The following is a 41,942-nucleotide window of genomic DNA, read 5'->3' as shown; positions in this document are numbered from 1 at the left end:
GAGGTGACCATCCAGGTTGCCGGTCTGCCGACGCAGGGCACCGCGCAGTGCGCCTCCTGGGCCGGTGACGGCTCGCACCGTATCCCGATGATGGAGCGGGCGAACGAGACCCCCGCCTTCGACGCGGTCAAGCTGCGCGTCGTCAACTGATCATCGAGCCTGCCGCAGACCGGTAACGAACCTGAACGGGGCAGGGCCGCCGACACGGCCCCGCCCCGGCCAGGACCCCCCGTCGAAGCCGGTGGTCGTCCTTCCCCCTGACGGATGGCCGAATGTGGTTGGTTCCAGGCGATTCGGATCACTCGGGTGTCCGATCGCCAAGTCCGATGGCCCTGACCGGGAGCGCGGTCAGGGCCATCGGCCTGGAAAAGAAACAGGGGAAGAACAGGCTAGGGTGGCCCGATGACGCGCCGGCTGATCCCGCCCGAGCGGTATCACTTCGGCCGCACCCTGGCCCCGCTGCTGGCCCCCCGGTTCGACCCGATCGGCCGGCTGACCGCCGATGAGTTCCGCCTCGCCGCCCGGACGCCCGACGGGCCCGGATCGATCCACCTGAAGCGGGAAAAATCGGGGGAGATCGAGGTCGAGACGTACGGCGAGGGCGGGGACTGGCTGGCGGACAACGCCGACGCGATCGCCGGCCTCCGCGACGACCTCACCGGCTTCCCGGAGATGGCGCGACAGCACCCGGTGCTGCACCAGCTGGCCAGGACGTTCGCCGGCGTCCGGATGCCGCGGACCGGGATGGTCTTCCACCGCGTACTCCGGGCGGTCCTGGAACAAAAGGTGACCGGCGTCGAGGCCTTCCGGTCGTACCGTCAGATCGCCCGGAAATTCGGTGAGCCGGCGCCCGGCCCCGGAGATCTCCTCCTCCCACCCGATCCGGCCGCGATAGCGGCGACCCCCTACTGGGCCTTCCACCCGCTCGGCGTGGAACAGCGCCGCACCCAGGCCCTGCTGCGCGCCGCCCAGGTGGCCGCCCGGCTGGAGGCCAGCGCCGACGCCACCGACGCGACCCGGAAGCTGACCGCGCTGCCCGGCATCGGAGCGTGGACGGCGGCCGAGGTGACCCGCGTCGCCTTCGGTGACCCGGACGCGGTGAGCGTCGGCGACTACCACGTGCCCAACACGGTGGCGTTCGGGTTGGCCGGCGAGCCGCGCGGCACCGACGAGCGGATGCTGGAGCTGCTGGAGCCGTTCCGCGGTCATCGTGGCCGGGTCTGCGACCTGCTCGCCCACGGTGGCATCCGGGCCCCGCGGTACGGCCCGAGGATGCCGATCCGGTCCTTCGCGAGGTTCTGACGGGCGTATCCCCGCCACTCTGGGTAAGTTGGTCCCCTCGTGATCGCTTTGGCCCTGGAGAGCTGACGATGGGTGGCACCGCCGGAGAGATCGTTCTGGTCCTGGTGCTCGTGCTGGTGAACGCCGTCTTCTCGGGTAGCGAGATGGCCTTGGTGTCCCTGCGCGAGAGTCAGGTCCAGCGCCTCGAACGACAATCGAGCAGCGGAAAGGTGCTCGGCCGGTTGACCCGGGACCCCAACCGGTTCCTGGCCACCATCCAGATCGGCATCACGCTGGCCGGGTTCCTGGCGTCCGCGGCCGCCGCGGTCTCGCTGTCCGAGCCGCTGCTCGAGCCGCTCAGCTTCCTCGGCACCGCCGCCCAGCCGGTGGCCATCCTGATCGTCACGATCGCGCTGACCTTCATCACCCTGGTGATCGGCGAGCTGGCCCCGAAACGCATCGCCATGCAGCGCACCGAGGGCTGGGCGCTGCTGGTGGCCCGCCCGCTCGACATCCTCTCGATGATCTCCCGCCCGGCGGTGTGGCTGCTCGGCGTCTCCACCAACCTGATCGTGCGGCTGGCCGGCGGTGACCCCACGGCCCAGCGCGAGGAGGTCACCACCGAGGAGATCCGCGACATGGTCGCCGCCCAGCAGGACTTCTCGGCCGAGCAGCGCACCATCATCAGCGGCGCGTTCGAGATCGCCGACCGGATCCTGCGCGAGATCCTGGTGCCCCGCCGGGACGTGCTCACCCTGCCGACCGGTTGTCCCGCGCACGAGGCGCTGCGCGCGCTGATCGCCGGCAGCCACTCGCGGGCGCCGGTGGTCGGCCCGGCCGGCCTCGACGACGTGATCGGGGTCGTGCACCTGCGCGACCTGGTCGACGCCGAGGGCCCGGTGGACGCGGTGTGCCGGCCGGGCCTGTTCCTGCCGGAGACGCTGCGGGTGTCCGACGCGCTGCGGCAGATGCGCGGCGAGCGCACCCAGCTGGCGCTGGTGGTCGACGAGCGCGGCGCGATCGACGGCATCATCACGATGGAGGACCTGGTCGAGGAGATCGTCGGCGAGATCTACGACGAGACCGACCGGGACGTGGCCGCGGTGGTCCACGAGGACGACGGCGCGCTGCTCATGCCCGGTGCGTTCCCGATCCACGACCTGCCCGACATCGGTTTCCACGAGGAGACCGGCGCGCACGACGACGGCGACTACACGACGATCGCCGGCATGGTCCTGGCCAAGCTCGGGCACATCCCGACCGCCCCCGGCGAGGTGGTGGAGTTGCCGGAGTTCACCGCCGAGGTGGTCGAGGTGACCGGCCGGGCCATCACCCGGGTGCGCCTGCGCCCTCTCCAGGCGGCAACCGAGGAAGAATAGGGCGGGGAGGTGACCTCCATGCAAACTGGTGGCGTGGCTTTCACCCTGACGATCGACTGCGGCGGCGGCGGCATCAAGGGCTCGGTGCTGGATGAGGCGGGCACGATGCGCGCTCATCCGCTGCGCGTCCCTACCCCCTATCCGCTTCCCCCCGACCTGTTCGTCAAGACCCTGATGCAGCTGGGCGAGCGATTGCCCACCGCCGACCGGGTCACCGTCGGCATGCCCGGCATGCTGCGGCACGGCGTCGTGGTGGCCACCCCGCACTACGTGACCCGCAGCGGCCCGCGCACCAAGGTCGACCCCGAGCTGGTCGACCAATGGCACGGCTTCGACGCCCGCACCGCGCTGGCCGAGGCGTTCGGCCTGCCCACGCTGGTGCTCAACGACGCCGAGGTGCACGGCGCCGGGGTGGTGGCCGGCACCGGTTGCGAGCTCATGCTGACCCTCGGCACCGGCCTGGGCTGCGCCCTCTTCGACGGCGGCGTGCTCGCCCCGCACCTGGAGATGTCGCAGGCCCCGGTGCGCTGGGGGATGTCCTACGACACCTACATCGGCGAGCACGAGCGCCGCCGGCTCGGCGACGCCCTCTGGTCCCGCCGGGTGCGCAACGTCATCGAGGGCCTGCGCCCGGTCTTCCTCTGGGACCGTCTCTATCTGGGCGGCGGCAACTCGCGCCTGATCACCCCGACCCAGCTGGCGCGGATGGGCGACGACGTGGTGGTGGTGCCCAACACGGCGGGCATCGTCGGCGGCGTCCGGGCCTGGACGCTCGGGACGTCCCGCTGACATGCGACCCGGTGCCGTGCTGTTCGACTTCGGCGGCGTCCTCGCGGATGCTCCGCCGCAGCGCTCGGCCCCGCCCGCCCTGGTGCTGCGGATCTACAACCTGGCCCGGGGTGCGCTGAGCCCCGGCGAGATCCAGCGGTCCCTCACCGACGGCGCGGCGGCGTGGGCGCGGTGGCGCGACGAGGAATGGCCGGACGAGTTGTCGCAGGCCGACGTCTGGGAACGCTTCGTGCTGCCCGGCTGGCCGCCGGCCGCTCAGGTTCCGGTGCGGGGCGCGGTCCGGCATCTGAGTTACGACTGGGCCTGGCGGGACAATTGGGAGCTTCGCCCGGGAATTCCGGAGGCGGTGCACACCATCCACGACGCCGATATCCCGATGGCCGTCGTCAGCAACACCCTTTCCGGCGCCGCCCACCGCGATTTCCTGAAAAAGACCGGCCTCAATCCGTACTTCGCCGTGCAGATCTACAGCGACGAGGCGGGCGTCCGGAAACCCAATCCGCAAATGATCTGGAACGCCACCGACGAGCTCGGCATCCCGCCCGAATCATGCTGGTTCGTCGGCGATTCCCGCCGCCGCGACGTCGTTTGCGCCCGCCGCGCCGACGTGGCTCGCGCCATCCTGATGCGCTCCCCCCGCACCGACAAGGAACGCGAATTCGACTGGCCGACCCCCGACGACACCATCTGCGACGGCCACGAACTCTGCGACCTGATAGCCAAAACCCTTTGAGAGTACGACGTGGAACAGCCCCCGCCGAGCAGTCAGACCTGGCTGCAACACCGGGCCGTGCGCCCGCTACGGCGAGGCGTTCACACGACCTGCCAGATCGCGGTGCGGCGAATGGTGACGCTCTCCAATGACTCGTTAACCGGCACGTCATAGGTGGCCCGCTTGATCAGCCCGGCCGGCAGATAGGCCCGCCCCGGGTCACCGACCAGCACCAGCGACCCGCGCGACGCGGCCCGGCGCAGGAACGGCAGCACCCGACCGGCCATCTCCCGGCTGTAGAAGACATCCCCGGCCAGCACCACCTGCTGCGCCGGCACGGTGTCGAGAAGGTCCGCCTCGACGGTGTCGACCGCGACCCCGTTCGCGGCGGCGTTGGCGGCCGCCGCGGCCAGCGAGTACGGGTCGATGTCGTTGGCCACCACCGGCTTCCCGCCGGCCAGCGCCGCCGCCACCGCGACCAGCCCCGACCCGGTCGCCAGGTCGAGCACGCTGCGCCCGGAGATCAGGTCGGGCTGGTCGAGCAGATGCCGGGCGAGGGCCTGCCCACCGGCCCAGGCGAACGCCCAGAACGGCGGCGGCTGCTCGGCCCCCGCCGCTTCGGTCTTCTCCCAGAGCGCGATCGGTTCGTCCGCCTGAAACAGCATGACCTCGGGAACGAACGGCACCGGCGCGGGCGTGGTGTTACTACGAATGAACTCCAGGAGCACGTCTCGATTGTGCCGGTCCGATCTCGCCGTCTTCTTACCGGCCCTGGCCCGCCCGGCGGGCGCCGAGGTCGAGCATCACCGCGTGGACCTGCTCCGCCGTCAGTGGCGGGGCAGGCAGCGGGTGGGCCGCGGCCGGGCGCAGGCCGTCCAGGGTGAAGGCCAGCGCCCGCCGCCAGGCGTCCGGCGCCCGGCCCGCGGTGGCCCGCACGATCGTCGAGGTGGTCCAGAGAAGGTAGGGCAGGTCCTCGGCGGTGAAGTCGGGCCGTAGCTTCCCGGCCGCGTGCGCCTTGGCGATCAGCCCGCGCACCCCGTCCATCTGCGCCTCGCAGATCTCGTTGAGCCGCTTCGCGTCGGCGTAGCGGCGGCTCACCGCGTCGTTCATGGCCAGGTCGCCGGCCTGCATCTCGCACAGCAGCGTGACGTAGAGCGCGAAGCCGTCCCACGGGTCGTCCTCGGCGTCGGCCCGGGTCATCGCCTCGCGCACCTTGGCCTCGACCACGTCCGGCATGACCGCGTCGATGAGCGCGTCCCGCCCGCCGAACCGGTTGTAGAGCGTGCCGGCGCTGACCCCGGCGGCCCGGGCGATCTCCTCGAGCGGCGCGTCCAGCCCGCGCTCCTTGAAGACCTGCCCGGCCGCGGTGGCGAGGCGCTCGACGTTGCGGCGGGCATCGCGACGCATCGGCTGTTCCATGTCACCGATTCTCCACCACGATAAAGTTGACGAAGCCCTCAAGTTCGCCCTAAGTTGATGCCTACCTCAACTTAGGGAGTCGCCATGTCCAGAACGGTTGTCGTCTTCGGTGCCGGAGCCGGCCTCGGGCAGGCGGTCGCCCGCCGGTTCGGTCGCGAGGGTTACCGGGTGGCGCTGGTCGCCCGGGACGAGCCGCGGCTGGCCGCGCTGACCGCCGAGCTGGCGGCGGAGGGGATCGAGGCGGCGGCCTTCCCGGCCGACCTGACCCGCACGGCGGAGATCCCCGCCCTCGTCGGCCGGATCCGGGAGCGGTTCGAGCGGATCGACGTGATCGAGTACGCCCCGATCACCACCGACCTGTTCATCCGGGCGAGCGACCTCGACGTCCCGACCGCCCAGCACTACGTGAGCCTCTACCTGCTGACCCCGGTCGCGATCGTCCGCGAGGTGCTGCCGGAGATGCTGGCCCGCGGCGACGGCGGCATCCTGATCGGCCAGGGCATCTCGGCGGTCCGCCCGATGCCGAACCTGAGCGGCCTGGGCCCGGCGATGGCCGCGGCCCGCAACTACGTCCTGTCCCTGCACGGCGAGATCGCCGCCCAGGGCGTCTACGCCGGCGTCCTGCACATCGCCGCGATGATCCGGGGCAGCGCCGGCCACCGGCTGGCCACGTCGGGCGAGCTGTCGGTCGGGGTCGACTTCAGCAAGGTCCCCACCGTCGAGCCGGCCGACCTGGCCGAGACGATGTGGACGATGCTGACCAAGCGCGACCGCGGCGAGGACGTCGCGCCCTAGCGGTCAGGACTCGCGGCGGCTCGCGGCGCGGCCCGCGTACAGGCGGTCGGTCAGCGCGGGCAGCGTGTTGGCCAGGGTGATCGCCGGGCGGTATTTGAACGGGACGACGATCCGGCGCCGGGGACGCTGCAGGGCGCGCTCCACGGCGGCCGCGACGATCTCCGGGCCGGGCAGGCCGCGGCGCCGCTTGGTGAGGTCGGTGGCGATGAAGCCGGGCTCGACCAGCGTCACCCCGATGCCGGTGCCGATCAGCTCGCGGCGGACCGAGTCGCTCATCCCGCGCAGGGCGAACTTGGTGGCCGAGTAGGTGCCGCCGAGGCCGATCTCGCCGGCCACCGAGCCGATGTTCACGATCGCGCCCGAGCCCTGTTCCGTCATGATCGGCACGACCGCGCGCATCAGCCGGATCGGCGCCATCAGGTTCACCTCGATCATGCCGGCGACCACCTCGTCGTCGGCCAGGATCGACGACGGGCCGCCGATGCCGGCGTTGTTGACCAGCCCGTCGATCCGGCCGGTCACCTCGATGGCGGCCGAGGTCAGTGCGGTGATCGCGGCCGGGTCGCGGACGTCGGTGGGCACCACGAGCGCGTCGCCGCCCTGCGCGCGGATCTCGCCGGCCACCTTTTCCAATTCGTCGGCACGGCGGGCGGCGAGCACTACGGTGGTGCCGGCGCGACCTATCCGGGTGACGGTGGCCCGGCCGATTCCGCTCGACGCGCCGGTGACGATTACGACCCGCATGTGTCCCTCTTTCCGAAAAACGGCGCCCCCGCGTGTGCGGGGACGCCGTTTATCCGACGACGGGGATCAACCTATCGCTTGCTGTGGTACGCCTCGACGATGTGGCTCGGGATACGGCCACGCTCGGACACCTCGAAGCCGTTCTTGTTGGCCCACTCGCGAATCGCCTGATTCTGGTCGCGGCTGGCCCGCCCGGTGCTCGCCGGTGCGCTGCGCCGGGCCGGAGAGAGGGCGCCGCTGCGACCGACCCGGGTGGCCGAGTTGAGGAACGGGTCGAGCGCCTTGCGCAACTTTCCGGCGTTCTTCTCGGAGAGGTCGATCGTGTAGTTCACACCGTCGAGTCCGAACTCGACGGTGCGGTCGGCCTCTCCGCCGTCGATGTCGTCGGTCAGAAGGGTTATTACCTGCTTGGCCATGGTGTGCCTGCTCCTACAGCGATGTCATTTGAGTGACGACTATGCGCACGCGGCGTGGGCGCCGCGAATGTCGATACGCCATTATTCTGTCTCCCGATAGTTCTCAGTGCAAATTGCCGCACTGCATGTCGCAATTATGTGCACACCCCGGTGCTACCGGGGACGGTCGTTCAGATCCGGGCAGTGCCGACTACTTTTCAGCTTCGTGAATGTCCTGTAACGTGCGGTGGGAGCGCTCCCACAGCCCCGTCCCCGCGGGATCCCCTCTCAAGGAGCTTCGTAATGAGACGTGCCATCCGCGCCTTCATGGCCCTCGGTCTTCTGGCCGCCGGTGCCGTGACGGCGTTCGCCGTCGCCGGACCAGCGGCGGCCGACACGCAGATCTGTGATCAGTACGGCTCCACCACCATCGGCGGCCGCTACGTCGTGATGAACAACCGCTGGGGCACCTCCGCCCAGCAGTGCATCAACGTGACCGGCACCGGTTTCTCGGTGACCAGCCAGCATGGCACCGGCAACACGAGTGGCGCTCCGGTCTCCTACCCGGCCGTCTATCTCGGCTGCCACTACACGAACTGCTCACCCGGCACCAACCTGCCGATCCAGGTCAGTGCCATCTCCAGCGCCACCAGCAGCATCTCCTACCAGTACGTATCCGGCGCCACCTACGACGCGGCGTACGACATCTGGCTGGACCCGTCGCCGAAGAAGGACGGGGTCAACCAGCAGGAGATCATGATCTGGTTCAACCGGCAGGGCTCCATCCAGCCGATCGGCTCGGTGGTCGGAAACGCGACCATCGGCGGCCGGAGCTGGGAGGTCTGGCGGGGCAGCAACGGTTCCAACGCGGTGATCTCGTACGTCGCGCCGTCCCCCATCGCCAGTTGGAGCTTCAGCGTCCTCGATTTCATCAACGACGTGAAGAACCGCGGAGCGATCACCAGTTCGTGGTATCTGACCAGCATCCAGGCCGGTTTCGAGCCGTGGATCGGCGGCGCCGGCCTGGCCGTCACCGACTTCTCGGCCGCGGTGAACAGTGGTGGCCAGAGCACGACCGCCCCGACCACCGCCCCGACCACGGCACCGACGACCCAGCCGACCACCGGCACGGCCGCCTGCCGGGTCACTTATGGCACGAATGTCTGGAGCAGCGGTTTCACCGCCAACGTGACCGTCGCCAATACCGGAACCAGTGCGATCAACGGCTGGAACCTCGGATTCACGCTCCCGTCCGGTCAGTCGATCACCAGTTCGTGGAACGCGAACATCACCGGTTCGAGCGGCGCGATCACTGCCGGCAATGTCACCTGGAACGGCAGCCTGGCCGCCGGGGCGAACGCCTCCTTCGGATTCCAGGGCACCTACTCGGGCAGTTTCACGAACCCGTCCGGATTCACGCTCAACGGATCGACCTGCACCACCGCCTGATCATCAGGCTCGCCAGCCCGAGCCGCCTCGTCGCCGATTCTCCGGTGCCGGGGCGGTTCGTCCAATTCGCCCGGCGAATTCATCTGGTCGTCAGCCGCAGGGCGGCCGGCGCGTGGGCCGGAACGGCGGGGGAGTGCGGCGCGATCGCGGCGATCCGGCGATATTCCGTGCCGAGTGCCGGCCGCTGATCATTTTCGCCCTTGTTCGGCCACAGCGAGATCGCCCGCTCGGCCATCGCGGTGATCGTCAGCGACGGATTCACGCCGAGATTCGCGGGCACCGCCGAGCCGTCGACGACGTGCAATCCGGCATACCCGTAAACGCGGTGATAGGCGTCGAGCACCCCGGCCGCGGCGGATTCGCCGATGGTGGCGCCGCCGAGAATGTGCGCGGTCATCGGAATGTCGAAGATGTCGCCGACGGTGCCGCCGGGAAAGCCACCGATCTTGTCGGCGATCCGCCGGACCGCCTCGTGCCCCTGCGGAATCCACGTCGGGTTCGGCTCGCCGTGCCCGGGGCCGGTGGTCAACCGGCCACGCTTGGTGCGCCGCACGGTCAGCGAATTGTCCAGGGTCTGCATCACCAGCGCGATGATCGTGCGCTCGCTCCACCGGCGCACCGACAGCGACCGCGCCAGGACGTACGGGTGGCGCAGCATCTGGCCGAGGAACTTCAGCGGCCGCGGCACCCGCCCGCCCCCGTCGACCAGCAGCGTCGCGAGCAGGCCCATCGCGTTGCTGCCGGGCCCGTAGCGGACCGGCTCGATGTGGGTGGTCGGGTCCGGGTGGAACGACGAGGTGATCGCCACCCCTTTCGAGTAGGGCTCGGCCGGCACCGACGCGGCCTGCGCGCCGAGCAGCGCCTCGGAGTTGGTGCGGGTCAGCGAGCCGAGCCGGGCCGAGACGTGCGGCAGCACGCCGGTGTCCCGCATGGCGTGCAGCAGCCGCTGGGTGCCGAGCGCACCGGCCGAGAGGATCACCTGACCGGCCGTGAAGCGCCCGGTCCGGGTCTCGACGATCCAGCCGTCATCGACCGGCCGGATCGTGGTGACCTCGGTGTCCGGGTGCACCACGGCGCCGGCCTTCTCGGCCAGGTAGAGGTAGTTGACGTCGAGGCGGTTCTTGGCGCCGACCTTGCAGCCGATCATGCAGTTGCCGCACTCGGTGCAGCCGGTGCGATCCGGCCCGGCGCCGCCGAAGAACGGGTCCGGCACGGTCTTGCCCGGTTCCCCGAAGAACACCCCCACCGGCGTACGCCGGAAGGTCGAACCCACCCCCATGTCCTCGGCGACCGAGCGGATGACCACGTCCGACGGCGTCATCGTGGGTTGCTCGGTGACCCCGAGCATGCGGGACGCCTGGTCGTAGAACGGCGCGAGCTCGGCCGCCCAGTCGGTGATCCCGGACCAGTGCGGATCGGCGAAGAACGTGGCCGGTGGGCGGTAGAGCGTGTTCGCGTACACCAGGGAGCCGCCGCCGACGCCGGCCGCCGACAGCACCATGATGTCCTTCAGCAGCGTGATGCGCTGGATGCCGCGCAGCCCGAGCTTCGGCGCCCAGAGGAAGTTGCGAAGGTCCCAGGAGGTCTTCGGGAGTGTTTCGGGGGTGTAGCGCCGACCGGCCTCGAGCACGCCGACCCGGTAACCCTTTTCGGTCAGGCGCAGCGCGCTCACGCTGCCGCCGAAGCCGCTGCCCACGATCACGACGTCGTAATCCGTCATCGGCCCACCTTTGCATTACCGGCAGGTAACCACCAGGGGTCGCGCCCCTCACTTAGCCGGAATCAGGCACCGAGCAACACTTTGACGTGCGCGCCGCTCGCCGCGTCGGCGAACGCGGCGGCGGCCTCGTCCAGCGGCCGGACGGTGGCCAGCCCGGACACCGTCACCGCGCCGCTGACGAGCAGCGCGATCGCCTCGGCGAAGTCCTCCGGCAGGTAGGTGGCGCTGCCCTGGATGCGCAACTGGCTGTCCTGGACCAGCGGCAGCGGGATGGTCACCGCGGCCGGCGGCACCCCGACCACGACCACCGTGCCGCCCTTGTCGGCGATCGCGATCGCCTGGTCCATGGTGGACTGCTCGGCCACGCAGTCGAACACGACGTCGGCGCTCTCGCCCAGATGCCCGCGCACCTGCTCGGCGGCGTCCGGCGCGGTCGCGTCGACCACCGCGTCCGGCCCGAACGTCGCGGCCCGCTCCCGCGACCGGGGCGACCGCGCGGTCAGGACCACCCGCGCCGCGCCCTGCTGCCGGGCCACCTGCAGGGTGAGCAGCGCGATCGTGCCGGCGCCGAGGATCGCCACGGTGCGCCCGGCGAGACCGCCGGCCAGCCGGGCCGCGTGCACCGGGGTGCCGAGCGGCTCGATGAACGCGGCCTGGGTCCAGTCGAGCGCGTCCGGCACCCGGTGCAGCCGGCGCTGGTCGACGGTGAACAGCTCGGCCATCGCCCCCTGGTCGTGCCCGCAGCCGAAGAAGCCGAGCCGCTCGCACAGGTTTTCCCGCCCGGCCCGGCACTGCTTGCACTCCCAGCAGGGCAGGAACGGTTCGAGTGCGACCCGCTGCCCGGCCGCCACCCGGGTGACGCCGGCGCCGACCGCCTCGACCGTGCCGGCCACCTCGTGGCCGGGCCGGTAGGGGAGCGCGATGTTCGGATGGCGGCCCTGGACCGCGTGCACGTCGGAGCCGCAGATGCCGGCCAGCACCGTCCGCACCAGCACCTCGCCCGGCCCCGGAGTCGGCACCGCGGCCTCGGTCACCTCGACCCCGGCCGGGGTCACGATCACTCGCTTCACGGCAGGAATCCTAGGCGCCGCGCGGTCACCACCGTCTCCATCCGGCCATGCGTGCCCAGCTTGCGCATGGCGTTGCGCAGATAGCTCTTCACGGTTTCCGGCAAAAGCCCCAGTCGACGCGCCGCCTCCGCGTTCCCGCAGCCGACCGCGACCATCGCGAGCACGTCGAGCTCGCGCGGGGAGAGCGGAGGGGGCGCCGCGGCGCCCGGGCGGGCGCCGACCAGGCGGTCGGAGATGTGCTGCAGCCGCTCCCGCAGGGTGGGGTCCGAGGTTTCCGCGGCGAGGGTACGCAGGTCGGCGTGCGCCAACCGCACCTCCTCCCACTCGCGGGCGGTGGCATCGCGGGCGTCCCGGGCGGCGGCGACCTCCAGCTCGGCCATCCGGCGCGCGACCTCCCGGCGGACGGTCACCTCGGTGCCGAGCCGCAGCGCCACCCGGCCCATCGCGTCCAGCGCCCGGCCACCGACCGCGATCGGCTCGCGCGTCCCCGCGTAGAGCACCGCCAGCACCGAACCGCCCATCGCCACCGGCACGGCCGCGATCGCGCGCAGCCCCTCGGCGGTCACCGGCCCGTCGTACTCGTGGCTGATCCGCGGGTCGGCCGCGTAGTCCGCGACCCGGCCCGGCCGCGCGGTCGTCACCACCCGGCCGCCGAGCCCGTGGCCGGCGCTCACCACCAGGCCGTGCAGCGCGAGCGTGCTGGTGCCGGCGAAATCGGTGAGCCGCATGTGCCGCACGTCGGCCGCGACCACGCCGCCGAACGCGACCGGAAGGCCGGTGACCCGGCGGATCCGGCCGAGCGCGGCGGGCAGATCGGCTGTTTCGAGCACATTGACAGCATGGCACGGGCACTGCCTTGCTAGGCCTACCCCCGATCGGGGCTGGTGGGCCGCCGGACAGCGGCCCATGCTGCGGGAATGCTGTCCTACGCCTCCGCAACCAGCACCGCGCCCCTGCTCGGCGAGACGATCGGGGCCAACTTCGAACGCGCCGTCGCCCGCTTCGGCGACCGGGAGGCGCTGGTCGACGTGGCGGCCGGCCGGCGATGGACCTACGCGGAACTCGACGCGGACGTGAACCGCCTGGCCCGGGGTCTGCTGGCGCGCGGGATCGCCAAGGGCGACCGGGTCGGCATCTGGGCCCCGAACTGCGCGGAATGGGTCATCACGCAGTATGCGACGGCGAAGGTCGGGGCGGTCCTGGTCAACGTCAACCCGGCCTATCGGACGCACGAGCTCGAGTACGTGGTGAAGCAGTCCGGGCTGACCCTGCTGATCAGTGCGGTGGCGTTCAAGTCGAGCGACTACCGGGGCATGATCGAGTCGATCGGGTTCGCTGACGTGGCGTACATAAGCGAAGCAAGTTTTGAAGATCTTCTGCTCGACGGGGACCTGACCGGGATCGCGGCGCGCGCGGCCGAGCTGGCCTTCGATGACCCGATCAATATCCAGTACACGTCCGGGACGACCGGGTTCCCGAAGGGTGCGACGCTCTCGCACCACAACATCCTCAACAACGGCTACTTCGTCGGCGAGCTGATCAACTACACCGAGCAGGACCGGGTGTGCCTGCCGGTGCCGCTCTACCACTGCTTCGGCATGGTGATGGGCAACCTCGGCGCCACCTCGCACGGCGCCTGCATCGTGCTGCCGTCCCCCGCCTTCGATCCGGCCCGCACCCTGGCCGCGGTCGCCGCCGAGCGGGTGACCTCGCTGTACGGCGTGCCGACCATGTTCATCGCCGAGCTCGGCCTGCCGGACTTCGCCGGCTACGACCTGTCCACCCTGCGTACCGGCATCATGGCCGGCTCGCCGTGCCCGGTCGAGGTGATGAAGCGGGTGGTCGCCGAGATGAACATGGCCGAGTTGGCGATCTGTTACGGGATGACCGAGACGTCCCCGGTGTCCACCATGACCCGTCCCGACGACAACCTGGCCCGCCGCACCGAGACGGTCGGCCGGTCGATGCCGCACCTGGAGTCCAAGGTCGTCGACCCGGCCACCGGGCTGGTCGTCGAGCGCGGCGAGCCGGGCGAGCTGTGCACCCGCGGCTACTCGGTGATGCTCGGCTACTGGGAGCAGCCGGACGCCACCGCCGAGGCGATCGACGCGGCCCGCTGGATGCACACCGGCGACCTCGCGACGATGGACGCGGACGGCTACGTCAACATCGTCGGCCGGATCAAGGACCTGGTGATCCGCGGCGGCGAGAACGTCTATCCGCGGGAGGTCGAGGAGTTCCTCTACGGCCACCCGGACATCGCCGACGTGCAGGTGATCGGCGTCCCGGACGCGAAATACGGCGAGGAGCTGATGGCCTGGATCGTGATGCGCCCCGGCACCACCGCGCTGACCGCGGCGGCGGTCCGGGAGTACTGCGCCGGCCGGCTGACCCACTACAAGATCCCGCGCTACGTGCACGTGGTGGACGGTTTCCCGATGACCGTGACCGGGAAGGTCCGCAAGGTCGAGATGCGCGAGAAGGCCGTCGACATCCTGGGTCTGGCCGACGCTGCGTCGATCCGAAACGCGTAGGTAGCAGAACGTCCATGTGGTTGCCGTAAGGTTAATGGAAGGTGTACGGGGGTAAGCCGCCCCGCAACCTCGTTCCGCGCGCGTTTGCCGCGGGGCGCACGGAAGCGAGGAGGACATTCACCGTGACGGGATTCTGGCAGCCTGACCCGCTGCAGAGCCTCACCGGCCAGGCCACGAACGTGGAGCTCAAGGTGGTGCTGCCCCGCCACGGCGGTCGTTCGCTGGGGATCAACTCGGACCGCGGCCCGTCCCGCCGGATCTACTTCCTCGACACCCCCGACCTCGAGCTCTACCGCAACGACGTGATCATCCGGTTCCGCGACCGCGCCGACCAACGCGACGACGCGGTGGTGAAGCTGCGCCCGGTCGTCCCCGGCCGGATGCCCGGCTGGCTGCGCAACGCCGAGCAGTTCCACGTCGAGATCGACGCCCTGCCCAGCCACGCGGTCTGCTCGGGCGCCCTGAAGAAGCGCCTGGGCCGGCGCGACGTCTCCCGCGCCGTCGCCGCCGGGCGCCCGCTGATCACGCTGCTCTCCACCCAGCAGCGGCGGATGCTGACCAAGTACGCCCCGCCGTCGGTGCGGCCGAAGGACCTGACCGTCTTCGGCCCGATCCACGTGCACCGCCGCAACTTCAAGCTGCGCGGCCTGAAGCAGGGCCTGACCGCCGAGCGCTGGCGCTACCCGGACGGCACCTACCTGTTGGAGCTGTCCACCCGCTGCCCGGTCGACGAGGCCGGCGCGGTCGCCGCCCGGGTGTCCCGGGCACTGCGCTCGCACGGCGTGGCCCCCGCCGACCTGCAGCGCACCAAGACCGAGATGGCCCTGCAGGCCGCCGCCTAGCATCCAGGCTGCCACCGGCCGGAACGCCGCCGCCACACCCCGGACCTTTCCGTTGGTGGCAGGGGTGGGATTTGAACCCACGACCTCGGGCGTATGAGACCCGCGAGCACTCCGAGCTGCTCCACCCTGCGAGTGCGCCGCCGGGGTCTCGAACCCCGAACCCTCCGCTTAAGAGGCGGATGCTCTACCGATTGAGCTAGCGACGCTTGTGTTGCCGTGCCCCTGGAGAGATTCGAACTCCCGACCTCCGGATCCGTAATCCGGCGCGCTGTCCAGCTGTGCCACAGGGGCTTCGTGTCGTCGGGTGGTGTCGAACCAACCGGCCTCCGCCTTATGAGGGCAGTGCTCTACCGCTGAGCTACGACGACGTGTGCGTGGACCCGGCCGGGATCGAACCGGCCACCTCCCGTTTGCAGGACGGGCGCTCTACCAGATGAGCTACGAGCCCTCGGAGCGAAAGGGGCGGCGGCGCCCTGCGTTGGCCGGGTAGCGCAAGTAATCCCGTCCAGCTAGCCCGGCGGTCGCCCTACCCACCGCAGCCGGCCCGCTGAGGCCGCCGCTCCTTCCACTATTTTTGGACACCACAATTGCAATTTAAATTGCCGCACGGGCGGCAGGAATTGAACCCGCAACACACGGCTTTGGAAACCGTTGCTCTTCCGATTGAGCTACGCCCGTAAGTCATGCACAGACGAAAAAACCGCCCGTCCCGAGGTGGGAGGGCGGCGACGGAAACCGTTACGGCATCAGCCGTTTCGCCAGCTCACTCCCTGGGAGCGCCACTTCGGCGCGCGTCGCATGCCGATGGGCATCGCGGCGGCGAGGTGGACCATCTTGGTGGCCTGCCACTTCATCTCGATCCCCTTTCGCGTGCTCCGTGTTGCGGACTTCCCAAACAGTAATGCACCACCACCGCCGCAGCAATGCCTTTTTCGGCGAACAATGCGGCGAACAAAAGAAAGCGTCAGGCGCCGTGACGATGGCCACCACCGCTGTCAACTCGACCGTACCGTCGAGTAACTTGGTGCTTCCGCCGAGCTAGGAGCGCCATGTCGCCGAGCGCGCCCCTGGTCCTGATCGCGCCCGCCATGGCGATCGGGTCCTCCTACTACCGGCCGCTGGTCGAGGACTTCCAGCGGCGGGGGTGGCAGGCCCGCGCGCTGCCGCGTCGTGGCTTCGAGCGTGGGCTGCCCCGGGCGAGCCGTCAGCACGACTGGTCCTATGCCGACGAGATCGACGACATCGCCGAGGCCGTGGTGCAGGCCCGCACCGAGGACCGCGACCGGCCGGTCCTGCTCCTCGGGCACAGTCTCGGCGCTCAACTGGCCGCCGGCCACGAGTTGAGTCGCGAGCCGGTCGACGGGGTGATCACGGTCGGCGGCGCGCTGCCGTTCCACCGGCACTACCCGCTCGGCGGGCTGCCCTTGGTGGTGATGGCGACCGTCGTCGTGCCGGCGCTGACCACGGCGTTCGGCCATCTCCCGAAGCCGGCCTTCGGCGGCCCCGGAGCGCGCACCCTGATGCGCGAGTGGGCCCGGATGGCGGTGTCGGGGCAACTGCCCTTTCCGGCCGACCGGTTGATCGAAACGCCGTCGCTGATCATCAGTCTCGGCGGCGACCGCCTCGCCCCGGCGGCCGCGGTCGATGGCTTCGCTCGCCGGCTGTTCGCCCCCGAGCAGGTGACCCGCTGGGAGTACGACGACGTCCTCCCCGGCAACAGCAACGACCACGTCACCTGGGTCCGCGGAAGCAGCCAGATCGTCGACCGGGTCACCGCCTGGTGGGCCCCGGCCGACGTTGTGACCGGGGCCCCCTGACTCAGATCGACCAGCCGTCGCGATAGTCGACGGCCGGCTGACCGGTGTCACGGCGGAGCTCGCCGTGCCATGCGCCGGGCATCGGCGACATCCGGATCACGGCGGGCCGGTCCACCACGACGCAGTGCTGTTCGCCGGGCCACCACCAGCCGCCCGACCGGGCGAGCGTCGTCCAGGCCACGAAGGCCGAGCCGTCGCCGACCGAGATCAGGCCGAGCCGCCGCAGCACTTCCAGGTGGGCGATCCAGGCGGCGTCCTGATGGCCGTACCAGCAGACCGGCAGCGCCGGACCCAGCGCCGCCCGGATCGGGTGGTAGATCTGATCGGCCAGGGTCCGGAACAGCGCCTCCCGGACGCCCTGCCGCACCAACTCGTGGAACGGCAGGCCGGCGTCGAGGGCCCGGTCGACCGGCAGGACCGGCCAGGGTTTGCCCTTCTCGCGCTTCATCGGTTTGCGGTCCGGCAGCGGTTCGGCGTACGTCTCGGCCAGCACCGAACGCAGCCGGGACAGGCCGGCGGCGATGTCGCTGGCGAGGGGTGGCCGGCCGGGCGGCCGGCGGTCGGCGACCCACGAGCGCAGGGTCGCGTGGGTGGGCAGTCCGGCGAGGTGCGGCACGGCGGCCGCGGGCGAGGACACCCAGCGGAATTCGGGACGGCCGCGCCGATGCCGGGCGTAGATCGAGGCGATGGCCTCTTCGGTGGCGGACCGGTCGGCGGGTTCGGTGGTCAGCCCGATGTCGAGCCATTCCTGCCGGATCTCGGTGGCCTGGACCCAGAGGTCCGAGACGAGCGCGGTGCTACGCCGCGCGGTCGCGATCAAAGCGCGAGGGCGCGTACGCCCTTTCGAGTGGAGTTACGCATCGGGCCATGATGACCGCCCCCGGCCACCCCGGCAAGGGGATTAGGCCGGGGGCGGCCGGCGTCACTTCGGCGCGCCCAGGTCGTCGAGCGCCTTGACCGCCCCGCGGTGCAGCGGCACCGGGTCGGTCTTGCGGGCCTTGTCGAGGGTGATCTCCTTGGCGGCGGCGTTCGCCTGTTCGAGCTGGGTCTTCCGGTCGAAGAGGACCTTGGTCAGCACGCAGGCCACATTGGCGTCGAGGTCGGTCCGGACCAGCAGGAAATTGGGTACGACGATGGTCGGCGCATCGGCCGTCGTCTTGTAGGTGGCGGCCGGAATGGTGCCGGCCTCGTACACCGGATTGATTTTCTGCAGTTCCGGCAGGACGGTGGTGACGTCCAGGAACTGGACCTTGCCGGCCGACGTGGTGAGCAGGTCGGTGATGCCGGGAGTGGGGAGCCCGCCCGACCAGAAGAGGGCGTCGATCGAGCCGTCCTTCATGCCGTCGACGGTTTTGGTGAGGTCGAGTTTCTGCGCGCTGATGTCCTTGGCCGGGTCCAGGCCGGCCGCCTTCAGGATGCGGTTGGCGATGACCTCGGTGCCGGATTTCGGCGAGCCGGTGGAGACCCGTTTGCCACGCATTCCGGCGACGTCCTTGATGCCGGCCGCGGTGCGCACGATGACCTGGGTGTAGTTGGTGTGGATCCGGGCCAGCGCGGCGACCGGCTGCTTCTCGGTGAAGCTCCCGGTGCCGTTCACGGCGTCGGCGGCGGTGTCGGCCAGCGCGAACGCGACGTTGTAGGTGCCGGCCACCACCTGCTGGATGTTCTGCACGGAGGCGCCGGTCTCGGCCGCGGTCGCCTTGACCTTTCCGCCGGCCGCGCCGATCTGCTCGGCATAGGCATTGCCCAGCGCGAAATACACGCCGGTGGCATTCCCGGTCGCGATGCCGACCCGGGTCTCATTCGTGACGTCGCAGGTGACGTCCCCGCCGCTGTCGGTGGTCGCGGCATCCTGCCGGCCACCGCAGGCCGCGATCGAGACGAGCATCAGTCCGGTAACTCCGATTGCCATTCGTCGCATGTCATCCCCGTTCCGTAGGCGATTCCTTCTTCCCATCAAAAAACGCCCATCCGGCCGCGGCGGCCAGGGCGAGTACGCCGATGGTGATCGTCAGCGGCTCCAGGTAGAGGAGCAGCAGGCCCGCCGCGGCCGCCAGCACGCGGCTCGGCGTACCCGCCCGGCCGATGCCCGGCACCCAGCCGCCGGTCGCCACCGCCAGCGCGAGCACCGCCAGGCAGGCGACCGCCGTCGTCCAGACCATGCCGGTGAACGAACCCTGGGCCAGCAGGTCGGATCCGGAGTCGGTCAGCACGAACGCCACCGGGACGAGGAAGGCGGGCAGCGCGTACTTCAGCGCCTGCCACATGGTCGGGACGGTGCGGCCGCCGGTGATCGCGCTCGCGCCGACCGCGGCCAGGGCGGTGGGCGGGGTGACCTCGGAGAGGACCGAGTAGTAGAAGACGAACATCGCCGCCGCGGGCGCGGGCACGCCCAGCCCGAGCAGCGCCGGCCCGATGATCACCCAGCCGATGATGAAGCTGGCCGTCACCGGGACGGCGAGGCCGAGGATGGCCAGCGCCACCGCGGCCAGGGCGACGGTCAGCGCGAGCACCGCGGTCGGGTTGGTGGTGACCGCCTGGGCGCCGGCGACCAGCAACGACGCGAGCTGGGCGCCGAGGCCGGTCTTGGTGGTGGTCGCGGTGATGATGCCGGCCGCGGCACAGACCGCGACCACCGGCAGCACCCCGCGCACCCCGGCCGACAGCGCGGTGAAGACCCGCGGCGGGGTCATCCGGGCGCGCGGGTCGAGGAACGAGAGCAGGAAGGCGGCCAGGGTGGCGTAGACGACCGCCCGCGTCGCGTTGACGTCGAGGGCCAGCAGGACCACGATCAGGATCAGCGAGGAGAAGTGGTAACCGAAGCGGAGCAGCAGCCGCCACGCGCTGGTGGTGGGGACCTCGATCGAGCGGACCCGGAAGCGCCGCACGTCGATCTCGACGGCGAGCAGGATGCCCAGGTAGTAGAGCAGGGTCGGGATGGTGGCCCAGCCGAGGACGGTCAGGTAGGAGACGTCCAGGTATTCGGCGACGATGAACGCGGCCGCGCCCAGGGTGGGCGGGGAGAGGATCGCGCCGACCCCGGCCGCGGCCAGCATGCCGCCGGCCTGCTCGGGTGGGTAGCCGGCCCGGCGCAGCAGCGGCCAGGTGACCGCGCCGACGCTGACCGCGGTCGCGGTGCCCGAGCCGGAGACGGTGCCGAGCAGGAACCCGGCGGCCACCGCGGTGCGGCCGGCCGCGCTGCGCGACTTCCGGAACGCGGCCACCGACAGGTCGACGAAGAAGCGGCTGGCGCCGCTGAGGTCGAGGACGGCGCCGTAGATGGTGAACAGCACGATGTAGGTGGCGGCCACGTCGAGCGGGGTGCCGTAGAAGCCGCTGCCCGAGTTGTACAGCGCGTCGACGATCTGGGCGAAATCGAGGCCGGCGTGCGCGATCGGCCAGCTCTGCGGAAGCAGGCCGCCGTAGTAGCCGTACGCCAGAAAGGCCAGGCAGACGAGCGGCAGCGCGATCCCGGTGGTGCGCCGGCAGGCCTCGACGACCAGGATCAGCAGGACCGCGCCGAGGACGATGTCGATCGGTTCGAGCAGGCCCTGCCGGTCGAGGAAACCGTCGTAGCCGCCGTGCAGCGGGCTCACCGGATAGAGGCAGGTGACCACGGCCAGCCCGGCCAACAGCCAGTCCGGCAGCGTCGGCCGCTCCCGGCCGGCGCCGGTGATGCGGGCCCGGTACGCGAGGAAGACCAGCGGCAACGTGCCCGCCAGAAAGATGATCAGGTAGAACTGGCTGCCCCGGGCCAGCGGCCGGAACACCTGCCCCAGGACCAGCAGCGCGACCAGGAACGCGACGATCGAGACGCCGAGCCCGACGCGGCCGGAGAGGCTGCGGGCGGGCAACTCCTCGTCGTCGTAGTGGACCGCGGGCGGATCGTCCATGGTGGACGTCAACGCCCCCGCGTCGCCCGGTGAATATCGATCACCGCCCATGTGACGGAGAGTACTACGGCGCATATGAATAGTAACGACTCGTTTTGTAACGGGAGACACAGCAAATTCCGAGAGATCATCATTAACCTGCCCCGCTGTGGCCGTGACCTTGGAAGAAATCCGCGAACGCACCTACAAACCGCGTGACGCATGGTGGACCGTGCTGCTGGTCGACCCGGTCGCCTCGCGCCTGGTCCGGCTGGTCGCACCGCATCGCCGCATCACGCCGAACATGCTCACCGTGCTCGCCACGGTGATCGGCCTGGCCGCGGCCGGCTGCTTCGCGATGCAGACCCGATGGTGGCTGGTGGCGGGCGCGCTGCTCTTCCACGTGAGCTTCATCGTCGACTGCATGGACGGGAAGATCGCCCGGCTGAACGGGACCGGCTCGATCTTCGGAGCCTGGTTCGACTTCGTCTTCGACCGGATCCGGGTCTTCATCTGCGCGCTGGCCCTCTTCGGCGGCCAGTACCTGCGGACCGACCGGGAGACCTATCTGTGGCTGCTCGCGGTCGTGGTCTTCCTGGATCTGTTCCGCTATCTCAACGGCAGCCAGATCACCAAGGTCCGGGCCGAGATGCGCGAGAAGATCGAGGAGGTCCGCCCGGTGCGCGCCGAGGCGGAAGCGGCTGAGCCGGTCCCGGCCGGCCAGGTGTCCCGCAAGCGGCAGGCCGGCGACTTCCTGCGCAACCACCGCATCCGGACCCACCTGTTCAGCGGCATCGAGTACGAGATGACCGTTTTCATCATCGCCCCGCTCACCGGCTGGCTGATCTCGGTCACGGTCGCCGCCGGCTTCCTGCTGATGGCGTTCGAGGCATGGCTGGTGCTGAAGTTGTGGCAGGCGGCTCAGGCGTTCCCGGCGAAGCTCGCAGCGGCCGAAGCCGAAGCCGAAGCGGCGTACATCCCGCACCCGAACTGAAACCGGAACCGATCCGCCCGCACAACCCACCGCTTGTGGAATAGGCGGCATGATCGAGCTGGAGACGCTGCCGGACCGTGGACTCGCCCGTGACTTCCCGCTGGTCCGGCGTCGCCGGATGATGGGCCTGGCCGGCGGCACCACGGTGGCGGCGGTCGCCGCGGGGCGCACGTTCGCCCCGCTGGTCCGCTCGGGCATCGTGCGCAGCGACATCCGGCGCAGCTTCGGCACCGCGTCGGGCGTGGCCCGGGGCGTGCCGCTCGACATCCGGCTGCGCCTCACCAGCGCCAACTCCGGCCGCCCGCTGACCGGTTACGCCGTGTATCTGTGGCACTGCGACCAGAACGGCAACTACTCCCTGTACGGCGAGGGGCTGGAGCGGGCGAACTACCTGCGCGGCGTGCAGACCGCCGACACGGCCGGCTGGGCCCGCTTCACCAGCATCTTCCCGGGCGCGCACGACGGCCGCTGGCCGCGCCTGCACGTCGAGATCTACTCCGGCCCGGCCTGCCGCGACCTGCTGCACCGCGCGCAGATCGCGCTGCCGGGCGACGCCGCCGAGCAGGTCTACGCGACCGGCGGTTACGCCGCGACGCTCGACGCCGGCACGATGAGCATGCCGCTGGAGATGGCCTGCGTGACCGGCGACGTCCGGCGCGGGATGGTGGCGACGAAGACGCTGGCCATTTGAGATGATCGCCACCCCCGTTCGGGGCTACCGTTCATCGCCCGCCCGAGCGCAGTCTGTCCCCTGACCTGGACGGGCTGAGGGGACATCATGGCGGGCACGGCGGCATTTCGGCAGGCACGGGACTTCCTGGTGGCGCACGCCGAGCAGTACGAGACGGCCCTGGCCGGGTTCTCGTGGCCGGAGCTGGGCGAATTCAACTGGGCGCTCGACTGGTTCGACGTGATCGCCGAGGGCAACGACGCGCCGGCCCTCTGGATCGTCGAGGAGGACGGCTCCGAGCAGCGCTTCTCGTTCGCCGAGATGGCCCGCCGCTCCAACCAGGTGGCGAACTGGCTGCGGGCCCAGGGGATCGCGCGCGGCGACCGGATCGTGCTGATGCTCGGCAACCAGGCCGAGTTGTGGGACACCATCCTGGCCGCGATGAAGCTGGGTGCCGTGCTGATCCCGGCCACCCCGCTGCTCGGCCCGGCCGACTCGGCGGTCCGGGTGGCCCGCGGCGGCGCCAAGCACGTGATCACCACGGCGGCCGCGGCCGCCAAGTTCGCCGACCTCGACGTCACGAAGATCGCGGTGGGCGGTCCGGTCGACGGCTGGCTGAACTTCCACGACTCGTACGCCGGAAATGAAGCTTTTGAACCGGACGGGCCGACCCGGGCCACCGACACGCTGCTGCTCTACTTCACGTCCGGGACGACCGCCGAGCCGAAGCTGGTCGAGCACACCCACCAGTCGTACCCGGTCGGGCACCTCTCGACGATGTACTGGATCGGGCTGCGGCCCGGCGACGTACACCTCAACATCTCCTCGCCCGGATGGGCGAAGCATGCCTGGAGCAACGTCTTCGCCCCCTGGAACGCGCAGGCGTGCGTGTTCATCTACAACTACGCACGGTTCGACGCCGGTCGGCTGATGGCCGAGATGCAGCGCTGCGGCGTGACCAGTTTCTGCGCCCCGCCGACCGTCTGGCGGATGCTCATCCAATCCGACCTGTCCGCGCTGCGCACCCCGCCGCGGCTCGTCGTGGGCGCCGGCGAACCGCTGAATCCCGAGGTCATCGACCAGGTGCGCAAGGCGTGGGGAGTGACCATCCGGGACGGTTTCGGGCAGACCGAGACGACCGTGCAGATCGCCAACACGCCCGGCCAGCCGGTCAAGCCGGGCTCGATGGGCCGCCCGGTCCCCGGTTACCGGATCGAGCTGATCGACCCGCACACCCAGCAGCCGGCTACCGAGGGTGAGATCTGCGTGGCGCTCGACCCGCGGCCGACCGGGCTGATGGTCGGCTACCACGGCGACGCCGAGCTCACCACCGAGCGGATGGCCGGCGGCTACTACCACACCGGCGACGTGGCCGCCCGCGACGACGACGGCTACATCACCTACGTCGGGCGGACCGACGACGTGTTCAAGGCGTCCGACTACCGGATCTCGCCGTTCGAGCTGGAGAGCATCCTGATCGAGCACGAGGCCGTGGTCGAGGCGGCGGTGGTGCCGTCGCCCGACCCCCTGCGCCTGGCGGTGCCGAAGGCCTACGTCGTGCTCGCGGAGGGGTGGGACGCTTCCGCTTCGACGGCGGAAGCTATTTTCGCGTACGCGAAGGAACACATGCCGCCGTACGCCCGGATCCGCCGCCTGGAGTTCTCGGTGCTCCCGAAGACGATCTCCGGCAAGATCCGCCGCGTCGAGCTGCGCGCCGCCGAGCTCGTGAAGCGCGCCGACGCGGCCGCCACGCCGGACGGCGAATTCACCGGCTAAGTTTGCGCGGTGCCGTGGAAGCGTCTGATCTATCCCCTGATCGTGGTGGCGATGCTGGGGGGCATGGCGTTCGCGATGGTCACCACGGCGCTGCAGCAGTCGCCGACCATCGACGAGCCGGTCTACGTGGCCACCGCGGAGGTGCTCACCCAGCAGCACAGCCTGCGCTACAACCCGGAGCATCCGCCGCTGGGCAAGCTGGTGATGGCGGTCGGGCTGGCCTTCGACGACGCCAAGCTCGACCCGGCGTACCCCGGAACTCAGACGGCCTTGGGCCGGCACCTGCTCTACGAGACCGGCAACAACCCGTTCCGGCTGATGCTGCTGGCCCGGGTGCCGATCATCGTGCTGACGCTGCTGTTCGGGCTGGTCGTGCTCGGGTTCGCTCGCGACCTGGCCGGGCGGTGGGCGGGGTTGGTCGCGCTCGCGCTCTACGCCTTCTCACCGGACGTGATCGCGCACGGCTCGCTGGCCACGCTGGACGTGCCGGCGGCCGGGCTGCTGCTCACCACGTTCTGGATGCTGTGGCGCTCCCGCCTGCGACCACGGCTGTATCTGCCGCTCGCCGGCCTGGCCCTGGGCGCCGCACTCGCGACCCGGATGAGCGCTCTCCCCGCCGTACCCGTAGTCCTGGTCCTGGCTCTTCTGTCGCCCTTTCTGATCGGGAAACCGGGTGCCTGGTGGCGGAATCTGGGCTGGCGGATCGTCGGTGCCCTCGGGGTCGGTGTCATCGCCGTGGCCGTGGTCTGGGTCGTCTATCTGGCGGTTGATCCGCGGATGCGCTGGACGACGCCGGCGAATCTTCCGCATCCGGGTGGGCTCAAGGGGCTCGCGGTCGATCTGCTGCCGCTGCCGAAGGCCTATCGGGACGGGATTCTGATCCAGTTCAAGTTCGAGGCGCGCAGCTTCAACGGGTTCCTGCTCGGGCGGGCCTATCGCGGGTCGCCCTGGTATTACCTGCCGGTCGCGCTGCTGATCAAGACGCCGCTCGGGATGCTCGCGCTGTGGGTGGCCGGCACGATCACCATGCTGGTCAAGCCGGCACTGCGGATCGCGACGCTCTATCTCCTGCTGCCGGCGTCGGTGCTGATGCTGGTGGCGATGACCGGGTCGCGCGACTACGGCACCCGCTACGTGATCTTCATGCCGATCTTCCTGGCCGTGGTGGCCGGGACGGTCATGCTCATCCGGCTGCGGTTCGCCTGGGCCGGGGTGGCCGCGCTGACCGCGTTCGTGGCGGTCAGTTCGATGCTGACCTTCCCGTACTACCTGCCGTATTCGAACGAGGCCTTCGGCGGGACCTCGAAGACGCACCTCAACCTGCACGACGCCAACGTCGACTGGGGGCAGGACCTGGCGCGGCTGGGGATCCGGCTGCGGGACAAGTATCCGAACGAGACGGTCTGGCTGGTCTACAAAGGTAGCGGCGTGCCCGGATATTACGGTATTCAGGGGAAAAATCCGCTCGGGGTGCCGATCGATGACGTGCATGGGCTGCTCGTCGTCTCGGATTCCCGGGTGGCGCTGGCCAAGGGCCGGCTGAAGCAGCTGATCGACTCCAGCACCGAGATCGACAACGTGGGGTACTCGATGCGGATCTATCGGCGCTGAAAGCTTAAGGCTTTCAAAAGATCTTCAGCATGACTCGGTGGGAGCGTTCCCAGTAAAGTCCCGCGCTGATGAGTACGAATGACGTCGCACCCGAGGTTCCCGGGCACCGCAAGCCTGGATCGCCGGTTCGCCGGTTTGCCCTGATCGGTGTGGTCGCGGGGGTTGCCGCGGCCGTCGCGGCGGCGGCGTTCATCCTGCCCGCGGGGGCCACCGGGTGGCTCTCGGCGTCCTCATCCCCGTCGTCCTCTGCGTCCACGTCCTCGGCGGCCGCGTCGTCGACCTCCGGCTCCGCTTCCGCCGCCCCCGTCGGCGCACCCCCGTCGGCATCCCTGCCCAGCGCGGTCCCATCCGTCTCCGCTTCGACCGCCCCGAAAACTGCCGGCCCCTGCGCCCGCGCGGTCGGCGCGGCCCCGGTCACCAAGGTCACCCAGGTCAGCGTGGGCTCGTCGGTGAAGGGCTACGGCGGCGAGGGCGACACCGAGGCACTGCCGATGGCGATCGCGGCCACCCCCACCGGCGGCTCCTGGCTGGCCTGGCTCGGCACCGACGGCAAGGTGCACCTGGGCAAGCTCGGCTGCGACGACAAGCTCGTCGGCACCCCCACCAGCTTCACCGGCATCGACCTGCAGGACGTGCAGGCCGACGCGACCGGCGGCGTGCTGCTGCTGACCCGCAAGGGCGACTGCCACACCGGCCCGCTCTGCGGCGGCGAATCCAGCCCGTGCAACCAGATGGTCATGGTCCGCTTCGACAACAACGGCAAGACCGTGTGGGAGCGCCAGGTCAGCAACCTGACGTCGGCCCGCGGCGGCTACGACGACGGCGCCCGGTTCGTCTGGTGGTACCAGCACCACGGCCGGCTGGCCTACGACGGCAGCAACTACGCCGCGTACTTCGGCGTCGCCATCACCGTCAAGAACGGCAGCTGCGTCGACATCCACGAGGGCGACCGGATGCAGGTGGTCAGCAAGTCGGGTGCGCTGCTCAGCGGGCACAACAGCTTCGAGGTCGGCTGCAGCCACGCGTGGACGTCGCGGATCGTCTGGGATCCGCGCGCCAAGAAGTTCGCGATGGTCTGCGCCACCGACAACGACTGCCGGATCGCGCAGCCCAACCCGTACCGGACGGTCGCCGCCGGCACCTGCGACGGCACCCTCTTCGGCGGCGACCTGGTCCTGGCCAAGTCATCGGGCTACTGGACGGCGTGGAGCCAGGGCGGCACGGTCCGCCTGTCGCATTTCGCGGGCAGCGCGGCCGCCAGCAAGACGATCAAGACCGGCGCCAGTTCCAGCCATCCGCACCTGGTCACCTACGGCTCCGGCAAGATGCTGCTGACCTGGCAGTCCGGCTCCACGATGAAGGCCCAGGTCTACGACTCGGGCACCGCCGCGGCGATCGGCAAGCAGTTCACGATCGCCGCGAAGGACCACGACTACCAGGCCTTCAAGACGTACGCCGACGGCAGCGCAGCCTACCCCGCGGCCGGCTCGACCAGCACGTCCATCAAGGTGGCCCGGGTGCTCCCGAGCTAGTCGTTACCGGGCGTGAGATCCTTGACCTCGTCGTAGCCGACCTTGGCCGGCGCCTCGGCCGGCGCGTAGATCACCCGGATGACGCCGGTCGGGAAGGCTTCGGTCGAGGTCACCGTCAGGTGGTACGGGCTGTCGCCGTCATCGAACAGCTTGCGCCCCTTACGCGCCGCCACCGGATGCACGAGCAGCCGAAGCTCGTCGACCAGCCCCGCCGCGAGCAGCTGCTGCACGACCGAGATCGACCCCGGGATGAGAATCCCCTTGATGCCCGCGTCCGCCTTGAGCACCCGGACGGCGTCCACGAGGTCGCCGTCGATGAGCTCGGACCCGCGCCAATCGAATTCAAGCGGCTGGCGAGAGACCACGACCTTGCGGATGTCCCCGAGCTGCTTGGCGAAGGTGGCGTCGTCCCCACCGGCCGCTTCCCGCCCGGGCCAGGCGCCCGCAAAGCTGTCGTAGGTGACCCGCCCGATCAACAGCACGTCCGCGGTGTCGTAGTCCTCCCCGACGGCCCGCCCCATGTTGTCGTCGAAGTAGGGAAAGTGCCAGTCCGGGTCGACCTCAGCCACCCCATCAGCCGAGATGAACAGGGTGGAGATGACCTTAGCCATGGCAATGTTCCCTTCACGTCGAGTGGTGTCAGCCAGGTAGACCACCGCAGCATCCCAAACTAATCGTCCCAACGTGCCGAATGACCGTTCCCGGGCCGACCACCTCGTCGGGCCCTCGGGCACCAGACCGGTGGCGGTGGTTCACTACCCTGACGTATTGACGTCGATCATCGTCCGGGTGGGGCAGTGAATGGCACCGCCGAAGCCGCGAGGCTCGCACACCGGTGGCGAAGGTGAGGGCGGGTCGCCGTCCGCGCCCCGGCCCCGCGTGCACGGCGGTGGTGGTGGCGAAAGCATGGCCGCCCAGGAGAACGCGGTGTCCGCGCGGCTCGAAACGGGGGAGGCTGACAAGTCGCCTTCCGGGAACGCCGGTCGAGCCGGTCCGGCCGGCGAACACGATGTCACGCTCGAATCCGCACAGCCCGATGCCGGTCGTTCGCCGGAATTCGTCGACGGCCTGGTCAGCAACCCCAAGTCGGTCGTCGGGCAGTCGGCGCAGGGCCTTGCCGATCAGTTCACGGCCGCGGGTTACCCGGCGCATGTGGAGCAGAGCACCAAGAAGGGCACCTCGCAGCGGGCGCAGCAGGTGCGCGTCGAAGGGCATCCCGAGATCACGAACATCCAGGTGCATCCGGGCGGCGGGCGGCACACTCCAGAGGGGTCGCCGTACTGGAAGATTTCCACGAATACGCAGGGAAAGACCTGGGTTGTCCCGCGGGACTTCCGGGGCGCCGACGAACTGGGCGGGAATGTAGTGCGCTATGACGAATGACCTGATCAAGGTGGACCGGGTCCGCTCGGCGGGCGAGGCCGTCGCCTTCGAGAAGCTGGGGGCGGATCTCCTCGGGGTCGACCTGACGCCCGATCCGCGGTTCGACGACGGCCGGGAGATCTCCGTCGAACAGGCCGTCGGGATCGACCAGGCGTTGGAGCGGGCGACCCTGGTGCCGAGGCTGGACCTCGTCGACGAGCCGGACCGGATTCTCCGTATTGCTCAGGCCCTGCATGCCCGGATGGTGCAGTCGTCGCGTCCCACCGTTCCGCCGGCCGGGGTGCGGGCCGCGCTGAGTGACGCGGGCATCGGGATCGTGTACGGCGGCATCGAGATCGCCCACGACGACGACCCGGGCTGGGTGTTCAGCGGATACACCGACGAACAGGATCTGGCGGTGTCGTTCTTCCAGGCCGACGTCCTGCCGGAGTACCGCGATTCATGGACCTTCCTGCGCGACCGCGCCCCCGAGTACGACGACGAATTCCAGATCGCCGACCTCGACTCCCTGGCCACCGAACGCCCCTTGGTCGTGGGACTGGACTTCACCGCGGAAAACGTTCGCGAGATTCTCGGCGCCCTTCCGCACGTACGAGGTCTGGTTCTCACGCTCGCCGACCACGCTCGCCGTGGCGGGGTGCGTTTCCACTCCTATCTCGACACGCTCGACACACTGCAGGCGCTGAGGGGGTGACCGGTTGATGGCGGACGGGTTCGCGGTCGATGCGCAGGAGATCCGGGCGCACGCGGCCAAGCTCGAGGCGCTGCGGCAGCGGTTCGGAGCGATCAAATCGGCGAGCGCGAGTATCGGCAGCAACGACGCTGCCTACGGAATTCTCTGCAGCTGGATGGCCGGGATCCTGGAGCGCCGGCATCAGCGGCAGAACGAGCTGTACGCGCACGTCGAGGCGAACCTCGGTCGCGCCGCCGACGCGCTGATCCGGACGAGTCAGGAGTACGGCGACATCGATGACAAGGCGGCGGGCCGGATCCGTCGCGCCGGGCAACTTTAGGACTCGGGATGCCGGACAGATCATTGGTGGCCGGCGCGGTCACGACGCGTACCGGAACCACGGGTTTGGGTCTTGCCGACAGCTTCCAGGGCCTGAACCAGGCGGTGAACGGCGGGAGCTGGGTCGAGGGCGCGCTGGCCGGCGGTGCCTTCGCGACGGAGGTGGCGGCGACTGTTCTGGACCCGTTCAGCGCACTGCTGTCCGGCGGGCTGAGTTGGGCGATGGAGTACTTCGATCCCCTGCGTGAGGTGCTCGACCGCCTGGCCGGCATTCCGGATCTGATCGCCGCGAATGCCCGGACCTGGGCCAACATGGCCGGCGAACTGCAATCACTGGCCGGCGATCTGGAGGCCGACCTGGCCTCGGACCTGCCGGGCTGGCAGGGTTCGGCCGCCGAGTCCTACCAGAGCCTGATGGCCGCCAACGTCGACGGCCTGGGCGGCCTGAGTGTGCTCGCGTCGACCATGGCGGCGGCCACCCAGGCGGCGGGCAACCTGGTGCAGTTCACCCGCGACATCGTTCGTGATCTGATCGCTGACCTGGTCGCCCGGGTGATTGTCTGGGCGGCCGAGTCGCTGCTGGTGGTGACGATTCCGGTGGTGGCCGCGCAGATCGCGTCCGCGGTGGTCAAGTGGGCGGGGCGGATCATGAGTTATGCGAGCGCGCTGATTGCCAGCCTGACTAACCTGCGCGTGCTCCTCGAAGGGTGAGCCCGCATCGATCGGGGCCACTAGGATTGCGCCGATCACGGGGGAGCGGTTGGGGTATGACGCGCGGTCGGGTTGTTGTCGGGGTTGTTGTTCTGCTTCTTGTTGGGCTTGTCGGGGTTGGGTATGCGGGGGCCACCGGGGCCTGGAGTGACCGGTCGACCAGTGTGCTCGGGCCGCCGGTTGTTGATCCGTCGGTGCCGGGGCATGAGCTGTTGCAGCAGGCGCTCGACATCGATGCCCAGTGGCGGGCGGGTGGCATTCAGCATTTCGCCTTTCTGCCGGCCGAACGCCCGCCCGATCTGCGCAAGCTGGAAACCATCGACGCTGATGACGGCATTGTCGACGTCTACGACGTGGGTACGCCGGTGTTGCGGACCATCGTGAAATACACCGCCCGTCGGCCCGGGCCCTGTGGTGCGCCGGTCCCCGGAGTGGCCCTCTGCCTGTTCAGTGGGCCGGTCGGTGGTGGGTCGCCGGATGCGCCGAGCGTCGCCTATGCGCGGGTCCAGCTGTCCGGCGGGCCTAAGGCGGGTGATCCGGTGACGACCCGGGCCGCCGCGTTCTGGGGCAAGACCGAGCTGGTTCCGCTCCGGGAGGCGCCGTGGTTTGCCGACCTCGTGCAGGAAGCTCTGGTCGCGGCCGGGCGGGCGTAACCCTAAGGGCCGACCTGAGAGATGTCGTAGCCGTCGGGGTAGGTCCTGGTGGGGATGCCGTCCTCGAACAGGCCGACCGGGCGCGGGCGGTGCAGATGCCTGATCAAGCGCGATCTTGTCGTCAAGGCCGTGTGCAGGGCCGCGCGCACCGGCCACGGCGGGGTGGCCAGGCCGGCCACCTTGCGCTGGCGCTCGTCGTAGATCGCGCTCACCAGGGAGTTGCCCAGTGGGGAGAGCGGGCGCGGCAAACGTTTCAGCATGCGTTCGCGGGTGGTTCGCTCGATGGTGGCGGCGGCCTCGTTGGGGATCAGGTGGGTGCGGTCGTAGGACTCGAACCACGCTTCCGTCTCGGCCAGGGATGCGGGCATGCCGGTGACGTTCATGTGCCGGCCCAGCTCGCGGAAGTACTGGTAGGTCGCCTCCCGTTCGTGGCAGCACGGGCGGCGCCAGCCGTAGCGGTCCAGCCAGCGCAGGGGCAGGACCACTCCGGCGGCCAGCACGTAGACGTACTCGTCGGGGGAGACGTGCCGGTAGGGGCGGTGGATCTGGTTGACCCGGCGGATGGCGGCTCGGGCCCTCGGGTGGTCGAAGCCGTGCAGGACCATCTCGTACATCAGGATGCCGGTGTCGTCGGCTCGCTTGCGCGGGCGCTCCGTGAGCTCGCCGGTGCCGATCAGGATCTCGGCTACCGCGGGCACCGAGAACGAGCGGTTGAACGCCAGGTTCAGGGCCAGTCGCAGGTCCCAGGGGAACTCGAAGCGCAGCATCGTGCGGAAGATCTGCTCGTAGTCGCGGGCCGGGTCCAGGGTGCGGGTGCGGGCCAGGTTGGCGTATCGGGTTCTCACGTCGTCACATTCAACCAACCGCCGTCGATGTAATACGTGGAGCCCACCGTGTAGGAGGCTCGGTCGGAGCTCAGGAAGACGAACAGGTCGGCGATCTCCTCGGGGGTGGCGAAGCGGCCGATCGGGGCGTTGTCGTCGGCGATCTTCTGCAGGTACTGCTCCCAGGTCTGGTCGGTGCCCTCGGTCAGCAGCTTCGCGGTCTTGATCCAGTCGCCGGTCATCACCAGGCCGGGGTTCACCGCGTTCACCCGGATGTTGTCGCCGATCAGCTCGTTGGCCAGGCACTTGGAGAACATCACCAGGGCCGCCTTGGTCACGTTGTAGATCGGCTCGTAGCCCAGCGGCTGGGTCGCGCAGATGGACGCGTTGTGCAGGATCACCCCGCCGCCGCGAGTGCGCATACCGGGGACCAAGGCCCGGGCCAGCCGGATCGCGGCCATCACGTGCAGGTCCCAGTACCACTGCCAGCGGTCGTCGGGGGCCGTCATGATCTTTTCTTCGCTGCCGGTGCCGGCGTTGTTGATGAGGATGTCGGCGCCGCCGAATTCCTGCTCGACGACGGCCGCCACCCGCAGTGCGTCGTCGGGGACGGTCAGGTCGGCGGGGACGGCTACCACCCGTACACCCGGAAAATCGACGGACCGCAAGCGCTCCTCGTCGCGTGCCACCAGAACCAGGTTGGCGCCTTCGGCCGCCAGGCCGTGGGCGATCGCGCGGCCGATGCCGGCACTTCCTCCGGTGACGACGGCCACTTTGCCGGTGAGACGTAGATCCATGGCGAACTCCGTTCCGAGGCGGGCGCGCGAGGCGAATCTGCGCAACATCTAGCCTCGCAGCCCGGCGCCGACGGAATGCAGGTGGCGTAGGGCCTGGGCGTACGACGAAGTCAGCGACGTCTCCTCGTAGGGCACGCCGATCTCCGCGCAGTACCGCCGGACGATCGGCTGTGCCCGGCGCAGGTTCGGCGTCGGCATCGACGGGAACAGGTGGTGCTCGATCTGGTAGTTGAGCCCGCCCAGCGCGTTGTCGACCAGCCGGCCGCCGCGGACGTTGCGGGAGGTCAGCACCTGCTTGCGGAGGTAGTCCTCGGTGCCGTCCGGGTGCGGCATGCCCTTGTGGTTGGGGGCGAACGTCAGGCCCAGGTAGACCCCGAACAGCGCCTGGTGCACCACGAAGAAGGCGAGCGCCTGCAGCGGCGACAGCACCAGCAGCAGCGCCGCCACGTAGAGGACCAGGTGGGCGGCGAGCAGGACGCTCTCCACGCCGCGCTTCTTCACGGTGCCGTCGCGCAGCGCCCGGATGCTGTCCTTGTGCAGCGAGATGCCGAGCAGGGTGAGCAGCGGGAAGAAGAACCAGGCCTGGTAGCGGGTGAGGAAGCCCTTGCCGCGGGCGCCCTCGGCGCTCCACACCAGCACGCCCGGCCCGACGTCGGGGTCGAGGTCGTCGTGGTTCGGGTTGGCGTGGTGCTTGGTGTGCTTGTCCATCCAGTAGCCGTAGGACATGCCGATCGCCAGGTTGCCGGCGATCAGCCCGGCCCGGCGGCTGGGCGTGTTGGTGCGGAACACCTGCCGGTGCGCGAGGTCGTGGGCGACCAGCGCGACCTGGGCGAACACCACGGCCAGGAAGGCGGCGACGGCCAGCGTCCACCAGGAGGAGCCGATCAGGAAGAACGCGGTCCAGCCGCCGGCCAGGGCCGCGGCAACCACACTGAGGCGTACGGCGTAGTAGCCCGGCCGCCTCTCCAGCAGGCCGGCCGCGTTGATCCGCCGGCCCAGCTCCGCGAAGTCGCTCCGCGGTCGCTCTGTCATCGTCGTCATACTCATCAAGCCAACTCCTCGCGCGGGCTCGCGTCAGGAGTGCCAGGTCCACCTCACCGGTAGTGCTAGCACTACTGAATTCCGGGCGCCGGCCCGCCACTATGGGTGCATGGAGAGGCGAGACTGGATCCGCGACGGATTGCGGGCGGTGGCCGGCGGGATGCTGGCGATCCCCCTCGCGGCCGCGAATGTCGTGCTGATCCCGCTCTTCATCGTGTCGCTGGTGCTGACCGTCCCGCTGCCGTTCGTGACCTCGCTGGTCCGGCTGCGGGCCAACGCCGCCCGGCGCATCGCCGGCTGGCACGACGTCCCGATCGACCGGCCCTACCGCCCCCGCCCGGCGAAGGCGCACCTGATCGGCCGGCGCACCTACCTGTGGATCGTCACCGACCCGGCCACCTGGCGCGACCTCGCGTGGCTGCTGCCCGGCGCGGCGATCGGCCTGATTCTCGGCGTGCTCTCGCTGGTCATCCCGCTCTACGGCGTGCAGGGCATCCTGCTCCTGCCACTGTGGATCTGGCTGGGCACCGGGTGGTACGGCTACGGCGTGATCTGGCCGATCGAGACGGTCAGCGAGGGCATGCTGTCGCTGCCGCAGGGCGCCCTGTTCCTGGCGTTCGGCCTGGCCGCGGCGCCCTACCTGCGGCGGTACGATGCGCTGTTCGCCCGGCTGCTGCTGGCCCCGACCACGAACGCCCGGCTGCGGGCCCGGGTCGCCCAGCTGTCCTACAGCCGGGCCGACACGGTCGACGCCCAGGCGGCCGAGCTGCGCCGGATCGAGCGCGATCTGCACGACGGCGCCCAGGCCCGGCTGGTGTCGCTCGGCATGACGATCGGCCTGGCCGAGGAGCTGGTCGAGCGCGATCCGCAGGCCGCCCGCAAGCTGCTGGCCGAGGCCCGCGAGGTCAGCACGACCGCCCTGGTCGAGCTGCGTCACCTGGTGCGCGGCATCCACCCGCCGGTGCTGGCCGAGCGCGGGCTGGACGGCGCGGTCCGGGCGCTCGCGCTCAACCTGCGCCTCCCGACCGCGGTCGAGTCCGAGGTGACCGGGCGGCTGGACACCCCGGTCGAGTCGGCCGCCTACTTCGCGATCGCCGAGGCGCTGGCCAACGCGACCGTGCACAGCGGGGCGACGGCCGCCTACGTGAGCATGCGGCGCGACGGCGAGACGTTGCGGATGGAGGTCGCCGACGACGGCAGGGGCGGCGCCGACCCGGCCCGCGGCACCGGCCTGACCGGCATCGGCCGCCGCCTGGGTGCGTTCGATGGCACGATGACGCTGTCCAGCCCGCCGGGCGGGCCGACCATCGTGACCATGGAGTTGCCGTGCGCGTTGTCATCGCCGAGGACCACGCTCTCCTCCGGGACGGATTGACCCGGCTGCTGGAGGCGTTCGAGTTCGAGGTGGTCGCGACCGTCGACAACGGCCCCGCGCTGCTGCCGACGCTGCTCGACCACAAGCCGGACGTCGCGATCGTCGACGTGCGGCTGCCGCCGACCTTCACCGACGAGGGGTTGCAGGCGGCGATCGCGGCCCGCACCACGGTGCCGGGGATGCCGATCCTGGTGCTGTCCCAGCACGTCGAGCCGCTGTATGCCCGGGAGCTGCTCGGCGACCGCCGCGGCGGCGTCGGCTACCTGCTGAAGGACCGGATCTCCGACGTGGCCCAGTTCATCGACGGGGTGCGGCAGGTCGCCGACGGCGGCACGGTGATGGACCCGGAGGTGGTGGCCCGGCTGCTCGACCGCAGCCGCCCGCTCGACGTGCTGACCGCGCGGGAGCGCGAGGTGCTGGGCGAGATGGCGGCAGGCCGCTCGAACGCGGCGGTCGCGGCCAAGCTGTTCGTGACGGAGAAGGCCGTCAGCAAACACATCAACAACATCTTCACGAAGCTGGGCCTGCCACCCTCGGACGACGACAACCGCCGGGTGCTGGCGGTGCTCGCCTACCTCAACGCTTAGGCCTTGGGGGCGGCCAGATACTGCGAGTTGGTCACCGCCATCGTGCGGATCTCGTCGGCGGTGAAGCCGGCTTCGAGGAGCCGGTCGGCGAACAGCGCCAGCCCGTCCTCGACCGGCGGGTTGAACGGCTGACCCAGGTCGCTGGAGAGCACCGAGTGCTCGACGCCGACCGCCCGGATGTTGGCGAACAGGTCGTCCCAGGAGACCTTGCCGGTGTACGGCGTGGTGAAGCACCGCTCCAGCAGCGCACCCTCGGCCGCCAGCTCCTGCTGCTGCGCGACGGTCAGCCGCTGCGAGGTGAACTCCGGGTGGGTGACGACGACCCGGCGCACGCCCTCCTCGCGGGCGGCCCGCACCACCGCGAGGATCTCCGGCGCCGACAGGTGCCCGGTGGCCAGCACCAGGTCGTGCCGCGCGATGACGCGCAGCACCTGCCGGACCTTTTCCAGCACCGACCCGTCGGCGTCCACCACCTCGACCACGTCCGGCACGATGCCCTGCGCGTGCAGGTCGGCCTGCAGCGCACCCCACATGGCCGGCTTGCTGCCGGGCAGGTCGGCGGCGGTGCTGCTGCGCTGGTTGCGCGAGTCGACGGTGGGCATCCAGACGATCCGCGCGCCGAGCCGGCCGGCGATCTCGACGGCGGCCGGGTTCATCCCGCCCATCGACCCGTTCAGCGTGATCGCGCCGAGGACGTCCGTCCCGGGGACGGCGGCCCGCACGACCGAGGCCCGCTCGGCGGTGGTCAGGTAGTGCGACTTGATCACGAAGCCGGCCAGGCCGACCTCGGCGAACCGGGCGGCCAGCGTCAGGTCGTCGATCCGCCGTTCCATCACGTCCGGCGCGATGTGCACGTGGGTGTCGTACCCCCCGGCGACGATCTCGCGGGCGGCGGCGGACGGTACGGGATGCTCGCTCATGACTCTCCAGATTGCACTAATGGCGGCGGCGCGCGGCCTGGGACAGCGCGGATTCAACATGGCTCAGGTGATGCCGCATGGCGCGCTCGGCGGCATCCGGGTCGCGGCCGGCGATGGCGTCCACGATCGCGGTGTGCTCGGCGAACGAGTGGGTGGCCCGCCCGGGCACCAGGATCGTCCGGAACTGGAACCGCACCAGCTGCGCCCGCAGCCCGCTGATCAGCCGCGCGGCCGTCTCGTGCCGGGCGGCCGCGATGATCGCGGCGTGCAGTTCGGCGTTGCCCTCGGAATAGCCGAGCAGGTCACCGGATTCGAGCCGGCGGCCCATCCCGGCCAGGATGCGGCGGATCGCGGCGATCTCCTTGGCGGTGGCGCGGCGGGCGGCCTCCCGCGCGGTCAGCGCTTCCAGCACGGCCCGGGTCTGCAGGATCTCGACCGCCTCGGCGTCGGTGACCACCCGGACGCGGGCCCCGCGGTGCGGGGTGAGCACGACGATGCCGTCCTGACCGAGGCGGACCAGCGCGGTGCGCACGATCGCCCGGCTGACCTCCAGCCGCTGGGCGAGTTCGATCTCGACGAGTCGCTCGTTCGGCATCAGCTCGCCGCTGTAGATGAGGGACCGCAACCGCTCGTAGGCGTCGTCGACGGCAGGCGACGTCACGAAAAGTGGTCTCCCTAGGACGATGTGAAAGGAGGCACGGATTGCTCACAATCTTGTGCACAGCATCGCGTTCGGCCGGATCACTGTCAACCGCCGCTTGACCTGCGTCGATGTCCATTTCGGAAGGCAGTGGCCAGTATATGACGGCCGATTTAGCCCGAAAAGTCTGCCATGACAGGTGATCCCCCCTGCTCTACGATCTCGACCGAACGCGGGACCGGACGGACGATTGTCAATTGACGCACCGTCCACGCAGGTCAGACGAACAGTCATCGCCGCCGATCGGACCGGCGGATTTCAGGAGGCTTAGGGATGTTCACACGCTCTCGGGTGCTGGCGGCGACAGCGCTGCTCGCGGTGCTCGTGACGGCAAGCGCTTGCTCCTCCGACGACGACAGCAGCGGTGGCGGCAGCACCGTCGCGGGCGCGTCCGGCGACCTGAAGAAGGTCACCTACGTGACGGCGTTCGGCGCCGTGGGCCGTGACTCCTTCATCTGGGTGGCGAAGGAGAAGGGCTACTTCAAGGACGCCGGCATCGACATCGACATCCAGAAGGGCGCCGGCAACGTCCAGAACCTCACGCTGATCAAGTCGGGCGGCGCGCAGTTCGCGGCCCTCGACTTCACCGGCGCCGAGATCCAGGCCGGCCTGGGCAAGTTCACCAACTGGCGGGCGATCGCCGCGATCCACCAGCAGACCCTGGTCTCGATCATGACGACCGCCGACACCAACATCACCAAGCCGACCGACCTGGCCGGCAAGAAGGTGGCCACCGCCAAGGGCTCGGTGAGCGAGCTGCTGTTCCCGGCGTACGCGAAGCAGGCCGGCCTCGACGCCAAGACCGTGACCATCGAGGGCGCCCAGACCACCGCGCTCAACGGCCTGATGGCGCAGCGCAAGGTGGACGCGCTGTCCACCTTCCTGCTGAGCAAGAAGGCGCTCGAGACGGTCTCGAAGAAGCAGGTCACCGTCCTGCCGTACTCGGAGTACCTGTCCGACCTGTTCGGCAACGCGATCATCGCCCGCGAGGAGACCATCGCGAGCGACAAGGACCTGGTGAAGAAGTTCACCGCGGCCGCCATGAAGGGTCTGCAGTACACCCTGGACAACCCGGACGAGGCCGCGGCCATCCTGAACAAGGCCGAGCCGACCGCCGCGGTCCCGGCCGCCGTCGGTGAGATCAACGCCATGAAGCCGTACGTGTCGCCGCCGAACGGCGCGCCCCTCGGTCACCTCGACCAGGAGCGGGTCGCCCGCAGCATCGCGGTTCTGCAGGGCAACGGCCTGATGCCGGCCGGTCTCACGCCCGAGAAGATCGTCGACTTCAGCTTCATCCCGGCAAGCTGACGCGCGGCGCGGGGCGGGTAAACTCCCGCCCCGCGCCCGCTCTACACAGGAGCAAGTAAATGACGGACATCGAGGCCGGCTCGCGGATGTCGCGGGTGTGGACCAATGCCGTACTCCCCGTTCTCGGCGTGGTCCTCACGGTCGCCCTGTGGTGGGGCATCACCGTGGCCTTCCACATCGACCCGTTCTACGTGCCGTCGCCCGCCGACGTCGTCGACTCCTTCATGCGTACGCCGCAATTCCTGGTCGAAGAAACCTGGACGACGGTGCAGCGCGTGCTGATCGGGTTCGCGATCGCGGTGCTCACCGGGCTGGTGATCGCGGTGACCCTGGCCGCCTCCCGCACGGTCGAGCGGATGGCGATGCCGGTCCTGGCCGCGGTCAACGCGGTGCCGAAGGTGGCGCTGGCGCCGCTGCTGCTGGTCTGGATGGGCTTCGGCGACGCCCCGAAGATCGTCATGGTGGTGCTGCTCAGCTTCTTCCCGGTGATCGTCTCGACCATGGCCGGGCTCACCTCCACCCCCGCCGACCTGCGCGAGCTGGCCCGTTCGCTGAAGGCGAGCTGGTGGCAGACGTTCGTCAAGGTCCGGCTGACCTGGGCGTTGCCGCAGGTCTTCGTCGGCCTCAAGGTCGCCACCCCGCTGGCCATCATCGGCGCGGTGATCGGCGAGGTGGTCAACCCCGATCGCGGCCTCGGCTCGGTGATCGCCGGTTCCGGCGCCTCCAACGACACCCCGCTGGCCTTCGCCGCGCTGGTCCTGCTGGCGGCCACCGGCGTCATCCTCTTCTACCTGGTCGCCGGGGTCGAGCGCCTGCTCGTCCCCTGGGCCCGAGCCATCTCAGCCTGAGGACGCACATGATCACCATCGACGGCGTATCGCAGACGTTCAAGGGCCGCTCCGGCCCGGTAGAGGCGATCCGGGACATCAACCTGTCCATCGCCGAGGGCGAGTTCCTTACCGTGATCGGCCGGTCCGGCTGCGGCAAGTCCACCCTGCTGCGGATGGTCGCCGGCCTGCTGAAACCCACCCGGGGCGAGGTCCGGGTGGCCGGCGAGCTGGTCCGCGAGCCGCGCCGCGACGTGGCGATGGTCTTCCAGAAACCGGCCCTGCTGCCGTGGCGCTCGGTCGAGGACAACATCCTGCTGCCGGTCGAGATCTTCGGCTGGAAGAAGGCCGACCACCGCGCGAACGCCGACCGCCTGCTCGAGATGACCGGCCTGACCGCCTTCCGCAAGCGCCTGCCGCACGAGCTCTCCGGCGGCATGCAGCAGCGCGTCTCGCTGTGCCGGGCGCTGATCCAGCGCCCGAAGGTGATGCTGATGGACGAGCCGTTCTCGGCCCTGGACGCGCTGACCCGCGAGGAGCTGGCGGTCGAACTCCAGCGCATCCACATGGAGCTGGGCACGACGATCATCTTCGTGACCCACTCCATCCAGGAGGCGGTCCTGCTGGCCGACCGGGTCGCGGTGCTGAGCTCCCGCCCCGGTCAGCTGCGCCGCCTGGTCGAGATCCCGATCCCGCGCCCGCGATCCTTCGGCCACAACGCGCATCTCGACGAGGTCGCCAAGGTCTCGGCCGAGCTGCACTCGCTGCTCCTCAACGACACCCACCTGCCAAAGACCTCAACCATTTAGACGTACGCCCCACCGCCGGGACAACCGCACCATCGCGAACCCCGCCTGCGGCGGCTGCCGCCGCGAGCCGGGCGGTCGGTCCCGGCCGCAGCGCGCCTCTCGCGTGTATCAGTGCCAGCGCAACGTGGCCACGCGCCCCTGCTCACCCGAGGCCCAGCAGGCACCGTCGCCGGCGCACAGCACCGCGTCGAAGCTGCCGGTGTCGAAGCGCGTCCAGGTCTTCCCGCCGTCCAGCGACAGATCGCTGCCGGTGGGCCCGACCGCCAGCGCCGCCGGCCCGTCGCCGATCCAGGCCGACCCCGAGCGGTACTCGCCGGGCACCGTGCGCGCCACCGTCCAGGTGCGACCGCGCAGGTAGGCCGCGCCATCCGGCGCCGCAGCCGGGACGGCGTAGTCGCCGCCCACCGCCAGGCCGTGCTCGCGGTCCCGGAAGGCCAGGCTGTAGATCCCGGCGCTCGGCCCGCTCGGCACCGGCGTAGCGGTCACCGACCAGCTCCGGCCGCCGTCGGCCGAGGAGAAGACCCGGGCCGCCGATCCACCGCCGGTAGCGAACCAGGCTCGACCACCCGCCGACACCAGGCAGGTCCCGCTGGCCGCGAAGGCGAACTCGCCGTCCAGCGCGGCCGGCATCCCTTCGGGGGAGCGCACCGCCCACGACCTCCCGCCATCACTGGTGGCGAGAATCCGGAACTTCCCGTCGACCGGGTCGGACAGCGCCAGCCCGTGCCGCCGGTCGAGGAACGTGACGCAGTCGTAGAACGCGTTCGGGTCCTCGTTGCGGAACGTCTCGGTCCACGACTTCCCGCCGTCCGCGGTCGCATACAGCCGGGAGTCGGTCCCGTTCCCGATGGTCAGCGCGACCGCACTGCGCGCGTCGAACGCCTCGATGTCCCGGAACTGCAGGGCGGCCGCGTCGGCCGGCCCGACCGACTGCCAGTCCCGCCCGCCGTCGGTGGTCCGCAGGATCGTCCCCGCGGTCCCCGCCGCCCACGCGACCCGGTCGCTGACCGGCGCCAGCCCCCGGAACCGCACGGTCGGCGTCCCGGTGTCGGTGAGCTGCCACGACGGCCGCCCATGAGTGAAGCCGCCCACCGAGCCCACCACCAGAAGACCAAGAAGAGCGATCGACAACTTTCGCTGCAACGTCATGACCGGAAACTACCGCTAATGATCGAGAAGAGCACGCAGTCGTACGGTGTCGGCCACCGTCCAGCCGACCGGTGGCGCCACCGCGGCCCACCCGTCGACCGTGCTCGACTTGTAGACGTGGCCGTGCCCGACCGGGACCTTGTTCGCGAAGATCAGGTCCACCGTGGTCTGCCAGAACGTGACCACCGGATACCAGTGCATGTCCGGCGTGACGTCCGGGCCGCGCTCGCCGCGCAGCCACCCCGGCCGGTGCCAGAGCAGGCTCGGGTTCCACCAGACCACCGGGTCGGACGAGTTCTGCATGTAGACGACCTTGGGCTGCCGCCCGGTCAGTTCGCGCAGCTCGGACGCCCGCGAGGCGAACTCGATCGGCAGCCCCGCGTAGTGCGGATCCCAGACCGTGCTGCCCGGCTCCCGGCCCTCGGTGAGCTGCCGGTGGATCGGG

At 70.2% G+C, this 41,942-nt stretch carries 42 protein-coding genes, 6 tRNA genes and 1 pseudogene (1 of these 49 cut by a window edge); 25 read left to right on the top strand and 24 right to left on the bottom strand.

Annotated elements, in window-relative coordinates; all coding sequences use genetic code 11:
• The 5 genes and pseudogenes from Adu01nite_RS47855 to Adu01nite_RS19025 all read left to right on the top strand — a co-directional run.
• A pseudogene (locus Adu01nite_RS47855) lies at nucleotides 1-150 on the top strand (Pecanex-like protein 1); the annotation flags it as partial.
• Between the two features lie 252 nt (nucleotides 151-402).
• A complete protein-coding gene (locus Adu01nite_RS19040; protein ID WP_203728220.1) occupies nucleotides 403-1,302 on the top strand; it encodes a DNA-3-methyladenine glycosylase family protein in 900 nt (299 codons plus the stop codon).
• A 68-nt stretch (nucleotides 1,303-1,370) separates the two neighbouring features.
• Nucleotides 1,371-2,660, top strand: a complete 1,290-nt coding sequence (locus tag Adu01nite_RS19035; RefSeq protein WP_203728219.1) for a hemolysin family protein — start codon at nucleotides 1,371-1,373, stop codon at nucleotides 2,658-2,660.
• Between the two features lie 33 nt (nucleotides 2,661-2,693).
• Nucleotides 2,694-3,449 (top strand): ROK family protein, encoded by a 756-nt coding sequence (locus Adu01nite_RS19030; RefSeq protein ID WP_203728218.1) that lies wholly within the window; start codon nucleotides 2,694-2,696, stop codon nucleotides 3,447-3,449.
• A 1-nt stretch (nucleotide 3,450) separates the two neighbouring features.
• Entirely contained in the window at nucleotides 3,451-4,182 is a 732-nt protein-coding gene (locus tag Adu01nite_RS19025) for an HAD family hydrolase (protein WP_203728217.1), read from the top strand.
• An 80-nt stretch (nucleotides 4,183-4,262) separates the two neighbouring features.
• Here Adu01nite_RS19025 and Adu01nite_RS19020 read toward each other — a convergent pair whose 3' ends face one another.
• Nucleotides 4,263-4,889 (bottom strand): class I SAM-dependent methyltransferase, encoded by a 627-nt coding sequence (locus Adu01nite_RS19020; RefSeq protein ID WP_239132525.1) that lies wholly within the window; start codon nucleotides 4,887-4,889, stop codon nucleotides 4,263-4,265.
• 34 nt (nucleotides 4,890-4,923) lie between these two features.
• On the bottom strand, nucleotides 4,924-5,580 hold the full coding sequence (locus Adu01nite_RS19015; RefSeq protein ID WP_203728216.1) for a TetR/AcrR family transcriptional regulator: 657 nt from the start codon (nucleotides 5,578-5,580) through the stop codon (nucleotides 4,924-4,926).
• Nucleotides 5,581-5,664: 84 nt separating this feature from the next.
• On the opposite strand from Adu01nite_RS19015, the gene Adu01nite_RS19010 reads away from it, so the two are divergent.
• Nucleotides 5,665-6,375 (top strand): SDR family NAD(P)-dependent oxidoreductase, encoded by a 711-nt coding sequence (locus Adu01nite_RS19010; protein ID WP_203728215.1) that lies wholly within the window; start codon nucleotides 5,665-5,667, stop codon nucleotides 6,373-6,375.
• A 3-nt stretch (nucleotides 6,376-6,378) separates the two neighbouring features.
• Here the strand turns inward: Adu01nite_RS19010 and Adu01nite_RS19005 are convergent, their stop codons facing one another.
• Together Adu01nite_RS19005 and Adu01nite_RS19000 are read right to left on the bottom strand one after the other, a co-directional pair.
• Nucleotides 6,379-7,119, bottom strand: a complete 741-nt coding sequence (locus tag Adu01nite_RS19005) for an SDR family NAD(P)-dependent oxidoreductase (RefSeq protein WP_203728214.1) — start codon at nucleotides 7,117-7,119, stop codon at nucleotides 6,379-6,381.
• 71 nt (nucleotides 7,120-7,190) lie between these two features.
• The gene (locus tag Adu01nite_RS19000) at nucleotides 7,191-7,535 is read right to left on the bottom strand and encodes a histone-like nucleoid-structuring protein Lsr2 (RefSeq protein WP_203728213.1); all 345 of its coding nucleotides are present in this window, start codon (nucleotides 7,533-7,535) and stop codon (nucleotides 7,191-7,193) included.
• A 282-nt stretch (nucleotides 7,536-7,817) separates the two neighbouring features.
• Between Adu01nite_RS19000 and Adu01nite_RS18995 the strand changes: the two genes are divergently transcribed.
• Nucleotides 7,818-8,963 carry a glycoside hydrolase family 12 protein gene (locus tag Adu01nite_RS18995; RefSeq protein ID WP_203728212.1) on the top strand — a complete coding sequence of 382 codons (1,146 nt, stop codon included), beginning with the start codon at nucleotides 7,818-7,820 and terminating at the stop codon, nucleotides 8,961-8,963.
• A gap of 79 nt (nucleotides 8,964-9,042) precedes the next feature.
• On the opposite strand, the gene Adu01nite_RS18990 is transcribed toward Adu01nite_RS18995, so the two are convergent.
• The 3 genes from Adu01nite_RS18990 to Adu01nite_RS18980 form a co-directional block, all read right to left on the bottom strand.
• Complete coding sequence (locus Adu01nite_RS18990) at nucleotides 9,043-10,683, bottom strand: GMC oxidoreductase (RefSeq protein WP_203728211.1); 1,641 nt, start codon at nucleotides 10,681-10,683, stop codon at nucleotides 9,043-9,045.
• A gap of 62 nt (nucleotides 10,684-10,745) precedes the next feature.
• Nucleotides 10,746-11,753 (bottom strand): zinc-dependent alcohol dehydrogenase, encoded by a 1,008-nt coding sequence (locus tag Adu01nite_RS18985; protein ID WP_203728210.1) that lies wholly within the window; start codon nucleotides 11,751-11,753, stop codon nucleotides 10,746-10,748.
• Nucleotides 11,750-12,583, bottom strand: a complete 834-nt coding sequence (locus Adu01nite_RS18980) for a helix-turn-helix transcriptional regulator (protein ID WP_239132524.1) — start codon at nucleotides 12,581-12,583, stop codon at nucleotides 11,750-11,752. The genes Adu01nite_RS18985 and Adu01nite_RS18980 overlap by 4 nt, the downstream gene beginning before the upstream one ends.
• A gap of 87 nt (nucleotides 12,584-12,670) precedes the next feature.
• Between Adu01nite_RS18980 and Adu01nite_RS18975 the strand changes: the two genes are divergently transcribed.
• Both Adu01nite_RS18975 and Adu01nite_RS18970 read left to right on the top strand, forming a co-directional pair.
• Nucleotides 12,671-14,287, top strand: coding sequence for an AMP-binding protein (locus tag Adu01nite_RS18975; protein WP_203728208.1), 1,617 nt, complete (start codon nucleotides 12,671-12,673; stop codon nucleotides 14,285-14,287).
• 122 nt (nucleotides 14,288-14,409) lie between these two features.
• The gene (locus Adu01nite_RS18970) at nucleotides 14,410-15,129 is read left to right on the top strand and encodes a hypothetical protein (protein WP_203728207.1); all 720 of its coding nucleotides are present in this window, start codon (nucleotides 14,410-14,412) and stop codon (nucleotides 15,127-15,129) included.
• A 53-nt stretch (nucleotides 15,130-15,182) separates the two neighbouring features.
• On the opposite strand, the gene Adu01nite_RS18965 is transcribed toward Adu01nite_RS18970, so the two are convergent.
• From Adu01nite_RS18965 to Adu01nite_RS18940, 6 genes are all read right to left on the bottom strand, one after another.
• Nucleotides 15,183-15,260, bottom strand: a tRNA-Met gene (locus Adu01nite_RS18965).
• 2 nt (nucleotides 15,261-15,262) lie between these two features.
• Nucleotides 15,263-15,335 (bottom strand) — tRNA-Lys (locus Adu01nite_RS18960).
• Between the two features lie 11 nt (nucleotides 15,336-15,346).
• A tRNA-Arg gene (locus Adu01nite_RS18955) sits at nucleotides 15,347-15,420 on the bottom strand.
• A gap of 4 nt (nucleotides 15,421-15,424) precedes the next feature.
• Nucleotides 15,425-15,497 (bottom strand) — tRNA-Met (locus Adu01nite_RS18950).
• A gap of 7 nt (nucleotides 15,498-15,504) precedes the next feature.
• Nucleotides 15,505-15,577: transfer RNA gene (locus tag Adu01nite_RS18945), tRNA-Ala, on the bottom strand.
• Nucleotides 15,578-15,734: 157 nt separating this feature from the next.
• Nucleotides 15,735-15,807, bottom strand: a tRNA-Trp gene (locus Adu01nite_RS18940).
• A 371-nt stretch (nucleotides 15,808-16,178) separates the two neighbouring features.
• Between Adu01nite_RS18940 and Adu01nite_RS18935 the strand changes: the two genes are divergently transcribed.
• Nucleotides 16,179-16,946 carry an alpha/beta fold hydrolase gene (locus tag Adu01nite_RS18935; protein WP_203728206.1) on the top strand — a complete coding sequence of 256 codons (768 nt, stop codon included), beginning with the start codon at nucleotides 16,179-16,181 and terminating at the stop codon, nucleotides 16,944-16,946.
• Between the two features lies 1 nt (nucleotide 16,947).
• Here Adu01nite_RS18935 and Adu01nite_RS18930 read toward each other — a convergent pair whose 3' ends face one another.
• From Adu01nite_RS18930 to Adu01nite_RS18920, 3 genes are all read right to left on the bottom strand, one after another.
• Complete coding sequence (locus Adu01nite_RS18930; protein ID WP_203728205.1) at nucleotides 16,948-17,766, bottom strand: DUF6745 domain-containing protein; 819 nt, start codon at nucleotides 17,764-17,766, stop codon at nucleotides 16,948-16,950.
• Between the two features lie 102 nt (nucleotides 17,767-17,868).
• Nucleotides 17,869-18,858: a TAXI family TRAP transporter solute-binding subunit gene (locus Adu01nite_RS18925; RefSeq protein WP_239132523.1), complete on the bottom strand. Its 990-nt coding sequence runs from the start codon at nucleotides 18,856-18,858 to the stop codon at nucleotides 17,869-17,871.
• Between the two features lie 10 nt (nucleotides 18,859-18,868).
• A complete protein-coding gene (locus tag Adu01nite_RS18920) occupies nucleotides 18,869-20,890 on the bottom strand; it encodes a TRAP transporter permease (protein WP_307836641.1) in 2,022 nt (673 codons plus the stop codon).
• Between the two features lie 103 nt (nucleotides 20,891-20,993).
• On the opposite strand from Adu01nite_RS18920, the gene Adu01nite_RS18915 reads away from it, so the two are divergent.
• From Adu01nite_RS18915 to Adu01nite_RS18895, 5 genes are all read left to right on the top strand, one after another.
• A complete protein-coding gene (locus Adu01nite_RS18915; RefSeq protein ID WP_239132522.1) occupies nucleotides 20,994-21,812 on the top strand; it encodes a CDP-alcohol phosphatidyltransferase family protein in 819 nt (272 codons plus the stop codon).
• Nucleotides 21,813-21,861: 49 nt separating this feature from the next.
• A complete protein-coding gene (locus tag Adu01nite_RS18910; protein WP_203728202.1) occupies nucleotides 21,862-22,503 on the top strand; it encodes a dioxygenase family protein in 642 nt (213 codons plus the stop codon).
• Between the two features lie 87 nt (nucleotides 22,504-22,590).
• Complete coding sequence (locus Adu01nite_RS18905; protein ID WP_203728201.1) at nucleotides 22,591-24,258, top strand: AMP-binding protein; 1,668 nt, start codon at nucleotides 22,591-22,593, stop codon at nucleotides 24,256-24,258.
• 63 nt (nucleotides 24,259-24,321) lie between these two features.
• Entirely contained in the window at nucleotides 24,322-25,869 is a 1,548-nt protein-coding gene (locus Adu01nite_RS18900; RefSeq protein WP_203728242.1) for an ArnT family glycosyltransferase, read from the top strand.
• A gap of 68 nt (nucleotides 25,870-25,937) precedes the next feature.
• A complete protein-coding gene (locus tag Adu01nite_RS18895) occupies nucleotides 25,938-27,401 on the top strand; it encodes a hypothetical protein (RefSeq protein ID WP_239132520.1) in 1,464 nt (487 codons plus the stop codon).
• Here Adu01nite_RS18895 and Adu01nite_RS18890 read toward each other — a convergent pair.
• Nucleotides 27,398-28,012 (bottom strand): dihydrofolate reductase family protein, encoded by a 615-nt coding sequence (locus Adu01nite_RS18890; RefSeq protein WP_203728200.1) that lies wholly within the window; start codon nucleotides 28,010-28,012, stop codon nucleotides 27,398-27,400. The genes Adu01nite_RS18895 and Adu01nite_RS18890 overlap by 4 nt on opposite strands.
• Before the next feature lie 295 nt (nucleotides 28,013-28,307).
• On the opposite strand from Adu01nite_RS18890, the gene Adu01nite_RS18885 reads away from it, so the two are divergent.
• Genes Adu01nite_RS18885 through Adu01nite_RS18865 form a run of 5 tightly spaced genes read left to right on the top strand, consistent with a single transcriptional unit; the run spans nucleotide 28,308 to nucleotide 31,160 of the window.
• Entirely contained in the window at nucleotides 28,308-28,784 is a 477-nt protein-coding gene (locus Adu01nite_RS18885; protein WP_203728199.1) for a hypothetical protein, read from the top strand.
• The gene (locus Adu01nite_RS18880) at nucleotides 28,774-29,478 is read left to right on the top strand and encodes a carbon-nitrogen hydrolase family protein (RefSeq protein ID WP_203728198.1); all 705 of its coding nucleotides are present in this window, start codon (nucleotides 28,774-28,776) and stop codon (nucleotides 29,476-29,478) included. Before Adu01nite_RS18885 ends, Adu01nite_RS18880 begins: the two co-directional genes overlap by 11 nt.
• Nucleotides 29,479-29,485: 7 nt before the next feature.
• The gene (locus Adu01nite_RS18875; RefSeq protein ID WP_203728197.1) at nucleotides 29,486-29,797 is read left to right on the top strand and encodes a type VII secretion target; all 312 of its coding nucleotides are present in this window, start codon (nucleotides 29,486-29,488) and stop codon (nucleotides 29,795-29,797) included.
• Nucleotides 29,798-29,823: 26 nt separating this feature from the next.
• On the top strand, nucleotides 29,824-30,507 hold the full coding sequence (locus Adu01nite_RS18870; RefSeq protein ID WP_239132519.1) for a WXG100 family type VII secretion target: 684 nt from the start codon (nucleotides 29,824-29,826) through the stop codon (nucleotides 30,505-30,507).
• Nucleotides 30,508-30,563: 56 nt separating this feature from the next.
• Nucleotides 30,564-31,160 (top strand): hypothetical protein, encoded by a 597-nt coding sequence (locus tag Adu01nite_RS18865; protein WP_203728195.1) that lies wholly within the window; start codon nucleotides 30,564-30,566, stop codon nucleotides 31,158-31,160.
• 2 nt (nucleotides 31,161-31,162) lie between these two features.
• On the opposite strand, the gene Adu01nite_RS18860 is transcribed toward Adu01nite_RS18865, so the two are convergent.
• Genes Adu01nite_RS18860 through Adu01nite_RS18850 form a run of 3 tightly spaced genes read right to left on the bottom strand, consistent with a single transcriptional unit; the run spans nucleotide 31,163 to nucleotide 33,822 of the window.
• Complete coding sequence (locus Adu01nite_RS18860; protein WP_203728194.1) at nucleotides 31,163-32,005, bottom strand: oxygenase MpaB family protein; 843 nt, start codon at nucleotides 32,003-32,005, stop codon at nucleotides 31,163-31,165.
• Nucleotides 32,002-32,781 carry an SDR family NAD(P)-dependent oxidoreductase gene (locus Adu01nite_RS18855; RefSeq protein ID WP_203728193.1) on the bottom strand — a complete coding sequence of 260 codons (780 nt, stop codon included), beginning with the start codon at nucleotides 32,779-32,781 and terminating at the stop codon, nucleotides 32,002-32,004. Before Adu01nite_RS18855 ends, Adu01nite_RS18860 begins: the two co-directional genes overlap by 4 nt.
• A gap of 48 nt (nucleotides 32,782-32,829) precedes the next feature.
• A complete protein-coding gene (locus tag Adu01nite_RS18850; RefSeq protein WP_203728192.1) occupies nucleotides 32,830-33,822 on the bottom strand; it encodes a fatty acid desaturase family protein in 993 nt (330 codons plus the stop codon).
• Between the two features lie 109 nt (nucleotides 33,823-33,931).
• Here Adu01nite_RS18850 and Adu01nite_RS18845 point away from each other — a divergent pair, with 109 nt between their 5' ends.
• Nucleotides 33,932-35,197 (top strand): sensor histidine kinase, encoded by a 1,266-nt coding sequence (locus Adu01nite_RS18845; RefSeq protein ID WP_203728191.1) that lies wholly within the window; start codon nucleotides 33,932-33,934, stop codon nucleotides 35,195-35,197.
• On the top strand, nucleotides 35,149-35,784 hold the full coding sequence (locus Adu01nite_RS18840) for a response regulator transcription factor (protein WP_203728190.1): 636 nt from the start codon (nucleotides 35,149-35,151) through the stop codon (nucleotides 35,782-35,784). The genes Adu01nite_RS18845 and Adu01nite_RS18840 overlap by 49 nt, the downstream gene beginning before the upstream one ends.
• Here the strand turns inward: Adu01nite_RS18840 and Adu01nite_RS18835 are convergent.
• Together Adu01nite_RS18835 and Adu01nite_RS18830 are read right to left on the bottom strand one after the other, a co-directional pair.
• Entirely contained in the window at nucleotides 35,781-36,704 is a 924-nt protein-coding gene (locus tag Adu01nite_RS18835) for a DUF6282 family protein (protein WP_203728189.1), read from the bottom strand. The two genes, Adu01nite_RS18840 and Adu01nite_RS18835, sit on opposite strands and share 4 nt — an antisense overlap.
• 16 nt (nucleotides 36,705-36,720) lie before the next feature.
• Entirely contained in the window at nucleotides 36,721-37,365 is a 645-nt protein-coding gene (locus tag Adu01nite_RS18830; RefSeq protein ID WP_203728188.1) for a GntR family transcriptional regulator, read from the bottom strand.
• Between the two features lie 312 nt (nucleotides 37,366-37,677).
• On the opposite strand from Adu01nite_RS18830, the gene Adu01nite_RS18825 reads away from it, so the two are divergent.
• From Adu01nite_RS18825 to Adu01nite_RS18815, 3 genes are read left to right on the top strand one after another with little or no spacing between them, the layout of a single operon-like run.
• Nucleotides 37,678-38,712, top strand: coding sequence for an ABC transporter substrate-binding protein (locus Adu01nite_RS18825; RefSeq protein WP_203728187.1), 1,035 nt, complete (start codon nucleotides 37,678-37,680; stop codon nucleotides 38,710-38,712).
• Between the two features lie 59 nt (nucleotides 38,713-38,771).
• Entirely contained in the window at nucleotides 38,772-39,560 is a 789-nt protein-coding gene (locus Adu01nite_RS18820) for an ABC transporter permease (RefSeq protein WP_203728186.1), read from the top strand.
• An 8-nt stretch (nucleotides 39,561-39,568) separates the two neighbouring features.
• Nucleotides 39,569-40,348, top strand: a complete 780-nt coding sequence (locus Adu01nite_RS18815; RefSeq protein ID WP_203728185.1) for an ABC transporter ATP-binding protein — start codon at nucleotides 39,569-39,571, stop codon at nucleotides 40,346-40,348.
• A 108-nt stretch (nucleotides 40,349-40,456) separates the two neighbouring features.
• Here the strand turns inward: Adu01nite_RS18815 and Adu01nite_RS18810 are convergent, their stop codons facing one another.
• A complete protein-coding gene (locus tag Adu01nite_RS18810; RefSeq protein ID WP_203728184.1) occupies nucleotides 40,457-41,497 on the bottom strand; it encodes a WD40/YVTN/BNR-like repeat-containing protein in 1,041 nt (346 codons plus the stop codon).
• A 15-nt stretch (nucleotides 41,498-41,512) separates the two neighbouring features.
• Nucleotides 41,513-41,942, bottom strand: the final stretch of a protein-coding gene (locus Adu01nite_RS18805) for an alpha/beta hydrolase (protein ID WP_203728183.1). The gene runs 1,283 nt beyond the window's last position; the window shows 430 of its 1,713 coding nt (coding positions 1,284-1,713); its start codon lies beyond the right edge, outside the window — the gene reads right to left on this strand; the stop codon is at nucleotides 41,513-41,515.

The sequence above is a fragment of the Paractinoplanes durhamensis genome, from assembly GCF_016862175.1.
Taxonomy (GTDB): Bacteria; Actinomycetota; Actinomycetes; order Mycobacteriales; family Micromonosporaceae; genus Actinoplanes; species Actinoplanes durhamensis.
This window is presented reverse-complemented; position numbering and strand designations above follow the sequence as displayed.

Excerpts from the sequence above, each read along its gene's own strand:
- Adu01nite_RS18850 (WP_203728192.1), bottom strand. The coding sequence starts at position 33,822 with ATGACGACGATGACAGAGCGACCGCGGAGCGACTTCGCGGAGCTGGGC.
- Adu01nite_RS18905 (WP_203728201.1), top strand. The coding sequence starts at position 22,591 with ATGGCGGGCACGGCGGCATTTCGGCAGGCACGGGACTTCCTGGTGGCG.
- Adu01nite_RS18880 (WP_203728198.1), top strand. The coding sequence starts at position 28,774 with ATGACGAATGACCTGATCAAGGTGGACCGGGTCCGCTCGGCGGGCGAG.
- Adu01nite_RS18895 (WP_239132520.1), top strand. The coding sequence starts at position 25,938 with ATGAGTACGAATGACGTCGCACCCGAGGTTCCCGGGCACCGCAAGCCT.
- Adu01nite_RS18835 (WP_203728189.1), bottom strand. The coding sequence starts at position 36,704 with ATGAGCGAGCATCCCGTACCGTCCGCCGCCGCCCGCGAGATCGTCGCC.
- Adu01nite_RS18900 (WP_203728242.1), top strand. The coding sequence starts at position 24,322 with ATGGCGTTCGCGATGGTCACCACGGCGCTGCAGCAGTCGCCGACCATC.
- Adu01nite_RS18920 (WP_307836641.1), bottom strand. The coding sequence starts at position 20,890 with ATGGGCGGTGATCGATATTCACCGGGCGACGCGGGGGCGTTGACGTCC.
- Adu01nite_RS18820 (WP_203728186.1), top strand. The coding sequence starts at position 38,772 with ATGACGGACATCGAGGCCGGCTCGCGGATGTCGCGGGTGTGGACCAAT.
- Adu01nite_RS18910 (WP_203728202.1), top strand. The coding sequence starts at position 21,862 with ATGATCGAGCTGGAGACGCTGCCGGACCGTGGACTCGCCCGTGACTTC.
- Adu01nite_RS18925 (WP_239132523.1), bottom strand. The coding sequence starts at position 18,858 with ATGGCAATCGGAGTTACCGGACTGATGCTCGTCTCGATCGCGGCCTGC.
- Adu01nite_RS18935 (WP_203728206.1), top strand. The coding sequence starts at position 16,179 with ATGTCGCCGAGCGCGCCCCTGGTCCTGATCGCGCCCGCCATGGCGATC.
- Adu01nite_RS18885 (WP_203728199.1), top strand. The coding sequence starts at position 28,308 with ATGGCCGCCCAGGAGAACGCGGTGTCCGCGCGGCTCGAAACGGGGGAG.
- Adu01nite_RS19035 (WP_203728219.1), top strand. The coding sequence starts at position 1,371 with ATGGGTGGCACCGCCGGAGAGATCGTTCTGGTCCTGGTGCTCGTGCTG.
- Adu01nite_RS18810 (WP_203728184.1), bottom strand. The coding sequence starts at position 41,497 with ATGACGTTGCAGCGAAAGTTGTCGATCGCTCTTCTTGGTCTTCTGGTG.
- Adu01nite_RS18990 (WP_203728211.1), bottom strand. The coding sequence starts at position 10,683 with ATGACGGATTACGACGTCGTGATCGTGGGCAGCGGCTTCGGCGGCAGC.
- Adu01nite_RS18845 (WP_203728191.1), top strand. The coding sequence starts at position 33,932 with ATGGAGAGGCGAGACTGGATCCGCGACGGATTGCGGGCGGTGGCCGGC.
- Adu01nite_RS18890 (WP_203728200.1), bottom strand. The coding sequence starts at position 28,012 with ATGGCTAAGGTCATCTCCACCCTGTTCATCTCGGCTGATGGGGTGGCT.
- Adu01nite_RS18875 (WP_203728197.1), top strand. The coding sequence starts at position 29,486 with ATGGCGGACGGGTTCGCGGTCGATGCGCAGGAGATCCGGGCGCACGCG.
- Adu01nite_RS18825 (WP_203728187.1), top strand. The coding sequence starts at position 37,678 with ATGTTCACACGCTCTCGGGTGCTGGCGGCGACAGCGCTGCTCGCGGTG.
- Adu01nite_RS19015 (WP_203728216.1), bottom strand. The coding sequence starts at position 5,580 with ATGGAACAGCCGATGCGTCGCGATGCCCGCCGCAACGTCGAGCGCCTC.
- Adu01nite_RS18995 (WP_203728212.1), top strand. The coding sequence starts at position 7,818 with ATGAGACGTGCCATCCGCGCCTTCATGGCCCTCGGTCTTCTGGCCGCC.
- Adu01nite_RS19000 (WP_203728213.1), bottom strand. The coding sequence starts at position 7,535 with ATGGCCAAGCAGGTAATAACCCTTCTGACCGACGACATCGACGGCGGA.
- Adu01nite_RS18815 (WP_203728185.1), top strand. The coding sequence starts at position 39,569 with ATGATCACCATCGACGGCGTATCGCAGACGTTCAAGGGCCGCTCCGGC.
- Adu01nite_RS19040 (WP_203728220.1), top strand. The coding sequence starts at position 403 with ATGACGCGCCGGCTGATCCCGCCCGAGCGGTATCACTTCGGCCGCACC.
- Adu01nite_RS19010 (WP_203728215.1), top strand. The coding sequence starts at position 5,665 with ATGTCCAGAACGGTTGTCGTCTTCGGTGCCGGAGCCGGCCTCGGGCAG.
- Adu01nite_RS18865 (WP_203728195.1), top strand. The coding sequence starts at position 30,564 with ATGACGCGCGGTCGGGTTGTTGTCGGGGTTGTTGTTCTGCTTCTTGTT.
- Adu01nite_RS19005 (WP_203728214.1), bottom strand. The coding sequence starts at position 7,119 with ATGCGGGTCGTAATCGTCACCGGCGCGTCGAGCGGAATCGGCCGGGCC.
- Adu01nite_RS18975 (WP_203728208.1), top strand. The coding sequence starts at position 12,671 with ATGCTGTCCTACGCCTCCGCAACCAGCACCGCGCCCCTGCTCGGCGAG.
- Adu01nite_RS19025 (WP_203728217.1), top strand. The coding sequence starts at position 3,451 with ATGCGACCCGGTGCCGTGCTGTTCGACTTCGGCGGCGTCCTCGCGGAT.
- Adu01nite_RS18855 (WP_203728193.1), bottom strand. The coding sequence starts at position 32,781 with ATGGATCTACGTCTCACCGGCAAAGTGGCCGTCGTCACCGGAGGAAGT.